The sequence below is a fragment of the Rhodococcus zopfii NBRC 100606 = JCM 9919 genome (assembly GCF_001895025.1).
Classification (GTDB): Bacteria; Actinomycetota; Actinomycetes; order Mycobacteriales; family Mycobacteriaceae; genus Rhodococcus; species Rhodococcus zopfii.
Genome location: NZ_BCXI01000053.1, coordinates 1 through 46,888, shown reverse-complemented (window position 1 = coordinate 46,888; position 46,888 = coordinate 1). Strand labels below are relative to the sequence as shown.

Annotated in this window: 44 protein-coding genes and 1 pseudogene; 24 read left to right on the top strand and 21 right to left on the bottom strand. The window is 64.1% G+C overall.

Annotated features, from left to right (window positions below; translation table 11 throughout):
* The first annotated feature begins 132 nt into the window (after nt 1-132).
* On the top strand, nt 133-588 hold the full coding sequence (locus RZ1_RS26330) for a hypothetical protein (RefSeq protein WP_072815569.1): 456 nt from the start codon (nt 133-135) through the stop codon (nt 586-588).
* Nucleotides 561-1,613: a DDE-type integrase/transposase/recombinase gene (locus RZ1_RS26325; RefSeq protein WP_072815568.1), complete on the top strand. Its 1,053-nt coding sequence runs from the start codon at nt 561-563 to the stop codon at nt 1,611-1,613. Before RZ1_RS26330 ends, RZ1_RS26325 begins: the two co-directional genes overlap by 28 nt.
* Before the next feature lie 209 nt (nt 1,614-1,822).
* Here the strand turns inward: RZ1_RS26325 and RZ1_RS26320 are convergent, their stop codons facing one another.
* Together RZ1_RS26320 and RZ1_RS26315 are read right to left on the bottom strand one after the other, a co-directional pair.
* Nucleotides 1,823-2,548, bottom strand: a complete 726-nt coding sequence (locus RZ1_RS26320) for an SDR family NAD(P)-dependent oxidoreductase (protein WP_072815567.1) — start codon at nt 2,546-2,548, stop codon at nt 1,823-1,825.
* Between the two features lie 61 nt (nt 2,549-2,609).
* Nucleotides 2,610-4,130 (bottom strand): class I adenylate-forming enzyme family protein, encoded by a 1,521-nt coding sequence (locus RZ1_RS26315; protein ID WP_072815577.1) that lies wholly within the window; start codon nt 4,128-4,130, stop codon nt 2,610-2,612.
* Between the two features lie 205 nt (nt 4,131-4,335).
* On the opposite strand from RZ1_RS26315, the gene RZ1_RS26310 reads away from it, so the two are divergent.
* From RZ1_RS26310 to RZ1_RS26280, 6 genes are all read left to right on the top strand, one after another.
* Nucleotides 4,336-5,145: an enoyl-CoA hydratase/isomerase family protein gene (locus RZ1_RS26310; protein ID WP_083583927.1), complete on the top strand. Its 810-nt coding sequence runs from the start codon at nt 4,336-4,338 to the stop codon at nt 5,143-5,145.
* A gap of 138 nt (nt 5,146-5,283) precedes the next feature.
* Nucleotides 5,284-6,438, top strand: coding sequence for an acyl-CoA dehydrogenase family protein (locus RZ1_RS26305; RefSeq protein WP_072815566.1), 1,155 nt, complete (start codon nt 5,284-5,286; stop codon nt 6,436-6,438).
* A gap of 620 nt (nt 6,439-7,058) precedes the next feature.
* Entirely contained in the window at nt 7,059-7,397 is a 339-nt protein-coding gene (locus tag RZ1_RS26300; RefSeq protein ID WP_072815565.1) for a hypothetical protein, read from the top strand.
* Nucleotides 7,394-8,155 carry an SDR family NAD(P)-dependent oxidoreductase gene (locus RZ1_RS26295; protein ID WP_072815564.1) on the top strand — a complete coding sequence of 254 codons (762 nt, stop codon included), beginning with the start codon at nt 7,394-7,396 and terminating at the stop codon, nt 8,153-8,155. The genes RZ1_RS26300 and RZ1_RS26295 overlap by 4 nt, the downstream gene beginning before the upstream one ends.
* Nucleotides 8,152-8,898: an SDR family NAD(P)-dependent oxidoreductase gene (locus RZ1_RS26290; protein ID WP_072815563.1), complete on the top strand. Its 747-nt coding sequence runs from the start codon at nt 8,152-8,154 to the stop codon at nt 8,896-8,898. The genes RZ1_RS26295 and RZ1_RS26290 overlap by 4 nt, the downstream gene beginning before the upstream one ends.
* 680 nt (nt 8,899-9,578) lie before the next feature.
* Entirely contained in the window at nt 9,579-10,763 is a 1,185-nt protein-coding gene (locus RZ1_RS26280; protein ID WP_072815561.1) for a thiolase family protein, read from the top strand.
* A gap of 64 nt (nt 10,764-10,827) precedes the next feature.
* Here RZ1_RS26280 and RZ1_RS26275 read toward each other — a convergent pair whose 3' ends face one another.
* From RZ1_RS26275 to RZ1_RS26260, 4 genes are read right to left on the bottom strand one after another with little or no spacing between them, the layout of a single operon-like run.
* Nucleotides 10,828-11,310: a Zn-ribbon domain-containing OB-fold protein gene (locus RZ1_RS26275; protein WP_072815560.1), complete on the bottom strand. Its 483-nt coding sequence runs from the start codon at nt 11,308-11,310 to the stop codon at nt 10,828-10,830.
* On the bottom strand, nt 11,307-12,491 hold the full coding sequence (locus RZ1_RS26270) for a thiolase family protein (protein ID WP_072815559.1): 1,185 nt from the start codon (nt 12,489-12,491) through the stop codon (nt 11,307-11,309). The genes RZ1_RS26275 and RZ1_RS26270 overlap by 4 nt, the downstream gene beginning before the upstream one ends.
* A 1-nt stretch (nt 12,492) precedes the next feature.
* Nucleotides 12,493-13,632: a beta-ketoacyl-[acyl-carrier-protein] synthase family protein gene (locus tag RZ1_RS26265; RefSeq protein ID WP_072815558.1), complete on the bottom strand. Its 1,140-nt coding sequence runs from the start codon at nt 13,630-13,632 to the stop codon at nt 12,493-12,495.
* A 49-nt stretch (nt 13,633-13,681) separates the two neighbouring features.
* Nucleotides 13,682-14,146: a MaoC family dehydratase gene (locus RZ1_RS26260; protein ID WP_072815557.1), complete on the bottom strand. Its 465-nt coding sequence runs from the start codon at nt 14,144-14,146 to the stop codon at nt 13,682-13,684.
* A 165-nt stretch (nt 14,147-14,311) separates the two neighbouring features.
* On the opposite strand from RZ1_RS26260, the gene RZ1_RS26255 reads away from it, so the two are divergent.
* From RZ1_RS26255 to RZ1_RS26240, 4 genes are read left to right on the top strand one after another with little or no spacing between them, the layout of a single operon-like run.
* Complete coding sequence (locus RZ1_RS26255; protein ID WP_072815556.1) at nt 14,312-15,535, top strand: acyl-CoA dehydrogenase family protein; 1,224 nt, start codon at nt 14,312-14,314, stop codon at nt 15,533-15,535.
* On the top strand, nt 15,532-16,668 hold the full coding sequence (locus tag RZ1_RS26250; RefSeq protein ID WP_072815555.1) for an acyl-CoA dehydrogenase family protein: 1,137 nt from the start codon (nt 15,532-15,534) through the stop codon (nt 16,666-16,668). Before RZ1_RS26255 ends, RZ1_RS26250 begins: the two co-directional genes overlap by 4 nt.
* Nucleotides 16,665-17,420: an SDR family NAD(P)-dependent oxidoreductase gene (locus tag RZ1_RS26245; protein ID WP_072815554.1), complete on the top strand. Its 756-nt coding sequence runs from the start codon at nt 16,665-16,667 to the stop codon at nt 17,418-17,420. Before RZ1_RS26250 ends, RZ1_RS26245 begins: the two co-directional genes overlap by 4 nt.
* A gap of 22 nt (nt 17,421-17,442) precedes the next feature.
* Entirely contained in the window at nt 17,443-18,183 is a 741-nt protein-coding gene (locus tag RZ1_RS26240) for an SDR family oxidoreductase (RefSeq protein WP_072815553.1), read from the top strand.
* 94 nt (nt 18,184-18,277) lie between these two features.
* Here RZ1_RS26240 and RZ1_RS26235 read toward each other — a convergent pair whose 3' ends face one another.
* Together RZ1_RS26235 and RZ1_RS26230 are read right to left on the bottom strand one after the other, a co-directional pair.
* Nucleotides 18,278-19,507: a bifunctional 3,4-dihydroxy-2-butanone-4-phosphate synthase/GTP cyclohydrolase II gene (locus tag RZ1_RS26235; RefSeq protein ID WP_372481606.1), complete on the bottom strand. Its 1,230-nt coding sequence runs from the start codon at nt 19,505-19,507 to the stop codon at nt 18,278-18,280.
* A gap of 39 nt (nt 19,508-19,546) precedes the next feature.
* Entirely contained in the window at nt 19,547-20,044 is a 498-nt protein-coding gene (locus tag RZ1_RS26230) for a flavin reductase family protein (protein WP_072815551.1), read from the bottom strand.
* A gap of 275 nt (nt 20,045-20,319) precedes the next feature.
* Between RZ1_RS26230 and RZ1_RS26225 the strand changes: the two genes are divergently transcribed.
* The 4 genes from RZ1_RS26225 (at nt 20,320) to RZ1_RS26210 (ending at nt 24,264) form a co-directional block, all read left to right on the top strand.
* Entirely contained in the window at nt 20,320-22,086 is a 1,767-nt protein-coding gene (locus tag RZ1_RS26225) for a sigma-54-dependent Fis family transcriptional regulator (RefSeq protein ID WP_072815550.1), read from the top strand.
* 117 nt (nt 22,087-22,203) lie between these two features.
* The gene (locus RZ1_RS26220; RefSeq protein ID WP_372481608.1) at nt 22,204-23,361 is read left to right on the top strand and encodes an acyl-CoA dehydrogenase family protein; all 1,158 of its coding nucleotides are present in this window, start codon (nt 22,204-22,206) and stop codon (nt 23,359-23,361) included.
* Nucleotides 23,362-23,404: 43 nt separating this feature from the next.
* Entirely contained in the window at nt 23,405-23,842 is a 438-nt protein-coding gene (locus RZ1_RS26215) for a hypothetical protein (RefSeq protein WP_244899390.1), read from the top strand.
* The gene (locus tag RZ1_RS26210; RefSeq protein ID WP_072815547.1) at nt 23,842-24,264 is read left to right on the top strand and encodes a MaoC family dehydratase; all 423 of its coding nucleotides are present in this window, start codon (nt 23,842-23,844) and stop codon (nt 24,262-24,264) included. Before RZ1_RS26215 ends, RZ1_RS26210 begins: the two co-directional genes overlap by 1 nt.
* A gap of 92 nt (nt 24,265-24,356) precedes the next feature.
* On the opposite strand, the gene RZ1_RS26205 is transcribed toward RZ1_RS26210, so the two are convergent.
* Nucleotides 24,357-25,898, bottom strand: coding sequence for a class I adenylate-forming enzyme family protein (locus RZ1_RS26205; protein WP_238071704.1), 1,542 nt, complete (start codon nt 25,896-25,898; stop codon nt 24,357-24,359).
* 206 nt (nt 25,899-26,104) lie between these two features.
* Here RZ1_RS26205 and RZ1_RS26200 point away from each other — a divergent pair, with 206 nt between their 5' ends.
* Together RZ1_RS26200 and RZ1_RS26195 are read left to right on the top strand one after the other, a co-directional pair.
* Complete coding sequence (locus RZ1_RS26200) at nt 26,105-26,941, top strand: mycofactocin-coupled SDR family oxidoreductase (RefSeq protein WP_280522841.1); 837 nt, start codon at nt 26,105-26,107, stop codon at nt 26,939-26,941.
* Nucleotides 26,938-28,011, top strand: coding sequence for a CaiB/BaiF CoA transferase family protein (locus RZ1_RS26195; RefSeq protein ID WP_372481607.1), 1,074 nt, complete (start codon nt 26,938-26,940; stop codon nt 28,009-28,011). The genes RZ1_RS26200 and RZ1_RS26195 overlap by 4 nt, the downstream gene beginning before the upstream one ends.
* A gap of 87 nt (nt 28,012-28,098) precedes the next feature.
* On the opposite strand, the gene RZ1_RS26190 is transcribed toward RZ1_RS26195, so the two are convergent.
* The 3 genes from RZ1_RS26190 to RZ1_RS26180 all read right to left on the bottom strand — a co-directional run bounded on the left by RZ1_RS26190 (nt 28,099) and on the right by RZ1_RS26180 (nt 31,617).
* Nucleotides 28,099-29,442 carry an MFS transporter gene (locus RZ1_RS26190; RefSeq protein ID WP_072815544.1) on the bottom strand — a complete coding sequence of 448 codons (1,344 nt, stop codon included), beginning with the start codon at nt 29,440-29,442 and terminating at the stop codon, nt 28,099-28,101.
* Nucleotides 29,443-29,446: 4 nt separating this feature from the next.
* Entirely contained in the window at nt 29,447-30,292 is an 846-nt protein-coding gene (locus tag RZ1_RS26185) for a mycofactocin-coupled SDR family oxidoreductase (protein WP_072815543.1), read from the bottom strand.
* Nucleotides 30,293-30,453: 161 nt separating this feature from the next.
* A complete protein-coding gene (locus tag RZ1_RS26180; RefSeq protein ID WP_072815542.1) occupies nt 30,454-31,617 on the bottom strand; it encodes an LLM class flavin-dependent oxidoreductase in 1,164 nt (387 codons plus the stop codon).
* 667 nt (nt 31,618-32,284) lie between these two features.
* Between RZ1_RS26180 and RZ1_RS31000 the strand changes: the two genes are divergently transcribed.
* Nucleotides 32,285-32,740 carry a transposase gene (locus RZ1_RS31000; protein ID WP_218020493.1) on the top strand — a complete coding sequence of 152 codons (456 nt, stop codon included), beginning with the start codon at nt 32,285-32,287 and terminating at the stop codon, nt 32,738-32,740.
* Nucleotides 32,734-32,901: a hypothetical protein gene (locus RZ1_RS30995; protein ID WP_218020492.1), complete on the top strand. Its 168-nt coding sequence runs from the start codon at nt 32,734-32,736 to the stop codon at nt 32,899-32,901. The genes RZ1_RS31000 and RZ1_RS30995 overlap by 7 nt, the downstream gene beginning before the upstream one ends.
* 10 nt (nt 32,902-32,911) lie before the next feature.
* Here the strand turns inward: RZ1_RS30995 and RZ1_RS26165 are convergent.
* Nucleotides 32,912-33,803 (bottom strand): IS5 family transposase gene (locus tag RZ1_RS26165; protein ID WP_280522840.1). Its coding sequence is split into 2 segments (ribosomal slippage): nt 32,912-33,475 and nt 33,477-33,803, totalling 891 coding nucleotides; the frame shifts between segments, so codons are not numbered across the junction.
* A gap of 139 nt (nt 33,804-33,942) precedes the next feature.
* A complete protein-coding gene (locus tag RZ1_RS26155; protein WP_139281993.1) occupies nt 33,943-35,826 on the bottom strand; it encodes a sensor histidine kinase in 1,884 nt (627 codons plus the stop codon).
* 552 nt (nt 35,827-36,378) lie between these two features.
* On the opposite strand from RZ1_RS26155, the pseudogene RZ1_RS26145 reads away from it, so the two are divergent.
* The 4 genes and pseudogenes from RZ1_RS26145 to RZ1_RS26130 form a co-directional block, all read left to right on the top strand.
* A pseudogene (locus RZ1_RS26145) lies at nt 36,379-37,145 on the top strand (transposase); the annotation flags it as partial.
* Nucleotides 37,146-37,475: 330 nt separating this feature from the next.
* Nucleotides 37,476-38,624 carry a helix-turn-helix transcriptional regulator gene (locus tag RZ1_RS26140; RefSeq protein WP_244899388.1) on the top strand — a complete coding sequence of 383 codons (1,149 nt, stop codon included), beginning with the start codon at nt 37,476-37,478 and terminating at the stop codon, nt 38,622-38,624.
* Nucleotides 38,625-38,626: 2 nt separating this feature from the next.
* The gene (locus tag RZ1_RS31700; protein ID WP_280522839.1) at nt 38,627-39,799 is read left to right on the top strand and encodes a helix-turn-helix transcriptional regulator; all 1,173 of its coding nucleotides are present in this window, start codon (nt 38,627-38,629) and stop codon (nt 39,797-39,799) included.
* 81 nt (nt 39,800-39,880) lie between these two features.
* On the top strand, nt 39,881-40,309 hold the full coding sequence (locus RZ1_RS26130) for an HIT family protein (RefSeq protein ID WP_072815539.1): 429 nt from the start codon (nt 39,881-39,883) through the stop codon (nt 40,307-40,309).
* A 15-nt stretch (nt 40,310-40,324) separates the two neighbouring features.
* Here RZ1_RS26130 and RZ1_RS26125 read toward each other — a convergent pair whose 3' ends face one another.
* The 7 genes from RZ1_RS26125 to RZ1_RS26095 form a co-directional block, all read right to left on the bottom strand.
* Complete coding sequence (locus tag RZ1_RS26125) at nt 40,325-41,353, bottom strand: ABC transporter ATP-binding protein (RefSeq protein ID WP_072815538.1); 1,029 nt, start codon at nt 41,351-41,353, stop codon at nt 40,325-40,327.
* 57 nt (nt 41,354-41,410) lie between these two features.
* Nucleotides 41,411-41,941, bottom strand: coding sequence for a hypothetical protein (locus RZ1_RS26120; RefSeq protein ID WP_072815537.1), 531 nt, complete (start codon nt 41,939-41,941; stop codon nt 41,411-41,413).
* Nucleotides 41,938-42,516, bottom strand: coding sequence for an Rv1363c family protein (locus RZ1_RS26115; protein WP_072815570.1), 579 nt, complete (start codon nt 42,514-42,516; stop codon nt 41,938-41,940). The genes RZ1_RS26120 and RZ1_RS26115 overlap by 4 nt, the downstream gene beginning before the upstream one ends.
* A complete protein-coding gene (locus tag RZ1_RS26110) occupies nt 42,492-43,976 on the bottom strand; it encodes an MCE family protein (RefSeq protein ID WP_072815536.1) in 1,485 nt (494 codons plus the stop codon). The genes RZ1_RS26115 and RZ1_RS26110 overlap by 25 nt, the downstream gene beginning before the upstream one ends.
* Entirely contained in the window at nt 43,976-45,082 is a 1,107-nt protein-coding gene (locus RZ1_RS26105) for an MCE family protein (RefSeq protein WP_072815535.1), read from the bottom strand. The genes RZ1_RS26110 and RZ1_RS26105 overlap by 1 nt, the downstream gene beginning before the upstream one ends.
* Complete coding sequence (locus tag RZ1_RS26100) at nt 45,079-46,290, bottom strand: MCE family protein (protein WP_072815534.1); 1,212 nt, start codon at nt 46,288-46,290, stop codon at nt 45,079-45,081. Before RZ1_RS26100 ends, RZ1_RS26105 begins: the two co-directional genes overlap by 4 nt.
* The coding region (locus RZ1_RS26095; RefSeq protein ID WP_507763207.1) for an Mce/MlaD family protein at nt 46,290-46,888 on the bottom strand (599 nt) is incomplete at its 5' end. The genes RZ1_RS26095 and RZ1_RS26100, both read right to left, overlap by 1 nt.

Here is a 46,888-nt window from a genome sequence, read left to right as displayed (position 1 = left end):
GTCGGGTCGCCGGACGTCGCATTGCTCAGGTTGCTCAGGTTGGTGAGGTTGGTGCGAGTGCGCTGGTGCACCGCTGGTTGCCAGGATGATCGTGAGACACCTGGCAACCAGCGTGGGGATCGGAGCACCCAGATGATCGACATCCCCGTCGGGCGGACCCGCACCGGCAAACCCGCCTATCCCATGGCCTATCGGATCGAGTTCCTGCGGCAGTGGGACCAGTGCCTCGAACGCGGCGCCAAGACCCGCCTGCTCCGCGAGAACAGACTCGACCGCAATACTGTCAGGCGTTGGATCCAAGCCCGGGATTCGGGAGACTTGCAGGAGTCGATGGTGACCGCAGCAGACAACTCGAGGGACCGATTGGACAGTCGAGACCGCGCGGAACTCGCCAAGCTCCGCAAGGAAAACGAACGCCTCCGCGAGAAAGTCGCGCAGGCCGAGGCAGCCCAGGACATTCTGGGAAAAGCATTCGAACTCTTGCATGGGATCACCAAGAGTTCGACCAACGAGGAGCCGCAGATCCCGCCGTCGCTGATGAGTGCCCGCGAGTACGCGCAGTGGCTCGAGCGCAGAAAACTGTCCTGACCGACACCGTCACCGAGTTGGCCGCAGCTGGCGTCTCGATCGTGCAGGCCTGCGAGCTGACGGGGATACCACGGGCCAGTTACTACCGCGATGCCCGCGGGTATCGGCACTATCAGCCGGTGCCCGATCCGGTTCCTCAGAAGGATCGGCCGCAGCCGGCCGCGTTGTCACCGGCCGAGAAGGACACCATCGTCGAGGTGCTTCTCGCCGACGAGAACACGGATCTGTCGGTGTGCCAACTGTATTGGCGGTCCTTCGATGCGGGTGTGGTGGAGTGTTCGCAGTCGAGTTTCTATCGGGTGGCCCACACCCAGAACCTGGTCGGGGACCGGCGCCGTGGTCGCAGCCGCAGCGGCAGCCCCGGCCCGGCGGTCAGTCGCCGCAAGCCGGTCGTGGCGGCCCCGGCGGTGGGCGCGTTGTGGTCGTGGGACATCACCGAGCTGCGGGGCCCACGCACCCAGGACCGGTATCTGCTGTATTTGGTGATCGACGTGTATTCGCGGTTTCCGGTGGCCTGGCGTATCGAGTACGCCGAGACCGGCGCCGCGGCGGTGCAGATGTTCACCGAGGCGTTCGAGGTGTTCGGGGCGCCGCAGGTGCTGCACGCCGACAACGGGTCCTCGATGCGTTCGTTCGAGTTGCTCGACGCGCTCGAGGCCAACCAGGTGCTGCCCTCCTATTCACGGCCTCGGGTCAGTGACGACAACCCGTTTTCCGAGTCGTTGTTCAAGACCGTCAAGTACGACCTGTCGTGTCCGCCGCGGTTCGACAGTATCGACCATGCCCGGCGGTGGACCGAGGACTTCATGGGCCGGTACGCCCTCGAGCACCGCCACAGCGGGTTGGGGCGGTACACCCCGGCGTCGGTGTTCCTCGGCACCGCCGTCGAGGACCACCGACGCCGGCAGGACCGACTCGACCGGATCCACGCCCGGCACCCGCAGCGGTTGCGGCGTCGGCCGTTGGCGTCCCCGCTGCCTCGACCGACCGGTATCAACACCACCCGCCTGTCTCAGACAGGTTGACAATTACCGGCACCCGTCACGATCGCGACCGATACCGCGGACTCAGCTGAGCTGTCCGATGTGAGCGGCGGGACGACGCCATCATGGAACCGGTCGTCCAACGACTTCTCAGCATCGGCGCACCCTTGTCGACGACGAGGGGTGCGTTTCGCCTCTGGAAATAGAGAGCGTCTCGTGCCGGAAGGGCACGCGGGCACGGCGCGCCCGGATCAGCGAACAGTGTAACCGCCGTCCGCAGTCACCACGGCCCCAGTGACAAACGAAGCTGCGGGCGAGGCGAGAAAAGCGACCACCGAAGCGATTTCGGAGGGCGTTCCGAGTCTACCTAGTGGGTGTGCTGCCTCGAGCTCGGCGCTTCTGCCTCGAAGTAACGGGGTATCGATGAAGCCCGGAGCCACGGCGTTGACACGTATGCCTTTGTTGGCGCAGTCGAGTGCGGCGGCTTTGGTCAGTCCGATCAGTCCGTGCTTCGATGCGACATAGGGGCTGGCACCGCGCGTGGCGACGAGCCCCATCACCGACGCGACGTTGACGATGCTGCCACCCGTGCTCATAACCTTGAGCTCAGCACGGGTACACAAAAACGCACCGTTGAGGTTGATGTCGGTTACCCGAGTCCATTCGGTGACAGCGGTGTCGTCGACGGTGGCCTTGACCGGCATCCCCACGCCTGCGTTGTTGACCGCGATATCGAGCCGGCCGAACCTGTCGACGATCTCGCCGACCATGGCCTCGACCTGGTCTGGCTTGGATACGTCGACCGAGATCTCGTGGATTCGACCGCTTGTATGGCGCTCGCTCGGGGCAGTGCTTGTTTGTAGGTCGCCGTTGACGACGGTGGCGCCTAGCTCGATAAGCTCGCGGACACATGCCGCCCCGATGCCCGAGCCGCCGCCCGTGACCAGTGCAATCTTGTCGGTCAGATCAAGTTCCATGAGAGGTGTTCCGCTCCTTTTGCTTCCGTAGTCCTCGGTCCGCGTCCATAGGGTGCGGTTGTCACTGTGTGAGAGTCGCCTTCAGTTTCGGTCGATCGACTTTGTTGGTGGCAGTTCTGGGTAGTTCCTCGACGATCTCGATGCGCCGAGGCCGCTGAAGGCCCTGCAAATTGGGATTCTGTGCACAGAACGCGGTGACCTCGTCGACTGTTACCGATGGACTGGTAGGAACTATCACCGCCGTCACTTGTTGCCCATATCGATCGTGCGGCGTGCCGATGACCGCGACCTCTCTGATGTGCGGGCATTCGATCAGGTGACATTCAACCATCTGAGGATAGACATTCTCGCCGCCACTGATGATCATGTCGTCCGCCCGGTCGACGAAGTAGAGATTCCCTACAGTGTCGCGTCGTACCAGATCGTTGGTGCGCAGCCATCCGTCGGCGGTGAATCGAGCGGAGTTGGCGGCCGGCAAACACCAGTACCCTGGGCTGACGGTGTCTCCTCGAACCCACAGTTCGCCGACTTCACCTGGTGCTGCCTCTCGGTTCTGGGTGTCGGCCACGATGCGTATCTCGACCACCTGCGAGAGAGGCTTACCCAGTGATCCTTCGCACCTGGACTCACCGAGCGGTTGAAGGATCGAGACGCCGCTCTGCTCGGTCTGGCCGTAGATGTTGACTGGGACAATGCCGGTGGCGTTCGTCAGCTCTGCAAGCTTCGTCTGTGGCAGGGCTGATCCACCGATTGCGCATACGCGGATGGAGTCGAGCAAAAGGTGCTCGTCCTCGAGTGCATTGATGATGTCGAACATCATCGCTGGTACCAGCGCGACCACGGTGGGACGAAGGCGAACAGTATCACGGAGCCACTCTTGGACATTCCATCGGCGCAGAGTGATGGTGCCGCCGGCTGCGAGAAGTGGTACCGCCAGCAGTTGGAGGCCGCCGACATGAAACAATGGTGTGGAGATGAGTGCGTGATCGTCTTCGGTGAGCGACCAGCAGTCGGTCTCGGCTTCGGCGATCGCTGCAGTGTTCCTGTGGGACTGCCGGACTCCCTTGGGTTTACCGGTGGATCCGCTGGTGTACATCAAGAGGGCGTCGTCACCGTCCATTCGTGGAACCACGTAGTCGAGCGGCGCCACCGTAGTCAATGCCTCGGAAAACGCGACCCGAGCGCCGGTGGCCGCACCGACTGAGATGATGCGGTTCGCTGCAACGGTTCCATGTACAGATTCGTGCACTCGATCGACATCACCTGCGGTGGTGACCATCCATCGGATGTCTGAATCTTGTGCCGCGTGACGTAATGCGGATGGATGGAAGAGATAGTTGAACGGGACTGCCACTCCACCTGCTTGCCATATACCGAGAAGGGAAACGATCCACTCAGGCTGATTGTGCATGAAGAGACCCACGCGCTGACCTGGCTGAAGGTCGTGGTCCACCAGAAAGGCCGCAAAACGTGCAGCCTTCTCGTAGAGCTGACCGTAGGTCATCGTCGAATCACCATGCGCGAGTGCGAGTCGTGAGGAGTCGCGCCCAGCGACGCGACGCAACAACGTTACGATGTTCACGTAGATCTCCTCCAAGGGGTTTCCCAGCGCGTTCTCTGTGACCCGGAGGGGTCGACGCGATGATCGGTGACCCTAGGGCGGCACGAGTCCACGATGTTGTCCCGAATCGCGACATGACCGGAACCTGCGAAGGGTGTTGCGGTTTGCGACACCAGTCCTTCACGGCTTTCTCGTAATCTTCCGAAACGTCGATCAGGGAGGTCCAGTGGCGCAAGACAGCCGCACGCTCGAATCACGCTCAACTGACGGGGATGTTCGCTACTCGGTCGTCGGAGAGGTCGCGACGATCATCCTCGACCGGCCGACCGCGCTCAACGCCATCAATGTGCGGCTGCTGCGAGGGCTCGTTGACGCGGTAGCGGCTGCGGTAGACGATCGTGCGGTCCGTTCGATCGTGTTGACCGGTGCGGGGGAGAAGGCGTTCTGTGCCGGCGGCGATCTCACTGAACTGATCCCACGCCTGACGAGAGGCGAGCTGTCAATTTTGGTCCCGGACCCCACGAAGCGGTTCTTCTCGGACTGCTACAAGCCGATAGTTGCGGCCGTGAACGGGCTCTGCCTCGCCGGTGGGCTGGAAATACTGCTAGGCACGGACATTCGCGTGTCTTCGGCGACAGCAACGTTCGGTCTTCCCGAGGTCCGGTGGGGACTGGTTCCGGGTGCAGGTACCCACGTTCGCCTCCCGCAGCAGATTCCGTGGGCGATTTCTATGAAGCTTCTTCTGACAGGTGACCATATCGATGCCGCGGAGGCCGGCCGACACGGTCTTGTGTCGGAAGTGGTGCCGGTCGGAGTCGACGTCCGTGCGCGAGCGCGCGAGATCGCTACACGGATAGCGCAGAACTCGCCGTCTGCTGTGCAGACGGCGAAGGAGATTGCCGTGCGCAGTTTGTCGAACGAGCCGCGGTTCGCTTTGGAGTTCGCATTGAACGAACGAGTACTTCGTGGGCCGGACGCAACTGAGGGGCCCAAAGCCTTTGCGGAAAAGCGTCTCCCGCGGTACAGGGACCTTTGACGTTGACCACGTTTTCGACCCTTCCCGCTCGGGCCCCTTCCGAAAAGAGGTTTCGGACGAGCACGCCACAAGGGTACGCAACCTTGCACTCGGCGGGGACTTCGGCCTTTCCTGCCGAAACCGATGAGAGGTAAAACCATGAACGAATCGAACGAGTTGCTCGCGGCTGTTCACGAAGCAGTCGAGGGGGTCACAAAACGATGGGACAGACGCTATTACCTGGATTGTGCCCGTGAGAACCGGGCGCCGATCGAGATGTACAAGGCGATGGCCGAGCAAGGTTTGTTTGCGCTCGGTGTGCCCGAGGAAATCGGAGGGGCAGGAGGCGGGCTCGTCGCCACGGCCGCGATCATGGAACAGATGAGCCACGCGGGCACTCCGCCCATGCTGTTCTCGCTGACGTCGTTCGCCAGGCAGGCAGTTGTTCGACACGGAACGCCAGCACAGATCGAGCGATACGTTACCCCGACACTGGAGGCAGAACAGACATTCTGTTTCGCGATCACCGAACCTGACGCGGGAACGAACAGTTTCGAGATGCGTACCTTCGCGCACCACGATGAGAACGGGCGTTATGTCCTCAACGGGCAGAAGGTGTTCATTTCCGGTGCGGACCAGGCCAGCCACATCATGGTCGTTGCACGGACGGCTCCCCCGAACCCCGCGAACAAGACCGAGGGTATGTCGGTCTTCGTGCTTCCACGGGACACCCCAGGAGTAACGATGCAGCCGATGAATATCGATTGGAAGGCCCCGGAGCGCCAGTTCAGCGTGTGGTTCGACAACGTCACCCTGCCATCGGATTCACTCATCGGAGAGGCCGGACACGGGTTGGCCGCGATGTTCGACTCCTTGAATGCCGAACGCGTCGTCATCGCTGCGTGGACACTGGGACTCGGCCGGCTCGCACTGGACAAAGCAGTTGGCTACGCGCGCGCACGGAGCCCATGGGGTTCGCCGATCGGGTCGTATCAAGCAGTCTCACACCCACTCGCTGCAGCGAAAGCGCATCTCGACGCAGCCCGCGCGATGACTTACCGCGCCGCAGAGGGATTCGACCGCGGAGAGGATGCCGCTGACGACGCCAACATCGCGAAGTACCTCGCCTCGGAAGCGTCGTATCGTGCGATCGACGCGGCAATACAGACGCACGGCGGGTCCGGGTTCGATGAGGACACCGACATCATCACCCTCTACCCGATGATTCGAATTCTGCGGGTCGCTCCGCTCAACAACGAGATGATCCTCAACTACATCTCACGTCGAATGCTGGGTCTTCCTCGAAGCTATTGACAGTGGGAAGAGGCGCGCCTCATCGGACCAGTTCGGCCACCGCCCGCACGCGGCTTTCGCAAACCGGTACTCCTTGCCCGAGGTCGCTTTGATACGAACACGCGTCCCTGGCTCGGTCAACCAGGCACGCGTCGGCCGCACGCGCAAGGTCAGCGATGCGTCAGGAGTGACGCGGAGCAACAGTCCGCCGTTTCCGACACCTCCCGAGACTCGTGAACGAGCACGTCCCGACGGCAACAGTTCTGCTCACGCCGTCGCCGTGACGTTGTGAACGTTGCACCAACGGCGACGGCGGTTTGCATCCGCTTGCCGTAGCGGACGATTGTCTGGCCACCCGAACCGCCCTTTCCGGCCTGGGAGGCGTCGCGCTTCGTTGATCGCGCGAAGAAGACGCATCCGTTACTCCGTGGGATACGCGCGGCCAGTGAGCCGTGTGTCCGCGCACTCCTAAGCCCCGAAAGCGCGAGTCCACAAGTGTCGAAGGTGACGCCCAACACATAGGTGGGTCGCGAAGTAACCCTGATCGCATCAAGTACTGATGACTGCGTATCGAAATGCGACGACCGCAGGCCTGCACCCGGTGTGAGGCTTGAAGCACCAGCTCACAACCGGGAGACAAGATGTACATAGAGGTGAAGCCCACGGTTCCACCAACAGTTCAGGAACCTGATGACTTTCGTCGCCTATCGATCATCGCGAACACCAGCCAGTCGCCCACTGCGATCGTCGACGCCCTGGTGTCCGTGAAGCTCGCCGCCCCAGACTCCACGCCAGAGGCTGTCCGTCTGGACGTCACCGCCTTGCGGGACACCGCTCGGGCTGCCCTGAAGGCAACACCGTCGCCGGAATGGGAGTCCAGCTTTGCCTCAATGCTCGACTACGCCCAGCTCAAGGGCTGGTACCAGCCGGATACAGGAACCGTTGCTGCACACATCGAATGGATGGACACCGCCCGATGATCATCACTGCCGACACCGTTGCCCTCGTTACTGGCGGCGCCTCCGGCCTGGGCCTGGCCACCACAGCAGAGCTCGTCGCCGCCGGCGCCCGTGTGGTTGCACTTGACCTACCCTCAGCGGATCTGCGCGGTCTGCACAGCCTGGGCGATGCGGTTCGATTCATAGGGGCGGACGTTCGTGAAGCCGATCAGGTGGGGCCCGCTGTTGACATTGCCGCAGGGTGGGGTGATCTGCGGATCGTCGTCAACTGTGCCGGAATCGGAGATCCGGCGCGGACATTGAGCTCCAAGGGCCCGCTCGACATTGAGCGCTTCCGCCGTGTCGTCGAGGTCAACCTCATCGGAACCTTCAACGTCATTCGTCTCGCCGCTTCTGCCATCGCGGCCACCGAGCCGATCGACGGTGAGCGTGGGGTCATCGTCACTACGGCCTCTGTCGCCGCCTTCGACGGTCAGATCGGGCAAGCGTCCTACTCGGCGTCCAAAGGTGGCATCGTCGGCATGACCCTGCCGATCGCACGAGATCTGGCGGACAGGCTGATCCGCGTCATGACGATTGCCCCCGGCATGTTCGAAACGCCGATCCTGAAGGGCCTGTCGGACACCGCCCGCGCATCGCTGGAAGCTCAGGTTCCGCATCCGTCACGACTGGGCCGACCGGCCGAGTACGCGAGCCTGGTTCGGCATATCGTCGAAAATGCCATGCTCAACGGTGAGACGATCCGCCTCGACGGCGCGATCCGAATGGCGCCCCGATGACCGCCGACGGCACCCGGGCCGCCCTCGTCACCGGGGCGAGCCGAGGCATCGGTGCCCTGATCGCTCGCACCCTCGCCGAGCGAGGCTGGGATCTGACCGTCAGTGCTCGTCAGCCTGAGTCGTTGCAGGGCTTTGCCGATGTCCTCGCCGCCGACACCGGACGCCGCATCGTCGCAGTGGCGGCTGACATGTCGGACGAGGCGGCGGTCGAACGCCTCGCTCGCGAGCACGTTGACACGTTCGGGCGCGCCGATGCACTTGTCCTCAACGCCGGGATGGGAGCGATTGGGCCTTTCGCTGAGTTTCCTCTGCGGCGCCTCGACAAACTCTTCGCTGTCAACGTTCGGTCGGCGTACCAGCTGATCCAGCAACTGCTTCCGACGCTGCGTACCACTGGCGGCCTCTCCTCGAAAGGGGCGCGGGTGATCGCAATGGCCTCGATGACCGGGGTCAGTGCCGAACCTCTCAACTCCGCGTACGGCGCGACCAAGGCCGCCCTGATCTCGTTGTGCGAGACGCTGACCGTCGAGGAGTACGCGCACGGGGTCTCCGGTGTAGCCGTGTGCCCGGGCTACGTCGCGACCGACATGACCTCGGGCTTGGCCGACAAGATCGCCCCGGCGGAGATGATCACTGCCCGCGACGTCGCCGACCAGACCGTTGCACTGACTGAACTCGAGCGCACCGTGGTAGTCCCGCGCTTGCTGTTGACCCGGCCGGGCCCGAACCTGTGGCACGCATGACGAATAGGGCGTGTTTCAAAGAGATGGGATTTCCAGAGGAGATGAGGATTCCGCTGTGGATCGGCTGTCCGGCTGTGATTGCGCTATCCGTTGTCGATGCGGCATTGGAGATCCAGACTCGAGCGGTGGGCGCGCTGACGCGGGGCCTGATTGGCAGGATGGGCATTCTCATACCTGCGCAGTCGTATGAATCGACGGCGCCGATAGCTCAGTCTCTTGGCTCGCGTCATTCGCCTGTAGAGGAGCGCTGATGGACTACGTCGAGGAGGTGCAGGCGGAGTGTGGTGCTCATCGTCCGCGGATCGACGCCGTCGACTCGGGCAGGTTGCTTGGTCCGCTGATCAGTGTGCCTATTGACACCAGGAGCGGGAGCGTGTGAACCCCATGACCAAGAACTGGTCGAGTGCGCACGACGTGGGGACCCTTCGGCGGTCGAGTGCTGCCGACATCCTCATCGAACTCGGGATGAAAACCAGCCGGTCCTCTGAGCGGCTCGAGGAGTTGGCGATATCGGCGCCGTAGATCAATCACCCAACTAGTTGTCCCTCACTGTGTTTCGCAGCACCGACACACGCCCCCATCGGGTCGATGTCCGATAGTCGCCACTTTTGAAACACGGCATAGCGCAAGAGCGCCGCCTGAACAACCCATCCAGAAGACAGAAAACTAGGAGATTTCTCGTGACCATCGATGCTGTCATCGTCGACGCCGTCCGGACCGGTTCCGGACGCGGAAAAGCAGGAGGGGCACTCTCGAGCGTGCATCCCGCCGACCTGCTCTCGCAGACCCTCACTGCCTTGCTCGATCGCAACGACTTCGATCCCGCCCTGATCGACGACGTGATCGCCGGCTGCGTGTCGCAGACCGGTGAGCAGGCCCTCAACATCGCACGCACCGCATCGCTGCGCGCCGGGCTTCCCGAGTCCGTCCCGGGAACCTCCGTCGACCGCCAGTGCGGCAGCAGTCAACAGGCCGCGCACTTCGCCGCTCAGGGTGTCATCGCGGGCGCGTACGACATCGTCGTCGCGTGCGGCGTCGAGTCGATGAGCCGCATCCCGATGGGCGCAAGCTCACAGGGACAAGATCCCACCGTCGGGCCGCTGTCCGACCGGTACCCGGACGGGCTGGTCAACCAGGGTGTGTCCGCCGAGCTCATCGCGGCCAAGTGGGGACTCGACCGCGCCACCCTCGACGAGTACGCCGCGCGTTCGCACCGCCTTGCCCACGAGGCGCAGCTCGCCGGCCGATTCGAACGCGAGTTGATTCCGATCACGCTTCCGGACGGTACGATCCACCACACCGACGAGACGCTGCGCGCGAGCACCACCGCCGAAGGACTCGCAGGTCTCAAGCCGTCGTTCGCACGACCGGAGTTCGACGAGCGCTTCCCGCAGATCAACTGGTCGATCACACCGGGCAACTCCTCGCCGCTCACAGACGCCGCGTCCGCGGTCCTGATCATGTCGGCGACGAAGGCGGCCGAACTCGGGCTGACCCCGCGCGCTCGCTTCCATTCCTTCGCGGTTATGGGTAGCGACCCGCTGTACATGCTCACCGGAGTCATCCCGGCCACTCGCAAGGTCCTCGAACGTAGCGGCCTGAGCATCGACGACATCGACACCTACGAGGTCAACGAAGCCTTCGCGCCGGTTCCGCTCTGCTGGGAGAAGGATCTCGGCAGCGATCCGAAGAAGCTCAACCCGAGCGGCGGTGCGATCTCGCTCGGCCACGCCCTCGGTGCCTCGGGTACCCGGTTGTTGACCACGATGATCGGCAACCTCGAGAACAACGGCGGACGCTACGGTCTGCAGACGATGTGCGAGGGCGGCGGCATGGCCAACGCCACCATCATCGAACGTCTCTGACACCTTTGCCGAACATGACTGTGGCCCCTCCCGAAGGAGGGGCCACAGTCATGTTGATGGCAGGTCAGACCGCCGGCTCGAAATGCGAGATGTCGAGAATCTGTCCGGTGCGCTCCTCGGCCCACACCGCACGCACGCGTGAACCGGACGGCAACTGCGCCCGGACGCCTGCGGGATCGGAGAAGTCCAGACCGACGATGTAGTGCATCAGGAGGGTGTCGGCACCGTCGAGTCGGATTCCTCCGATGGCATACGGGGCCTTCGGTCCGCCGCGGAATCCCTGCCACACCACGGTGTACACGACAAGGTCGCCCTCACCGCTGAGCTCAACCCACTCGTCGTTGCGTTCGAAGGAGTCCTCGCAGTACGCCTGCGGCGGGACGTACACCTTCGTCGACTTCGCTCCGGTGTTGGCGAGAATCTTCTTTTCCCGAAGTCCTTGCATGAACCGCCCCCAGGTCTGCCCGAGGTGAATGTCGTAGTCAAGATCCCAATGCACGGGAGTCGTCGTCACGGCCTGGTCGATGGTGCTGGTGGTCTCGCTCATGATGCGCGCTCCTCGGTTCGTTCGAATACTGCCAGGTTCTCGAATTGGAAGAAGGTTCCTCCGGTGCCGTGGGCCAGCCCGGTACGGGCGCCGTCGACGCGGATCTCCTCCGGCGCGTCGCCCATCACCTGCCAGGCCACGTACACGTACGGCGCGAGCTCGCCCGCGACGCCTGCATTGGTGCACTTGGGGCCACCGGACAGGTTGATCGGCAGGCTTCCACCCTGGCGGCTCTCCGGCGACTTGATCAGCTCGATTCCCTTACCAGCGGCGCACAACTGCAGGGCCTCGAGCTGCATCGGCTGCATGTGCGCATAGGGAGCGAACACCTCGACCACGTCGAACTCGCGGTAGGGATCGCGGATTCCGGCCTTCGCGTACACCCGCCGCGCGAGCATCGCCAGGTTCTCCATCACGGCGAAGTCGCCCTTGCCGCCGCCGAGGTACGGGTCACCCGAGGTGCCCATCGCCCGGATCACCGCAGGCGTCGCCTTGAGCGAGCGCGCGGATTCCTCCGAGGTCACCAGCATGGCGCAGGCCGACGTCGATACCGGGCACACCATCGGCTGGGTGAGGGGAGACGACAGCGGCGTACCGCCGACAACCTCGTCGACCGTCAGGGTGTAGCGCAGGTGGGCGTACGGGTTACGCGACGCCTTCTCGTGGTCGGCGACCGCGACGGCGGCGAGGTCGGCGGTGCTGATCTCGTGCCGCGCCTGATAAGCGCTCGCGGCGAACGCGCCCATGTGAAACCCACCCATACCCAGCGGCTGCTCGACGACCATGGGGGAGTTGGTGTTGATCGCGGACTGCAGATCCTGCACACCATAGAACGTCGGGCCGCCGAGGACGAGGACCCGCTCGTGAGTGCCGGCGGCGACCATACGCGCCGCAACCTGCATCAGGTTTCCGCCGGTGGTGCCTCCGGTGTTGACGACGGTCAGCGGAATATTCGCACCGAGACCGAGGAACTTCGAGCGGTGCTTGCCGCCGAGCACGGTGCCCTCGAACCCGTCGATGTTGCCGACCACGATGGCATCGATGCTCTGCGGTGTCGCACCGGAATGCTCAAGCGTCCGCCATGCCGCCTGCTGGCACAGCTCGATGTACGAGAACTGTTGTTTGCGTGGGGACGTGGCCTCTGTGATACCGACGCCGGCGACCACTGCGTGTCGAGCCATCTCACACTCCCTGTACGACGAGGACGGTGCTGTCGAGTGCGACAGCACCGGTGACGGTGTCGACCGAATGCACCACTGCGGTCGTACCGCCGGCCGCTTCACCGAGACGGTCGACGGCGTCCACGAGCCGCGCGGCGCCGTTGGCCAGGCCGGGATACACACCGGCCGCAGATCCCCAGGTGTTGACGCGGTCGGCAGCCAACCCATCCAGGCCCAGTGCCTCGAGCAGCGGGTGGTACATGCTGGCGGTCGGCGCTGTGAACTCGACGAGGTCGATCTGCTCGGCGGCGGCGGTGACGCCCGCAGTGCGATATGCCGTCTGGGCTGCATGGCGGGTGGAGGCACCGACGTCGGTCAGCCACTGGGTACCGCTCAGGTAGCTGCCGGTCCCACGTCCAAACCCAGTGATCAGCGCGTTGCGTCCGGGCAGGCGCGCCGCCCGGGCAGGCGAAGCGAGGACGACGGCCACGGCGCCGGCGCTGTGGGCAGGCAGCATCAGCTCGGTGAGGGCGCCGTTCGCGCGCGGCGCAGCAAGGACAGCGGCCCCGGTGACCTGCTCCTGGCGGGCCGACCGGGCGTGCCCGACCGACTTGTTGATCTCCGCCGCAGTCAGATCCGCCAACTCGGCGAGGGTGCGGTTGTTCTCGAGTGCCCACGCCGTGTGCAGCGCGTATGTCGTCTCGGCGGTCAGGCCCACCGGACGGGCGAAATGGGGGTCGAACGCCAGGTTCGAGATCTGCTCGACGAAGGCACGACGTTCGGTGCCGTGTGCCGCGGTCTCCGGGTTGTAAACGCCTACGGCGACAGCCACTTCCACCTCACCGGAGGCGATCGCCTCAGCGGCGGAGAGAATCGCTGTTCCCGAGTCGGATTCGAGGCGGTACGAGTCGGACAGGTATCCGCCGGAGGCGGAGTTGGTCATCCCCGCGGAGATGCTGCGACCGTCGTAGATGTCCATCGACGCGGTCACGGAGAGGCCGATATCCTGCTTGCGCAAAGCTGCCTCGCCAAGTGCTCGCGACACCACGTCGTAGACGAGTTCGTCGAGAACGGCATCGTGTTCGGGGAGGAACGGCGTCGAGGCCAGGCCAACAACGGCTACTGGTGCCGCACGCCCACCCTCTGATCCGGTCACTGTCATGGGTTGTCGATCCTTCCGAGAGTGAATGAGTGAGAGGTTGCGAACTGGATCAGTCGAGGAACCGATAGACCACGATCGCCACACATGCCGGTTTCGGGGCGCCCTCGCGTTCGACCACTGCCTCGATCGCGACCTGGACCCCACCGGTTACCTTGTTCGCGGAGGCGATGGTGGAGGACAACCTGATCCGCGAGTTCACCGGGACAGGCGCCGGGAATCGGACCTTCTCGAGCCCGTAGTTGACCACCGAGGAAGCCCCGGGCACCGACAGTGCGTCGGCGACCAGTGGGCCGACCAACGACAAGGTCAGGTACCCGTGCGCGATGGTGCTGCCGTAAGGTCCGGTTGCCGCTCGATCGGCATCGACGTGAATCCACTGGTGGTCGCCTGTGGCATCGGCGAACGTATCGATGCACTGTTGGTCAACGACCATCCATTCTGTGGCGGGCAGCGTGATTCCCGCCGCGCTGACCAGGTCGCCCGGGGTGGCGAACACCGCCGGTGATGTCGTCATGTCTTCGTCTCCGATCGTTGTCTTGCTCGACGACGGTAGTGAGCACGAAGCGGACCGGATGTCGCAGTCTGCACCACAGTGCACGTGTGTCAGAGCGCGACATCCGACCACCATGGATCCGTGTGACAGTCAGGGCGACATCGCTGACAGAAGGATTCGAGCCGAATGACTGACACCACAACCGACGCCGCGGTCTCCGCCGGCGATTCCGTCACCGAAGGGAGTCTTGCTGCGTATGTAGCGGACTTCCTGTCCGCGCACGATCCGGCCACCACGCCCCGGATAGACTTCCTCCGCGCGAGATTCGATGCAGGCCTGGCGTGGGTGCAATACCCGGTTGGCTGTGGCGGCCTCGGTCTCGACATCACCGCTCAGTCGATCGTCGACAAGGCACTCGAGGCCGCGGGTGCGCCGGACAACGCACCCCACCGAAACGTGATCGGGCTCGGTATGGCAGCGCCGACCATTCTCGCCCACGGCACCGCAGAGCAGCAGCGACAGTGGCTGCGACCGCTGTGGACGGGCGAGGAAGTCTGGTGCCAGCTCTTCAGCGAACCGTCCGCGGGATCCGACCTTGCATCACTGGCAACCAGGGCTGTTCCCGACGGTGCTGATTGGGTCGTCAACGGACAGAAGGTCTGGACATCGCTCGCCCACGAAGCGAGTTGGGCACTGCTCATCGCCCGTACCGATCCCACGGTGCCCAAACACCGCGGTCTGACCTATTTCGTCTGCGATATGCGATCGCCGGGCGTCGACGTCCGTGCGCTGCGTCAGCTCACCGGCGAAGCGGAATTCAACGAGGTCTTCCTCGACAACGTTCGTGTACCGGACCGAAACAGGCTCGGCGAGGTCGGTGCAGGGTGGAAAGTTACCCAGTCGACGCTGATGAACGAACGCGTTGCCATCGGTGCCGGCGCCGCGCCGCGGGAGGGAGGACCGATCGGATTCCTCGCCGACCTATGGCGTCAGGACACGACACACCGCACGATCGGATCGTTCGACAGGGTGCTGCAGCTGTGGGTCGAAGCCGAGACCATGCGACTGACTACCGAACGACTACGGCAACAGGCGGTGACCGGGACTCCCGGGCCCGAAGGGTCCGGGTCCAAGCTCGCATACTCTCAACTCGCGCAGCGAGTCTCGAGTCTCGAGCTCGATCTCCTCGCCGACCGCGGGCTACGGTTCGACGACTGGACATTCCGTCGCCCCAACCTCGATGAGGAACACAGTCGCCCGCCCGGCTACCGATTCCTACGTACCAAGGGCAATTCGATCGAGGGCGGCACCTCGGAGATCATGCGCAACATCATCGCCGAACGAATCCTCGGGCTGCCCACAGAAATCCGCACCGATACCACCACCGCATGGAACGAGCTGCCCCGATGACCACTACCAGCACCGAGCGTCTTGCCTCGGACCTGCTGTACTCCGAGCAGGAAGAGTTCCTTCGCGAAACCGTCCGAGACGTCCTGGACAAGGGCTGCGACTGGACCTCAGTTCTTGCTCTCACCGAGTCGGAAAGCTCCCTCGACCGCGCCCTGTGGCGCACACTCGCCGTCGACGTCGGCGGCGCAGCACTGGCGCTACCCGAGGACATCGGCGGCGCAGGAGCGAGCTGGCGTGAAACCGCCGTGGTGCTCGAGGAACTGGGCCGGTCCATCGTGCCGGTGCCCTACCTGGGCAGCGCAGTCGTCGCGACCGTCTACACCCAGCAGATCGGTGCCACCGACCTGTTGACGAAGATGGCCGCTGGCGAGACGATCGCTGCAGTGGCGGTCTCGGCCGGCGCGCCGTGGTTCCGCGTACAGGAATCGACCGTCACAGCCACCGACTCCACCCTCACCGGCACCGTGGCGACCGTCGCCGACGCCTCCGCCGCGGACACACTGCTCGTGCCTGTCGGCGAGGACACCTACCTCGTCGAGGTGGCCGCTCCAGGCGTGCGGTGTACCCCGGTGGTCTCCCTCGATGAGACCAGGCCACTGGTCGACATCGAGTTCGACTCGGCACCAGCTCAGCGTCTGGAGAGTTCCCGCCCTGCCGGCGCGGCGACCGCGGCAGCGCTGCGGGCGGGCGCCGCGCTCCTGGCGTCCGAACAGCTCGGACTTGCCGAACATTGCCTCGCAGCCACGGTCGAGTACCTCGGCGTGCGACGCCAGTTCGGCCGGATTCTCGGTTCGTATCAGGCTCTCAAACACCGCCTGGCCGACCTGTGGGTCCAGATCAACCAAGCGCGGGCCGCAGCGCGGTACGCCGCGGACTGCCTCGCCGCCGGCAGTGACGATCTCGATGTCGCTGCTGCCGTTGCGCACTCGTGGTGCTCCGAGGTGGCCGTGCGTGCGGCGGAAGAGTACGTGCAGCTGCACGGCGGCATCGGATTCACCTGGGAGCATCCCGCGCACCTCTATCTCAAGCGCGCCAAGAGTTCAATGCTGATGTTCGGTGGACCGGACATTCACAGAATCCACCTCGCCGGCCTGATCAATCTCCCCCTTCCGACCTTGGAGGACATCCGATGACCGACCTGACCGGCCGTGTCGCCGTCGTGACGGGCGGCAACGGTGGCATAGGCCTGGGCCTGGCCGAGGGACTGGCCCGGGCCGGCGCCGACATCGTGATCTGGGCGCGCAACGTCGAACGCAGCATCTCGGCCGTCGAGACCCTGCGCACCCACGGGGTCCGCGCGGAAGCCATCGCCTGTGACATCGGCAGCGAAGATGACGTGCGTCGTGCGGTCGCCGACACGGTAAAGAAGATGGGTCGGATCGACATCCTGATGGCCAACGCCGGGATCGCCGACGAGAAGCCTTATCTCGAGACCTCGTTGGACGACTGGCACCGGGTGATTCGCACCAACCTCGACGGGACATTCCTGACGACCCGGGAAGTGGGACGCTATCTCGTCGAACGAGGCGAGGGCGGAGCGATGGTCATCGTCTCGTCGACTATCACCCGCTACGGGGGTGCGGGTCAGGCCGCCTACGCCGCCAGCAAATCCGGAACCAGCGCCATCGGTCGCACACTCGCAGTGGAGTTCGCACGCAACAAGATCCGCTGCAACATCCTCATCCCCGGATGGGTAGCCACCCCGATGAACGAACACCTCCGAGAGAACCAGCGCCTCGTGGAGGCAACCACAAAGCGCACTCCGGTTCGACGCTGGGCCACCCCAGACGAATTCCACTCTGTAGCAGCGTTTCTTGCCGATCCGACCCTGACATTCCACACCGGCAACGAAGTCGTCGTCGACGGCGGCTACACCATCTTCTGATCAACTGTGCAAGGAGCCTCGAATGAACTTGACCTGCGACTTCTCGGGTAGGACGGTGCTCATCACCGGAGCGGCCCAGGGCATCGGCAAAGCAATCGCCGAGTACTTCCATGCTGCGGGGGCGCGCGTCGCGGTCGCCGATCGCGACGCCGCCGAACTGGAAAAGGCGTGGGGCTCGCCCTCGGCGACCCTGCTTCCGGTTGCGATGGACGTGGCCGATCCGGCATCGGTCGGGTCAGGAGTCGGCATCATCGTCGATACCTGGGGCTCGGTGGACGTGGTCGTCAACAATGCCGGCATCGCTCGGGACTCGGTGGTGTGGAAGCTGACCGACGACCAGTGGAAGGCTGTACTCGACGTTCACCTGGGCGGAACCTTCAACGTCACGCGCGCGGTGGTGCCGCATATGCGCAAAGCCGGCTTCGGTCGGATCGTCAATGTCACGTCCTACACCGGTATGCACGGCAATGTCGGCCAGGCCAACTATGCGGCCGCCAAGGGAGGCATCATCGCCTTCACCAAGACTGTCGCCAAGGAGACCGCACGATTCGGTATCACAGCGAACGCTATTTCTCCGAACGCGGCGACCGCGATGGTGGCGGCGATCCCCGCTGACCGCCTCGCGGAGATGACTGCGACGGTTCCGCTGGGCCGGTTCGCTGATCCCTCGGAGATGGCTGCGGCTGTCGCGTTCCTCGCCTCGGACGAGGCGAGCTACATTACCGGTGTGGTCCTGCCGGTCGACGGTGGTGTGTCGATGTAGTATCACCACGTCGGAACGGCATCGGGGCGGCGGCTCGGAACTGTACGAGTTCCAGGCCGCCGCCCCCGATGTGTCGGGGCGACAGGGGCTGTCGTCAGGTTCCGACGGCCGGGGGAATATCGAGCAGATGCCCCATCCGGTCGCGTTTGGTGCGAAGGTAGGCGACGTTCTCCGGTGTGGTGTGCACCGGTAACTGCACCCGTTCGGCGATCTCGAGGCCGAAGCCGTCGAGCCCGGTGTACTTGTCGGGATTGTTGGTGATCAAGCGCATTCGGCGCACACCGAGATCGACAAGGATCTCCGCTCCGACGCGATAGTCCCGGCTGTCGACAGGAAGCCCCAGCGCCTCGTTGGCCTCGACCGTGTCCGCGCCGTTCTCCTGTAGGGTGTATGCGCGGAGCTTGTGGCCGAGCCCGATCCCACGGCCCTCATGTCCACGCAGATACACCAGGACTCCGACCCCTTCCGCGGCGATGCGGCGCATCGATTCACGGAACTGGACACCGCAGTCGCAGCGCAGTGACCCGGCGAGATCGCCGGTGAGACACTCGCTGTGCACGCGCACCAGCACTCCAGCGGGGTTGTCCTTGTACGCGGCCAGGTCTCCGACGGTCAGCGCGAGATGCTCCGTTCCGTCGTCGGTGGCACGGTAGGCGTGGGCGCGAAAAGGCCCGAATTCTGTCGGCAACTCTGCACTGCCCGTCGCCACGACCGACGACTCCCGAGCACGCCGGTACTCGATGAGATCGGCGATGGTGATCTTGACCAGTTGGTTCTCGTCGACGAAGTCGTCGAGCGATTGGCCTGCGCGCATCGCGCCGGAGTCCTCGACGATCTCACCGATCACTCCGATTGTCGGCAATCCCGCCAGCGTCAGCAGGTCGACCGCCGCCTCGGTGTGTCCGGCGCGCTCGAGAACGCCCCCGGCGCGGGCGACGAGAGGGAATACATGACCCGGCCGACGCAGGTCTGTCGCGTGGCAATCGGGATCGGCGAGGGCTCGAAGAGTAAGAGCCCGGTCGGCTGCGGACACCCCGGTCGTAGTGTTGTTGTGGTCGGCCGTGACGGTGAATGCGGTGTAGTGGGAATCGGTGTTCTCGCCGACCATCTGAGGCAGCTTCAGTCTCTCAGCGCGCGCTGCGGACATCGGGGCGCAGAGGATGCCCGTACTGTGACGGACCATGAACGCGACCTGGTCCTCGGTGATTGTGGCCGCGCAACCGATGAGATCACCTTCGTTCTCGCGGCCCGGGTCGTCCACCACAACTACCATCCGGCCAGCTCGAAGTTCGTCCAGTGCCGTCTCGATCGTCGATATCGTCACAGTGATCTCCTTTCGGACAGGGATATTGCTAAGAGTCGGTCAGTTCTCGCCAGAGGTTGGCACAGGGTTGAAGGTTCGGTCGTAGTAGACGACCGGCGCGCGATCGCCGAGCCTGACCGACACGACCTCGCCGACAAGGATGGTGTGATCACCACCGGGGTGGCGGGCATACGCTCGACATTCGAGAACGACGGGCGCATCTGCAAGGTGTGGCAGTCCCGACGTGTGCGGAGTGAAGTCGTTTCCGGCGAACTTGTCGGCACCTCGAGTGGCGAACCTTCGCGCGATTTCCTCATGCTCCATCCCCGCGATGTGGATCAGCCAGGTCTCGGCACGTTCGAAGCTGTCATGGCATTCGGCGCTGGTAGCGAGGCATACCAGGACCAACTGCGGATCCATCGACACCGAGCAGAACGAGCTGGCGGTGAAGCCGCGCTGGCGACCCTGTTCGTCCACCGTGGTGACGATGGTGACCCCGCTGGGGAAGCGTGCCATCGCCTCGCGAAACGTGGGAGTTGCCGTGAGATCGGCGGTCATGAGAGGCCTCGATTCGTAGTGCTGCGGTGACTGAGGTCACTGTATGGATCCCATGCGGAGGAGGGTTGTCGCAGATCAGGACAGTCGCTCGAGCACGACGGAGTGAATCGCGACATCCAGCCGGGGGAGGTCCACCGACGCGCTGTTGACGTCATGTCAGTAGCTTGTCATCATGGACGTGTCGCACCTCACAGGCCTCCAGTCTGTGGTAGTCGACGCCTCGAACGGCATGCGCCCACGGACTCTCGAGCCCAGGCCGAAAGAAAGGACCCGCCTTGTCACTCGACGACCGCACCCGTACCTTGCTGCGCGAACGAGAGCTCTTCCTTGAGGGCGCGGACCCGGTCCGGCGAGGCATCGTACGCGCGGAGATCGCACAGTCCTGGAAACGTTCGCTGATGTACGGGCTCGAACCGGAACGCTCCCGGCCCACCTACTGTTCGGCGCCTCAATCATCTGAGCAACTCCTGTCCGTGGCCGTCCCGGTGATCGAGTCCAAGCGCAGTGCACTCGTCGACTCGTCGAGCAGCCTTGCCCTGACAGATCCGGGTGGCTGGGTCCTCGCGAGATGGGTGGAGGACAGCCGCTTCTCCAGGCGCCTGGACCGGCACGATGTCCTTCCCGGCTACTCCTTCGCGGAAACCACGGTCGGCACCAACAGCGGCGGAATTGTCCTCGAGACCGGACGACCAGCGCTTGTCGCGGGCCCGGAGCACTTCTTCGAGGAGTCTCTCCAGCTGACATGTGCTGGCGCCCCGATCTACCATCCCCTTACCAAGCGGCTGATCGGCACGCTGAATCTGACCTGCCGGTACAGCGACACCAACCCCATCATGTTGTCCTGGGTGTGCGAGGTGGCGGCCCAGATCCAGCAGGCATTGGCCACCGCAGCCCACCGCCGCGAACAACTTCTGTTCGAGGCATTCCTGGCCGACAACCGCGACAGCCGACACGCAGTGATCTGTCTCGACGAGCAGACCATCATCAGCAATGCCGCGGCCGCCCGAATCCTCGGACCGTCTGATCAGGCCATCCTGTGGGAACATGCCGCCCGAACCCTGCAGATCGGCACGGACACAGCTGAGAAGACGGTCTCGCTCGCAGATGGAGCTGCGGTGGGCGTCGACGTGGTACCTGTCACCGACGGTCCCACTACCGTCGGTGCCCTGCTGCGCCTCAAGGTCGGCAGTCACCCGTCCCGCCATGAGCGCTCGCATGAACCCGCCCCGGTGTTGGGGGATCTCGTCGGAAACTCCCCGGCCTGGCGCGCGATGTGCCATGCAGTGACCGACACGGGCACCCACGCGTTGCTCCTGACCGGTGAATCCGGAGTCGGAAAGTTCGCGGTAGCCCGTGCGTTGGCGGGGGAGTCCGACACCGCCGTCGTCGATGCCCTTGCGGCCACGGCCGCAGGATCGGACTGGAACACCCACATCGCCGATGCCATCGACCAGGCGCCGACATTGCTGATCCTGCGGCACATCGAGGCGCTCGACTCCAGCGCGCTTCGCACGACGGCGAGCGCCGTCGCGGCCGCTCGGGCCCGGCAGATTCGAGTCGTCGCAACGACGAACGTGCCGGCCTCCGCGCTTTCACAACTAGTGGAATGGTTCGACAAAGTGGTCGAGGTGCCCTCGCTCGCCGAGCGCGCAGGTGACCTTCCACTGCTACTCGATACGATCAGTCGCCGTTACAGCCAGCCGAGTGACAGGGTCCACTGGATGCCCGATGCGGTCCAGGCGCTCGGCCGCATCGACTGGGATCGCAATGTGGCCGGGCTCGATGCGCTCGTGCGTGAACTCGTCGCCGGACGCAATCGTCGGTACATCGGCGCACAGGACCTCCCGATCGAACACCGAGTGCAGGCGTCCCGTCGCCAGCTTCAAGGCCTCGAACAGATCGAGGCGAAAGCGATCATGAATGCGCTTCGCGACGCGGAAGGTAACAAGCGCCTGGCCGCTGATCGGCTCGGGATCGCGCGATCCACCCTGTACCGGAAGGTCCGTTCGCTGGGCATCGACATCGATTCCGCCAACTTCTGACATCGGCTGCGGGAGTGAGCAGGGCGGTGGCGCAGGTTGCGACATTCACCGACCGGTCGCGAGGCACACACTCGAACCATGGTGTCTCATTCGACAGAAACTCAGTCCGACGCATCGTTGCCGCTCATCGCCGACGAGGAGGAAACGCTCCTGCGGGACACAGTCGCCCGCATCGTTGCCAAGTACGGACACGACTACTACCAGAAGTGCTCGGCCACTGGCGAACCGATGCAGGACCTGTGGGACGAACTCGGTCGCAACGGCTACCTCGGCCTCAACATCGCCGAGGAGTACGGCGGCAGCGGCGCCGGTCTCACGCAGCAAGCGATCGTCAGCGAGGAACTTGCTGCCGGCGGCTGCCCGGAGCTGGCCATGGTGCTCTCCCAGGGCATCGCCGGCAGCGTCTTCGGACGACATGGAACGGAGGAACAGAAACAGCAGTACCTTCCCGGAATCGCCAGTGGCGAGAAGAAGTTCGTGTTCGCTCTGACCGAGCCCGACGCCGGATCGAATTCACACAATGTCTCCACCACCGCCACTCGTGACGGTGACGATTACATCGTCAACGGCACCAAGTACTACATCTCCGGTGTCGATCACTGTGACAACTTCCTCCTCGTGGCCAGAACCGGAACAGACGAGAAGACCGGCCGAGGCTTGCTGACACTGTTCGTCGTGGACCCGGACGTCGAGGGACTGACCCGCGAACTCATTCCCACGGCACTGTCCGCCCCCGAACGTCAGTTCACACTCTTCTTCGACAACGTACGCATCCCTGCCGATCGGGTTGTCGGCGAAGTCAACAAGGGCCTGGTGCCCTTGTTTGACGGCCTGAACCCCGAGCGGGTACTGAGTGCAGTGATCTGTACCGGCATCGCTCGCTACGCCATCGACAAGGCGTGCCGCTACGTCAAGGAACGCACCGTGTGGGGAACAACCCCGATCGGCAGCTACCAGGCAGTACAACACCCCCTCGCTGCCGCCAAGATCGAGCTGGAGGCGGCCCGCGGCATGACGTGGAAAGCGGCAGCTCTCTATGACGCCGGATTACCCGCCGGCGAAGCTGCGAACATGGCCAAGTACCTCGCATCCAAGGCAGGGCATCACGCCCTCGACGCCGCGATCCAGGTGCACGGCGGTAACGGGTTGGCGCTTGAATATGGGCTCGCCGACCTGTGGTCGATCGTGCGCCTTCAGCAGATTGCACCGGTCTCGTCGGAGATGGTCCTCAACCACATCGCGCAGCACACCCTCGGTCTGCCCCGTTCCTACTGATCTCCGAAAGGCCTCAAGCCAGATGACTACTGCAGTCAAGGAATTGGACCCCGGCCTGGTCGGCCGCCAGCTACCTGGTGACACCACCACCATCTCCCATCACCAGTCCGCGATCACCGATCACGCCCTGCATGCTGCCTCAGATCCCGACGCCGGTGAGCACGCCCACTCGATCTGGTTCCTCATCATCGCCTTGCGTGGCATGGGGATCAGCGTCGACGAACTCTGTGCACTCGCAGACAAACGAGAAGGCGACACCCTTCTGTTCGGAACCTGCGGCATTGATCAGGTTCAGCCACTTTCGGTGGGCCACACCTATCGGACAACTGCGTCCATCGACAGTGTGTCCCGCCGCACCACCAGGGACGGATCGGTTCTGGACAGCCTGACGGTCACGGTGACTTTGTTCGACACCACCGCGCCCGCCGGCCCTGTCGGCGCGGTCACGAGCGTCTACCTGTTCAAGAGAGGTCAGAACTGATGTCCACCAATGAGATCGCCCCCGGCTACACCATTCCCTCGTTCATCGTCGATCCGGTCGACCGTGAACACATCCGGCAGGTCGCCCTGATCCTCGACGACCCCAATCCCATCCACTTCGACCTGGACGCGGTGGCGTCAGCAGGCATGGGGGACCGCGAGATCAATCAGGGCGGCTCGACGATGGCCTACATCATCGACATGATCACCTCCTGGGCCGGCACACGCTCAGCCCTCGAGCGCATCAAGTGCCGATTCCGCGACAACGTTCGAGCAGGTGATGCGGTCACTGCAGGCGGGACAGTCCTCGAGGTGATGGGTTCTGGTGACTCACGCCGCGTGCTCTGCGACGTGTGGGTCGACCGCGGGGACGGCACCCGCGTCATCGACGGCACCGCCATCGTCGCTGTCCCCGAGGATTGATCACTGCCACGCAACTTGGACTCGAACTACGGATTGAGGGTGGTGCACACTGTGCACCACCCTCAATCCGTAGGACCCGTAGACCGCTCGGGTCAGCGGAACATCCGCTTTAGTTCTGGCTTGTTGATCTTGTTGTTCCCGGTCCTCGGCAGCGCTGCGACTATCTCGATCCTGCGAGGGCGTGACAAGCCCCGCAGGTCGGGGTGCTGCTGACAGAACTCCGCGATATCGGCCATCGTCACTCCCTCGTGAGATGCGACAACGATGGCTGTCACCTGCTCGACCCAGCGCTCATGCGGCGTGCCGATGACCGCGACCTCGGCGATATCGGGGGAAGAAGCCAGATAGTTCTCGACCATCTGCGGGTAGACATTTTCTCCGCCACTGATGATCATGTCGTCCATCCGTTCGACATACTCGAGTTGGCCGTCGGGTCGACGCCGCATCAAGTCACCGGTCCGGAACCAACCGTCGACGAATCTCTCAGCATCGGCGTCGGACCGCTTCCAATAACCCGGCGTGACTGCGTCACCGCGCACCAGCAGTTCGCCGATCTCCTCGCTGCCTTCGGCAATGCGTTGCTGAGTGGTCGGGTCGACCAATTGCCATTGCACCACCTGTTCGAGCGGGCGCCCCAGGCACACCGGCAGCGGGTTTTCCCCGATCCGTTCACATGCGGCCAACCCGTTCTGCTCCGTCTGGCCGTAGATGTTGATCACCGAGTCGATGCCCGTTGCCTCACGGAATCGACGTAGTGGACCTTCCGGCAGGCCCGACCCACCGACCGCACAGATCCGAATGCTGCTCAGCTGTGCCGGATCGGCTCCGCTCATCCGGTTGGCGACATCGATGGCCATCGTCGGCACCAACGCCACATAACTCGGCGACCACCGCCGGGCCAGATCGACCCACCCGAGTGGATCCCACTTCGCCATCAACGTCACAGCCCCACCCGCGAGCAGGACCGGAAGCGAGATCAGCTGCAGACCTCCGACATGGAAGAGGGGAGTGCACACCAGTGCGCTGTCGCCTGCGGTGAGGCCGAAGATATCGATGGTGGCGTCGACGGCGGCACCTGTCGTCCGGTGGGTTTGACGAACACCCTTCGGCGTTCCGGTCGAACCGCTGGTGTACATCAGCAAAGCCTCGTCTCCATCGAGACGGGGAATGATCTCGTGGCGTTCGGGAAGCGTCGTCACGTCGGACCACGTCCAACTCGCACCGGCGGTAGCGGCGCTCGGCCCCACCGCCAGGATCCGCTCCGCGCCGCGAAGGCCGTCGCACACATCCTGAATCAGCTCCACCTCGCTGTCAGCAACCACGATCAACGACGGGTCCGAGTCTTCGACGGCGTGCCGCAGGGGCCCTCGCGGGACCGACAGGTTGTACGGCACCGCGATCGCGCCCGCCATCCAGATCCCGAGGAGAAGCGGAAAGGACTCGAGGCGGTTGGAGGCGTAGATCCCGACCCGATCGCCTGGTTCGACACCGACAGAGTCGAGGAAGGCCGAGAACCGCCTCGAGGCGGTGACGAACTGATCGAACGTCAGCTCGTCACCGGCGAATCGGACTGCGACCGCGTCAGGCCGTCGCGCTGCGACGCGGACGAGGACGTTGGAAAGGTTCACGTGCATCCTTCGTCAGAAGTTGTGGCTGGAAGGCCGGGCGGCACGAAAAGCTGCCAAATCAGCCTGTGACGTAGAAGTACACCCCCTTTTCCGGTTGGACGATGTCGCAATCGAGTACACCGGCAGCGCTGTCCCGAAACGCGACAACTCCCACCCTGCCTCCGCACGGATGATGTGTCACACGACACATCAGCTGTACTAGTAGAGGAGTCATCGTGGGTCGAGTAGAAGGCAAGGTCGCCCTGATCACCGGGGCGGCACGCGGTCAAGGGCGTGCACATGCGATTCGCCTGGCCGAAGAGGGCGCCGACATCATCGCGGTCGACGTTCCCAACGACATCATCGACATCGGGTACTCGGCAGGGACCGCCGAGGAACTCGCCGAGACCGCCCTGTTCGTTGAGAAGCTGGGTCGTCGCGTCATCACCGTCGAAGTTGATGTCCGTGACGCCGAGGCCTTGACGAACGGCGTCGACGCGGCCGTCGCCGAACTCGGCCGACTCGACATCGTCTCTGCGAACGCTGGTATCGCGAGCAACCCACACCTGGCGCACGAAATCCCCGAGGGAACCTGGCAGCAGATGCTCGACATCAACCTCACCGGTGTCTGGCACACGGCCAAGGCCGCCATTCCCCATCTGATCGACGGCGGGCGCGGCGGCGCGATCGTACTGACGAGTTCGGCTGCGGGACTGAAGGGTTACGCGCACATCGCCCACTACGTCTCGGCCAAGCACGGCGTCGTCGGTCTCATGCGCAGCCTCGCGAACGAACTCGCCCCGCACGGCATCCGGGTGAACTCGGTCCACCCGACCCAGGTAGACACCCCAATGATCCAGAACGAAGGCACCTATCGGATCTTCCGCCCCGATCTCGAGGCTCCGACCCGCGAGGATTTCGAACCGGCGTCGGCGTCGACCAACGCCCTTCCTGTCCCGTGGGTCGAGCCGCGGGACGTCAGCAACGCCCTGTTGTTCCTGGTCTCGGACGAAGCACGGTACATCACCGGTGCCGCTCTGCCCGTCGATGCGGGATGCCTGATCAAGTGACAAAGACCCTCCACGGGCCCCTCGCCGGAATCCGAGTTCTCGAACTCGCTGGCCTGGGGCCCGCCCCACATGCGGCACTCATGCTCGCCGACCTCGGCGCCGACGTTGTCCGGGTTCAGCGTCCGGGCCCCGCTGTAGACATTGCGCAGGACCCGACGCTACGCGGACGCCGGATAGTCACTGCGAACCTGAAGGACCCGAAGGACCTCGACCACGTCCGCGCACTCGCAATGAAGGCCGACATCTTGATCGAGGGATTCCGACCTGGAGTCGCCGAACGCCTGGGGCTGGGCCCTGACAGCCTCTCGAGCAACAACCCAGGTCTGATCTATGGACGGATGACCGGTTGGGGACAAGATGGCCCGTGGGCCGCCAAGCCCGGTCACGACATCAACTTCATCGCCGCCGCCGGTGTCCTGAACGCCATCGGTCCCGCCGGCGGGCCGCCACTGCCCCCGCTGAACCTCGTCGGCGACTTCGGAGGCGGCTCGATGTTCCTGATCGCCGGCCTGCTCGCCGCGCTCGTCGAGCGCGCACGTTCCGGGGTGGGACAGGTGGTGGACGCGGCGATGCTCGACGGCACCTTGACCCTCTCACACTCGATCTGGGCGATGTGGGCCGGCGGCGACTGGACGGACGAACGGGGATCGAACGTCCTCGACGGCGGAGCACCGTATTACGACTGCTACCGCACTGCCGACGGCGGGTACATGGCCGTCGGCGCGATCGAGCCGCAGTTCTACCAGGCGTTGCTCGACGGACTAGGCATCGAAGGGACACCGGACCAAGACGATCGATCCCGGTGGCCGGAGCTGCGTGATGCGATCGCAGCGGCGTTTGCGACCAAGACCCGCGACGAGTGGGAGGCGGTCTTCGACGCACTCGACGCGTGTGTGACCCCGGTGCTTGCCTTCGATGAGGTTGCCCGACATCCGCAGGTCACTCACCGCCACGCTCTGGGCGAACTGGACGGTGTGCTGCAACCAGGTGCTGCGCCGCGCTTGTCGCGGACCCCGAATCGGCCGGCAGCCGCTGCGGTTGTCGCAGGGGACCTCGATTCCATCTGGTAGAAGAAGAGCTTCGGGGCCACATCACTCGGTGGCCCCGAAGCTCTTCCTATCGGCGACGTGCCTGGCCGCAATCGAATCGTGGCCGATTCACGATCCGATCGACGACACGCCTACCGTTTTCTCCTCCAGCTGGCTGGTGGCCGCCGGCTGGTAGGTCTCGCGGGCAGAAGCGATAGCCCAGATGCTCAGCAGACCAGCGACAGTCACGTACGCTCCGACCGAGAGCACGGTGCCTGTCCACGCGAACAGGCTTGTTGCGATCAATGGGGCGAACCCGCCGCCGAGGACCGCACCGACCTGGTATCCCAGTGAGGCCCCGGAGTACCGCACCTCTGCGGGAAACATCTCGTAGTAGAAGGCAGCCATTGGCCCGTAGAGCGCCCCCAACGTGACACCGGGGAGAAGACCCGCGAGCAACATCAGCCAGACGCTGCCGGTGCCGAGGAGCAAGACGAACGGAAAGGCCGACGCAGTGGTTGCAATGGCAGCGACCACCAGAACACGTTTGCGCCCAACCTTATCCGACAACAGCGCGAAGATCGGGATCGACACCACTGTGACCGCGCTCGAGACCAGAACAATCCACAGAGCCGTCGACTTCGGCACACCTTCTTCGGTGGCGAAGGAGACGAGGAACACCGTCACGATGTAGTAGTACACCTGAATAACCAGGATCATCCCGCCGGCCTGCAACACCTCGCGAGGGTGCTCCCTCAGCGCAGTGACAATCGGAGAGCTCGGTCGAACCGGGACATCCTCGGACTTCTGCTCGGCCGCACGGGCCTGCAGCTGCTTGAACTCGTCAGAGTCTTCGATCGTGATCTGAATGTAGAGGCCCAGGCCCACCACGATCGCACTGAGCAGGAAAGGGATACGCCAACCCCACGATTGCAGGGCCTCCGCACTCATCGATGCAACCACGACCAGGAACACGATGTTGGACAGGATCACGGCGAGCGATGGCCCGACCTGAGCGAAGCTGCCGAAGAACCCACGGCGATTGGGTGGGGCATTCTCCGTCACGATCAGCATGGCTCCGCCGTACTGGCCGCCCACCGCGATTCCCTGCACTGCACGAAGCACTAGAAGAATCAACGGTGCAGCGATCCCGATCTGGGCGTAACTCGGAATCAATCCGATCAGAAACGTCGCCACGCCCATTACCAGCATGGCGACCACGAGCATGGCCTTTCGGCCGAGCCGGTCTCCGAAGTGTCCGAAGATAATTCCGCCAAGGGGCCGAAACAGGAAGCCGACGCCGAAGGTTGCGAACGCGGCGATCGTGCCGATGATCGGACTCACCTCGGGGAAAAACACCTTGTTGAACACCAGTGCTGCGGCGGTCCCGTAGATGAAGAAGTCGTACCACTCGAGGGTGCTGGCGCTCAGAGCCGAGACCAGCACCCTCCGAAGGTTTTGTTCTGTCGCCATGTGATCAGCTCGGATTCGGGTTGAAGGTGGACAAAACCAGGTGACCGCCGTCGACAGGAAGCTCGACTCCGGTCATCCGACGCGCCGCATCGGAGGCGAGAAACACCACAGCCCCGCTGATCTCGTCAGGTTCGATCAGGCCCCCTATCGCGTGCCAATGGCGCGCCGCCACCTCGTGATCGGCCCGGGTTGATCCCGGCTTACCGCCCGTCATGTCATAGCAGCCCTGCCAGTTCGTCATAGCCGTGTCGACGAATCCGGGAAGGATGGCATTGACACGGACGCCGTAAGGAGCGAACTCCAACGCCGCGGACTTCATCAATCCTAGAGCGCCGTGCTTGGCTGCGGTGTAGTGCGAAGCGCCAGCCTGCGCTTCGACGCCGTTGACCGATGCGGTGATGATCACCGATCCGGTCCGCTGCTTGATCAGTTGCGGCGCCACCGCTTTCAGCGTCCGCCAAACCCCGTTGAGATTGACATCGATGGTGTCGAGCCAGTCGTCGTCGGACAGATCCCATAGCGCGCCACGCGTCCAGATACCGTGGTTGATCACCACGATGTCGATACTCCCGAATGAGGCGACAGTTTCCGAGACTACGGCGTCGAGTGCGGACGACGAGCGAGTGTCGACCTTGTGAGCGGCAACTCGCACGCCCAGCGCGCCAACCGATTTGACTGCCAGCGTGAGGTCTTCTTCTGTCGCCAGACCGTACTGGACCGAGTCGATCTGCTCACAGATGTCGATCAGAACGACGTCGGCGCCTTCGTTTGCCAGCGCATGTGCATGTGCCAGGCCCTGCCCGCGTGCGCCGCCGGTGACCAGCGCGACCTTCCCGTCGAGGGTTCCCATTCCACAGTCCTTTCAATGCCTGACCATTTGGTCACATCGAACGGTAGGTGTGCTGCGAGTCACACAATGTGTCAGTTCGCTACACCTTCGGTTCGTGCGTCGAACCGAAGACGGGGCGGAGTCCGGCACGAACGCCGGACTCCGCCCCCGTTCTCGGAGGGTCAGCTCACGGCGACGCTGCGCTCGGCCTCGAACTGCTTGCGAGCCGCTTCCTGGCCTGCAGCCGTGGCGTCCGCGCCGGCCTTGTCGCTGGCCACGACCTGGTCGTAGCCGCGCTGGCGCGGTGCCCGAGCGCCGTTGAACTCGGGTGCGACCCGCTCGGCGATCAGCTCGAAGCTGCGCAGCGCGGCAGGCTGCGGCGCCCACTCGCCGTGCAGCACGAGGAACTTCCCGAATCCTCCGGACTTCTCCTGCAGCCGCTCGATTTGTGCAATAGCCATCTCCGGAGTTCCGATGACAGCGAGTCCGCTCTCGTTGACCGCGTCGATCAGGGTGTCGACGTCCGGTGCCTTCTCGAATCCCGGAGTGACATGGGAGAGGTAGTTCATCAGGTCCAGCAGACCGTGCCGGCAGTCTGCTCGGGCCTGCTCCTCGGTCTCCGCCACATGCATCAGCCCGGTCAGGCGCCACTGGTCACGAGAGACAGTACGGCCGTTCTCCGCGGCGATCTGCTCGGCAATGTCCCAGTGACCCGCGAGCAGCTCCACACCCATCGGATTGGTGGCTGCAAGTGAGAGGATTCCTGCCCCGTACTTGCCGGCCAGTTTCGGTCCTGTCGGTGACACCGTCGCGGTGACTGCCTTCTCGATGTTGGAGTACGGGGCGACATGCAGGTACGCGTCCTGGATTTTGTACCAGTCGGTCTCTTCGGTGACCGTCTCGCCGTCGAGCAGACGATGGATGACATCGAAGGCCTGTTCCATCTTGCGGCGGCTCTCCACCGGGTCGATGCCGATCATGTGAGCGTCATCCGCGAGTTGGCCCGGGCCGGCTCCGAAGATGACACGGCCGCGGCTGAGGTGGTCGAGCAGAACCAGCCGATCCGCGACCATAAATGGGTGGTGGTACGGGAGTGAAACAACGCCGAGGCCCAGCTTAATCCGTGAGGTACGCTGCGCAGCGGCAGCAAGGAACATCTCCGGCGACGACACGATCTCCACACCGCCGGAATGGTGTTCGCCGATCCAGAACTCCGCAAAGCCGAGCTTGTCCATGTGCTCGACGAGTGCCAGATCCTGGTGAATTGCGGTGTTCGCATCCGTCTCGACCTTATGCCACGGTGCGAGGAAGGCTCCGAATTCGACGGTTGCGCGAGGGTTACCCATGATTTCTCCTGATCGACATGTCCGAACGACTGCCTTGCTCTGTGACCTCCAGCATTCAGTGCACCGCGAGCGCTGTGATGTAGCGCATTCGGACACACCAACTGGACGATGAAGAAGTTGCAACCCGCGTCGGCCGAGCCCGCTGCCTGAGTGCGGGGCTGATCATCAGTGAACCGTTCTGGGCGAGGTGGAGGATTCTGATCCAACACGGAGAATGCTGGTATGTCTGCACAAGAAAGTGGACGTCGAGACGCAGGAACGGGCGGTCCGGATGCATCGGGACCGGATCGCCGAGCATGGTCAAGGTGATCGCAGCAGGGCTGGGAGTCTTTGATGAGACGGTGCGACTGGCGGCCAAGCGGTTCGCTGAAACCGGTCAGGACGTGGAAGCCACGATCGGGCGCAAGGGGCGCGACCTCCCACCGTTCCGTCGCAGATCACCGGAGAGATCGAGGCCAGGTTGATTGCGTTGGCGTGCACACAGCCCCCGGCGGGGACACGCGCGGTGGTCGCTGCGACTGCTGGAGAAGCACGTCGCCCTGGTCGACGACATCCCCTACCTGGACCACTCGACCATCGGCCGGATCTTAAAAGAACGAAACTTCGTCCTCACCTGAAGAAGTGCTGGACCACCCCACCAAAGGCGAACGCGGAGTTCGCAGCCCGGATGGAAGAGGTCCTGTCGGTCTACGCCCGCTGCCACGATCCCTCTCGCCCGGTGGTGTGCATGGACGAGAAGCCCTATCAGTTGCTGACCCATGCTCGCGCCCCGATCCCGGCAGCCCCGGGCCGCGACCGGCGAGAGGATTCGGAGTACGTGCGGCACGGGACCTGCTCGATCTTCTGCTGGGTCGAGCCTCTGGCCGGCTGGCGACGTGTCGATGCCCAGCCCCGGCGCACCAAGGTCGACTGGGCCCGACAGGTCAAAGAGCTACTGTGCGTGGACTACCCGGACGCGGAGAGGGTGGTGCTGGTGATGGACAACCTCAACACTCACGGCATCGGATCGCTCTACGAGGCCTTCGAGCCGGCCGAGGCGTTCGCGCTCGCGCAGCGGCTCGAGACCACACTCCCAAACACGGCTCGTGGCTCAACATCGCCGAGATCGAGCTCTCGGTGCTGACCCGTCAGTGTCTGGACCGGCGCATCGAGGGCCTCGAGACCCTGGGCGCCGAACTCGCTGCCTGGCAACGGCAGACCAATGCCGATCAACGCCAGGTCCGGTGGCACTTCACCACCGACGACGCCCGCATCAAACTCCGCCACCTATATCCCAAGACTTAGAGCATGTCTCCTAATTCGCGAGGTGCTTGAGCCAGGCGCACACCGCCGATAGCAGCACACCCGCTCGGTAGGTGAGGGCGAGTTTGTCGTAGCGGGTGGCCAATCCCCGCCACTGCTTGATGCCGGCGAAGGAACGCTCGACGACATTGCGGCCCTTGTACTTGTCGGCATCGAACCGGACCGGACGACCACCACGACTGCCGCGACGTAGTCGGTTTCGCCGCTGGTCGTCCGGTTCGGCGATGACCGCTTCGATGCCCCGCGATCGCAGCAAGGCCCGGTTGGATTTCGACGAGTAAGCCTTGTCGCCGAGCACCGCGTCCGGTCGGGTTCGTGGTCGGCCGGGCCCGACCCGCGGTACGGACAACGCCTGCATCAGGATCGGAAACATCGGTGAGTCACCCGCCTGACCTGGGCCGATCAGCAGCACCAGAGGCCGACCGTTTCCGTCGGAGACTTGATGGATCTTGGTGCCGAGTCCGCCCCGGGAACGGCCCAGTGCGTGGTCGGCGGGCTCAGCGAGCAGATTCGTGTAATTCGACAGATCCCCCTGTGTGCCGCGGGAGGTTGGTGCCGTGCTGGTGGGCCCGGCAGATCGTCGAGTCCACCGAGACCGCCCAATCGACCAGGCCGTTCGCATCGGCATGGGCAAGCAGCGCAGCCATCACCCTGTCCCAGGTTCCGTCGCCGGCGTATCGGCGGTGACGCTTCCAGATCGTCTGCCACGGGCCGAATTCCGCTGGTAGGTCACGCCAGGCGATGCCGGCCCGGTAGCGGTAGACGATGCCTTCGACGACTCGTCGGTTGTCACGGAACGGGCGGCCTCGCCGACCGTCGGAGGAGGGCAGCAGTGGTTCGATCAACGACCACTGGGCATCGGTGAGGTACTCGGTACGTGACACGACGCCCAGTGTCGCTGATGCAGCCGTTCCCATTTAGGAGACACGCTCTAGCTGCGACGGTCTACTAGCGAGGGTTTCGCGATTGTCTGCGTCTTCCTTGCGGAAGACCAGAACCCCTCGTCCAGCGGAACCGGGGATGTCACCGCGAGTGGTGCGTGCCGTTGTCGATCAGGCCGAAGTCGGGTAGTCGGCGAGGTCTCTGAACCGTGCTGCAGGCGACTTCGGTGCCCGACCCGGAAACCACGGCTGAGGGTAGGTAGACGCTCGCAGTGACTCCTCGGGCAGCGCCGGCCTCGATGGTGGCACGAAGACGCACTCCCAGCCCGTGCCGCTGCGCGACCCGCCCCACCACATACAGCCCCATGTGCCGCGTCGCCTGCGCATCCGTTTCGGCGCCCTCGGCGAGCCGGTGGTTGGCCCGTTCCAGCTCCACCGCCGGTATCCCGACACCCCGGTCGACGATCTCGAGCAGCAACCCGCCCTCCACTGCCGGGGACACCAGGAACATCACCGACGTGGCCGGATCCGACGCCCGCAGCGCATTGTCCAGAAGCTCGGTGAGCAGGTGGATCAGGTCGTCGACGACGCTGCCGACCAGGGTGACCGGTGGTACCGCACCGAGGCGTACCCGCTCGTAGTTCTCGACCTGCGACACCGATGCCCGCATCACGTCCTCGAGCGGTGTCGCCGGGCGGGATGCGCGCCGGCTGCGGGTGCCGGCCAGCACCAGCAGCGACTCGCCGGTGCGGCGCATGCGCGCGGCCAGGTGATCGAGTTCGAACAGGTTCTGCAACCGCTCCGGGTCACGTTCCTTGAATTCGAGCGTCTCGATCAGTGCCAGCTGCCGATCCACCAGCGAGCGGTTACGCCGGGCGAGGGTTTCGAGCATGGTGGTGATCTGGCGGCGTAGTGCGGCCTGTTCGGCCGCCAGCAGCACGGCCTGGGTGTTCATGCCGTCGACAGCGCGGGCGACCTGCCCGATCTCCTCGTCGGTGTCGACGCCGATCGGGGCGATCGCGACGGTGGTGGGGTCGGTGCCGGCACGGATCGCGGTGACCGCCGCGGGCAGGTCGTGGTAGGCGGCGCGGGCGGTGTCGTCGCGCAGTCGCCGCAGCGCGGAGACGAGCAGTTTGGTCATGGCCAGGGTGACCGCGACCGCGCAGGCGACGGCGACGGCGATGAGAACGGCGTTGCTGATCGCCGCCTGCCGGGCGGCATCGCGCTCCTCGTTCAGCGTGGTGACGATGCGGCCGACCGACGCGTCGAGAAGTCGATCGCCGGCTTCCACACCGGCCAGCAGCGACGCGGTCAGATCTGCTGTGCGCGTTGCGGAGGTGGTCGGGTTCAGCAGCAGCGCATGCCGGTTCTCGACAACCTCGCGTAGGTCTGCGAGGGCCTGTTGGTCCTCCTCGTCACCGCGTAGTGCCGCGAGGACGGCACGCTCCGAGGCGAACGCGGTCTCGAGCATATGACGGCCCTGATCCGAGGCTGCGACAGGCTGGGTGAATGCAGCGGCCTGGTCGAACGGCATCAGGCGTGCCTGCCACAGGTCCAGCAGGCGCCCGGATTCGTAGAGTGCATCAGTGTTTTCGGCCTGATCGACCAACAGGCGCACCGTGTGTTGGACCTGCATGCCGAAGGCCCGCATCTGCTCGATTCGCGCCGGCACGGCAGTGCCGGGCATCGCGGCGGCGCGGATCAGTTCTCGGCCGTCGGCCAGGATCCGTCCGATCCCCTCGGACACCGCCGGGTCGAGGTCCTTCCGCCGGGCGAGGGCCTCGATCGGTCCGGTGTCGTCGACGAAGACCGCGTTGTTCTTGTCCAGCGACAGGCCGAATTCGGACACCCCGACGGTCGCTCCGATACTGGTGGCGTATCGCATGATCGTGGGAAGGGCTGCGATCTGCTCGGCGAGCGTCGCGGTGCGGGAGGCCCGCTGTGCCTCGTTCGCGATCTGCACGCCGCCGAACCCGCCCAGGACGAGCAACGGTACGGCGACGATCACGGCTGCTTTCGTGCGCACGCCCCAGTCTTGGGGACGGGTGCGCCGAGATTCGGCAGGGGTCATCACAGAATCGGGCCCTTTCACGGGAGCGGGGGACAAACGCACGCCGCCGGCGACTCGAACCTGTGACGATGCCGGATACCAGCGAATTGATGTGGCACGCATAGCTTTCTGCGAGCTCGCAGAATAGTAGGCACCGGTGGTCGGGTAGTCAAGATCGATTTACTTCAACAGGCGATTTATGCTCCCGGCACACCTGATTGAAACATACATACTGCATGCATGATTACGAGTGTCTGTTCCGAACAGCTGTGTGCAAGAAAACGATTTCGTGATCATGGTGCACCCCACTCGGTCGCGAGTGCGCTACGTCGCCGTGGGGTGATAGGAGTATGCCGACGATCGGGACAGGGCGAACTCGAAGATCCTGTAGACGGTCTGCCTATTCCAGCCGAAGGTGCAACACCAGTCGGCCAGGGCGGAGTCGAGGGGCCTCGGTCCCACGGAGCCGTCGAGGGGGTCGACATCGAATTTTTCGTGGTCGCAACCGAGAATCTTCCCGTGGTGTCCGTCGTACCCATCGCTGAGGCCCTGGCCCAGTTGCCGTTCGACCCGACGTACCGGGTAGGGAAGAAAGCACTGGTGCGTATCGAGGGGCTGGCGGCAGCCACCAACTGATCGAATATCTGAACAAGCGCAGGCTCTCGTAGCTGGTCGGGTTCGGGTTGACCGACACCCTCGCCGAGGCGATCGAGCTGGTTCCCGAACAGGCGCGGACCCCGGCCTACGACGCCGACGGGCAGGTCCGCGACGGTACCTGGGTCACCGAGATCACTGATCTGCTCGACGTGTCCACCTGGCCGAAGGGATGCGAATCATCGTCCGGAAGGAAAGCCGTATCCGGGAGCTCAGTTGCGGTTCACCGACCGCGACGGCCTGCGCCTGATCGCGTTCGTCACCAACACTCGTGGTGATCAGGTTCCCGACCTGGAGTTGCGGCACCGGCGGCGGGCTCGGTGCGAAGACTGGACTCGGGCGGCGAAAGTCACTGGTTTGCAGAACCTTCCGTTGCACGGGTTTCGATCAGAACAGGATCTGGTTGGCGATCGTGCAGCTGGCGTGTGAGCTCGTCGCCTGGACCCAGATACTGGCCCCTCATCGATCATCCAGCCCGGTGTTGGGAACCGGAACGTATGCGGTTGCGACTGTGGTCGATCGCCGGGCGGATCACCCGTCACGCCCGCCGCACCGTGGTTGATCTCGCCGGCCGGGCACCCTCGGTCGAGGTCCCCACCGCAGCACTGGACCGACTCGACGCGCTGCCCGCACCGGCCTGAACAGCCAGAACGTATCCGACCGAACGAAAGGACCTCACGCATTCGGGGCAGTGGACCCCGACGTCACTCGAGGTGTCGGGCGACAGACCGTGGCCGCACACCAATTCCACGTTCTCCACACCCAATCCGAAGACGCCCAGGCCGACACACCGGACTCAAGAAAGATCGAGGTCAGCGCCCCTCTTCGCGAGCATGGACGGGCTCGTGCCGACTTGCTCGACATCGAGTGTTCGTGTTTAGTGATTCGAGTCACAACAGCCGGTGGTCGGTAAGCGTGTCGTCGGCACGGACGCACAGAGTGCGTATGGGACGGCCCAACTACGGAGCGCAATGATCGGAATGACTCGAGCGATACAAGCAGAGGGAGCGCAGGAACGTGGGCTTGCTCGGCAGGCGTACGACCTCTTGAACGTAGCGGCGAGAATCCTCGGGCAGGATCCTCCGCAATCCTATCCGGGGGATGTTCGGCGTGCGCTCGCTGATACGAGATGCACGCTCACCGGTGCACTGGCGTCCGAACGGCTACCGGATTCCGATATCAGCGACGCCTGCCACGTGCTCGTCCGCATCGAAGAACTCGAGGAACTGCACGCCGAGTGTGCAGCGGTCCGCAGGGCCGGCGAATTGCGCGCAGTGCACGCCGCCGCAACCGTACTTCGCCACCTTTCGGCAGTCGATATGGTCCAGGCGGTGCCCGAGGTCGTTTGTTCGGAGTTGCCGTTCAACCGGGCAATGATCTCGGCGATCAGCGGCTCGGCATGGCGCCCGCGGCGACTTCACGTTGATCCTGAGTTTCGCGACTCGCCATTCGATTTCACCGACTTCGTCGATAGCGCCGAGTTCTCCCTGGTCGATGCACCGCTGGAGACCGAGCTCGTGCGCCGGCGCATTCCGGCGCTGGTACTCGCTCCGCTGAAGGACGAACGCACATTGAAGGAACTTGTTGTAGCAGCGCACTGTTCGTCGTATACGGCCGTGCCGTTGGTTTCGCGAGGGAAGGCGATCGGACTCATCCATGCCGATCGAGCCGGCGGAGAGGATCGACTGGATTCGGACGATCGGGACAGGCTGGATGCCTTCGCCACATTCTTCGCCTTGATCTACGAGCAGGCGGTGCTGCGGGAGCGGATCAGTGCGCAGCGAACTCGACTGGCTGCGTCCTTCGATGCCACCGATGCGCAACTCGAACGCATCGAGAAGGTGGAGGCGGGCCTTCGTAGGAGGCGGCCCGACGGTCCGGCTCCACATTCTCGACAACTCGTCGCCGATCCGTCCCCGGCGGGGTTCCCTGCGATCTTGACAGTGCGTGAGCGCGAGATTCTGTCGCATATCGCCACGGGAGCGACCAACAACCAGATCGCTCGTACGCTGGTAATAGCCGAGGGCACCGTGAAGTCCCACGTGAAACACATCTTGAAGAAGCTGTGCGTGCCAACAAGGGCCGCGGCCGCTGCGCTGTACATCCACCGGATTCGGTGAAGGTGAGCATCGTCGAGGTCGATGGACGGCCGCCGCTCGCTCAGAGCTCGACGCCGTCGCACGGTGGCTCGAATGCAATTGAACATGCGGTGGCCCTGCTCGTGCGTTTCCAGGGCGACTTCGGGCTCGGGCCGGAAGCGCCGATCCGTACGCGGAGGGTCTCGCCGGGCCTCATGCTCGCTCTGCTGGACGAGGCCACGGAGGCCGGTCTGGGCGGATTGGCGGACATGGATGCCGGCCGGAAGGTGTCACTCGGACGTCTGCTTGCTGATATCCGTGACGCGCGCCGGGGCCTGCGCACAGCACCGTCGGAGGCGGTAGTGAGTGTCGCCGATTTCGCGGGCGCGATCCGCCGCCTCCGCGGAGCCGAGAGCGTCGCAGCCCTGGCCAAGGGAGTGTGCGCCGATGCTGTCGAGATGACCGGGCTGAGTCGGATCCTCGTGTCGGAAGTGCACGGGAGTACCTGGACTGTTGTGGACACGATGTTCGAACGGGACACCGCGGTCGACGTCGGAACGCTGCCGACGATGGCGCTCACGTCCGGTTCTCCGGAGCATCGAGCGGTCGAATCACACTCCGCTGTCCTGGCACTACCGGACTGTCCGGAGGCGGTAGCCGCTTTCTCGACGGTTTCGTGGTTCGGGGCCGCGGGATACGTGGTGGCACCGATTCCGATTTCCACCGGAATCATCGGGCTTCTGCACGCGAGCCACACCGATGGCCACGCACCCGGGGCCGCCGAATGCGATCTGCTGGGCGCATTCGCGGCGGGATTCGGCACCCTCTTCGAACGCGCGATGATGTCCGAGCGACTGTCCGAGCAGAAGCAGCTCATTCTCGATCGTCTGCACCAGGAGTCCCTCGAAGCGGAACGTCTTTCGACTGCAGAGGTGTCCGTTCTGGAGTCGCATATCGCCTCCGGGACGATACCCATCGTGCCGGGTACCTACCTCGCCGGCACCCTTCCGGGTCTGGACGAGCTGACCGAACGTGAGCGCGAGGTCTTCGCGCTGATGTCGGTCGGACGTTCGAATGCCGAGATCGCAGAAGAACTCGTCATCAGCATCTTCACGGTCAAGTCGCACGTCAAGAAGATCCTGCGCAAGCTCGGAGCATTGAACCGATCCGAAGCGGTCCACCTCTATCTGGAGGCGACCCGGATCGACGGCCGGTGACATCGAGAACGGATCTCGACGCGCCGCTTGGTCCTTCAATTATTTTGCAGTGCAACATGGTTATGGCCACGATCGCTGGTCGTGAGTGATCAGTGCCTCTTCTGTGGGATCGTTGCGGGCGAAGTTCCGCACACGAAAGTGTCCGAGGACGAGACCACCTATGCCTTCATGGACGTCAATCCGGCTTCCGACGGTCACCTGCTGGTCATTCCCAAGCGGCACAGCGTAGATCTCCTGGAAATCCCGCCCGGCAACCTGACTGCCGTCACCCTCACCGAGCAACGAATCGCCAGGACCGTAATCGAGGAACTCGGGGCCGTCGAGGTGAATCTCCTCAATTGCTGCGGTGCCGATGTGTGGCAGACCGTCTTCCATTTCCACCTGCACGTCGTTCCCAGGTATGTCGACAAGGCAAAGGATCGGTTGGTGCTGCCGTGGCAACCGAGAGTCCCCGGCAGCACAGGCACGATTGCTGCGTTGGGGAGTCGGCTTCTCGCAGCCCTGGATTGAGTGACGCACGCCCGACTACACGGACTCGAGCGGCTCCGTGAACGAGGGAAACGACGACGGTATGTAGTCGGCGTCGATACTCTCCTCGATAGCGATTCGAGCGCTCTCGGGCAGGGTGTGCAGGATCGAACGGACGCGGTCTTGCCGGCGCCGCACCGCCTGCCGGACGGGCATACCCGGGGTCGCCTGCATCTGCGGCACGATGCCCTCGACATCATCGACACCACCCGCATGATGCCCGGCGTCCACGAGCGCCTGCTCGTGCGCCATCTGCGCCTCGTCCTTCTCCTCCGACATCCCGATCGGACCGATCATCGTGCCGTTCAGGAACTGCTTGACCACCGGCTCGTCCGAAGTCAGCAACACCTCACGCGGACCGAACATCACCAGCTCCCGGCGGAACAACATCCCGATGTTGTCCGGCACCGTCCGCGCCAGATTGATGTTGTGCGACACGATCAGGATCGTCGCGTCGATCTCGGCGTTGATGTCGATCAACGTCTGCGAGATGTACGTGGTGCGCACCGGATCCAGACCGGAGTCCGGCTCGTCGACCAGGATGATCTGCGGATCGAGCACCAGCGCCCGCGCCAGGCCGGCACGCTTGCGCATACCGCCGGAGATCTCACCGGGCAGCTTGTCCTCGGCGCCGAGCAGACCGACCAGCTCAAGCTTGTCCATCACGATCTTGCGGATGTCGGACTCGGACTTCTTGGTGTGCTCACGCAGCGGGAACGCCACGTTGTCGTACAGGTTCATCGATCCGAACAGCGCGCCGTCCTGGAACAGGACACCGAACAGCTTCCGGATCTCGTAGAGCTCCTTGCTCGAGCACTGCAGGATGTCCGTGCCGTCGATGACGATCGAGCCCTGCTCCGGGCGGAGCAGACCGATCAGCGACTTCAGGAACACCGACTTACCCGTACCGGACGGGCCGAGCAGTGCGCTGACCTCTCCGGACGGCAACGTCAGGGTGACGTCCTGCCAGATCCTCTGTGAGCCGAACGACTTCGTGAGCCCCTCGACCGCGACCTCGACACCCATGAATTCCTCCTCGTGTTCCGAAACGTCTGGTGCAAAAGATGATTCGAACTCAACTGGTCAGAGTGGCGTCATCTCCGTCATGACCCAAGTCCCTTCTATTTCGGACATGACCACCCGAACGCGGCTGCCGTCGAGTCGCGGTGCGGCGCTGTCGGCGCTCGTGGTCGCCTGGTTGACGAAGAACAGCAGGGCAACTGTCTCCGGCGATGCAGAGACGACCGAGGATTCGACGACGGTCGCGGTGGTGACAACCTGACGATTCTTCGCGGATGGGACAACGACCTCGCGTCCGACCCGGTCGAATCGGTCCCGCAGATCGCCGCCCAGTTGGGGGAGGATCTCTTCGAAATGTGCCTCGATGGTGCTGAAGTCGTAGGACAGTACGTCGGGGACCAGCGCCGTGGCACGATCGCGTGCCTGATTCCGCGCGTCGTCCACACGGCGATACGCGTGAAGCTGGAGTGCGGCGGCAGCGGCGACCGCGACCAGGCCGACGGCGACCGCTGCCGCGAGGTAGCGCACTGCCGGCCGGCGCACGAATGCCCCGGATGCATTCCGGTCGGACACTATGGTGATGACGTTTCTCATGCGACGAACTCCACATCCGAGACGAGCCAGCGGCCGTCCACAGCGTCAAGGGTGACTTTCATGCGGTACATCCGGCCCTCACCGTCCGGGGCCTCGGTGTTCTTGACCGTCGAGGTTACAGCCGCGAGGACCACGGCATGCCGGTCGTCGGCTTCGACGAGGCCGGCCTCCTTCACCTCGCCGGTCGACTCCACCTGCCCCTGGCTCAGAACGTCGTTGAAGCTTCCTGCCGATCCGGTGAACTGGTCGCGGAACGGTCCGGTGGTACCGTCGGCGACCCGCTGGAGGTCTTCGTCCACACTTTGATGCCTCAACGTCACCATGTTGACCACCACCTGTCGCGCCGTTGCGAGGATCTGCTCGTCCCGTTCCTGCGAGGCCCGCTCGGTCCGAAGTTCCGACCACGACATGCCTGCGATCACCGCGGCCGCGATTGCGGTGACCACGGTCGCGACGGTGCCGATGGCGATTCCCCGACTCGGTGCCGGCGCAGTCGGCTCATGGGGCAGGGGTTCGGCGTCCTGGTCGCGTTGATGGTCGGAGTCGTTCACTACCGGAGCATCAGTGCTTGCCATGTCGAATCCTCTTCGGTGGTGCGGGGTGCGGAGGCGTCGGTGATCGAGTACAGATCCCCGTTCGGAGCGCGAAAGTTCCCGGTGACCGGGTCGTAAGGAACACTCGCGGTATGTACGTCACCCGGGTTCTGTACGGTCCCCGGCCAGGAAGCAGGGACGACGGGTGCCGGGCCGGTGACATCGGGGGCCGGTATGGGCGCGGTCGGATCAGTGTCCGGAGCATTGGCAGCCGGAGGCGAGTAGGGCTGTCCCGGTCTCGCGAGCATCCCGGGCCAGGTCGAGGGCGGGCCGCCAGGGCACTCGGAGATCTCCGCAGTCCGTATGGAAGGATCTGTCGCGCACGGGAGGTTTCGTGCACCCCGAGCTACTCGTGGATCCGTCTGTGGGAGACGACAGTACGAGTTCTCCGGGGCGGGGGCGGTGCTGAGATCACTCGGATCGCGGCGCATTGTTTCCTGATACCCCTCGGTGCAGGGGAGGGGGTTTGCGGAGTTTCCGAGCTTGACGTCGAGGCGGCCCTGCCCGTACACCATGTCCTCGCCTTGCATTCCTCGATGCATGTAGTTGATCGACGTGGCCACTGCGGGGTAGACGACCAGAATCTGTCGAAGCCCAGGGATATTTACGCGGAAGACCTCTCCCACGGTTTGCAGGTTGGCGAGCAGGAGCGGCACGGTCGGCCGGACGTCGTCGAATGTGGCGCTGGTCGTGTCGAAGAACCGAGAGCCGTTGTCGAGGACTCCGCGGATCTGGGCGTCACTCATCACCAATTGCTCGGAGAACGAAGCGAGATCGCGTGTGAAGCCCGCGATGTCGGCACGTGAGTCGACCACTGCATCCAGCACAGGTTCGGCGTCGTCGAGCAGCGTGCGGGTGGGACCGATCGTCGCCTGCGCAAGCGCGATGAACTGCCGTGACGAGTCGATGAGCTGGGACAGAGCCGGCCCAGTGCCGTTGAAAGCGGTGTATGCCTCGTCGACCGTGACGCGGAGATCGTCCTTGGGCAGTTCGGAGAGCAGCAGATTGACCTTGTCGACGACTTCCGATGCGGGGACGGGGACATCGGTGTCCACCTCGGCGATCAGGTCGCCTTCCTCGAGGAAGGGACCCTCGGAAGAATCCGGCACGATGTCGAGGTACTGCTCGCCGATAGCGGAGACGCTTCGGACGAAGGCATGGCTGTTCCGCGGAATTGCGAATTCGGAGTCGATCCGGAGTTCCGCGACGGCGCTGTCGGGACCGACGTCGATCGCCTTCACGACACCTATATCGACCCCGCGGTAGGTTACGAGCGAATTGACGTAGAGCCCACCAGCCCTCTCGAATTCTGCGCTGACCGTGTACATACCGATCCCGGTTACTCGCTTGATGCCAAGGTAGGAGACTGCGGCATTGGAGACCGCGAGGACGGACACCACCGCGAAGACGACGAGTTGGAAGCGGACGAGCTTGGATCTCATCAGCGCGGTCCTCCGTTCGCTTGTGCACCGGTCGGTGCCAGCAGTGGGTCCACTGCCTGACGAGCGGGGTTCAGTCCCACCAGCTCGTCGATGGGGATGCTGCCGAGCACCTTGCCACCCACGGTCTCGGCGCTGACGTCGAGAGTGAGGAAGAGGTTCATGTAGTCGCCCCGGATCGCGCGCTGGGTAGTGGTCACGGGGAACGGAATCGACGCAGCGATCTTGAGGGCTTCGGGGAGGTGATCCCCGGCCGCTGCGAGCTGAGACAGAATCGGCTGCAGTGAACGCAGATTCGCGTCGAGGTCGTCGCGGCTGCTCGCCAACACATCGGCGGCAACCTCACCGAATCGTGCGACGTCGACCAGCATGGTGGTGAGCTGTGCCTGCTGCTCGTCCAGAACCTGGAGGGCCGGTTGGATCGAGGTGATGCCCCGATCGATCGTCTGATTCTGCTGGGCCAGTTCGGTGCCGAGACGGTCCAGCCCGTCGATCGCCCGGATGATGTCGTCGCGTTGCTGATCGAGACCGTCCACGAAATCGCCGAGGTTGGCGAACAGGCTTCGCAGGGACTCCTCCCTGCCGCCGAGGACCCGGCTGAGTTCCGATGTCACGGTGCGAATCTGCTGTAGTCCGCTGCCGTTGAGGACAAGCGCGAGAGCGGAGAGTACCTCTTCCGTCGACGGGTATTGGCCGGTGCGCTCGAGCGGAATGACGTCGCCGTCGGAAAGCCGGCCTGCCGCATCCGTTCCGGGAGGAACGGAGAGCTCGAGATGCTGTGATCCGAGCACACTCGTCTGTGCCAGCTTGGCGCCGACGTTGGCCGGAATCACGGCATCCGTATCGAGTTCGAGTGTCAGTCGGGCACCCCAGTTGTCGGCTGCAATATGACTGATGTTCCCGATGACGACGTTGTCCGACTTGACCGGTGAGTTGCCCACCAGATTCTGGATATCGGCCAGTTCGACGATCACTCGGTAGGTGTCTCCGTCGAAGGAATTTCCGGGAAGGGGGATGGAATTGATGCCGTCGAATCGGCACCCTGCGGTGGCCAGGACGCCGACGAACACAGCGGCGGTGACCACCGACTTTCGAGCCCGATCCGTCATTTCGGGGCCTCCGGCATAATGAGCTGCTGCAGACCGGCGGTGATCGAGGCCAGCGGGTCGGCCGGTGCCGGTGTTCCGGCCGGCGCCGCCGGATCGAATGTGGGAACTGCCGCCTGTGCCACCCGTTCCGCTGCGGTTCCGGCAACCGGTGCGGCGAAGGAGCCTGCTGCCTTGGCGCATTCGTTCTCTGGGGCGTTCGCGGTCGTCAGCAGGGCGCAGATGAGCGAACGTGCGTCCGGCACATCGGGAACGGCGAGCGCGCCGGTCAGCGAATTGGCGTCGGGATCGTAGATGTTGTAGAAGTCCGACAATGCGGTGGGTCCCGCGTGGAGAATCGTCATCAACGTGTCCTGGCGGTCGACGAGCAATCGGGTGATGTTCTCGAGTTGGTCGATGTTGTCGACCAGTGCGCCGCGGTTGTCCTCGATGAACACCGTGACCTCGTCGAACGTCGTCAGCATGCTGCTCAGGAGCGCGTCGAGTTCGGTGCGGTTGGCGTTGAGCATCCCCGATACGCTCGCGAGTTCCTCACTGAACGAACGGATTTGCTCGTCGTTTGCTGCAAGAGATGTGGTGAACCGCTGCAGGCTCGCGACCGTACCGAACAGATCTTCGCCACCGGCAGCAAGTGTCGTAGCGGCATCCGACAGATCGGTGAGGGAATCGTGGAGTGCGGATCCGGTTCCGTTCAGCGTACGTGCGGTGCTGCTCACGAATTCGTTGAGCGAGCCGTCGGGATTTTCCGGGGTGCGGCCGGCGTCTTCACTGAGCTTGACGACCTGCTTCTTGACCTCGTCGAATTCGACCGGCACGGCTGTACGGTCGAGAGGGATCTCGTCGCCGTCGGCCAGCGTGGGTCCCTCGGTGTAGGCGGGTGCCAGTTGAATGTATCGACCCGTCACCAGGGTCGGCGCTACGACGGCCGCCTTCGCATCGGCAGGAACCGGGTAGTCGTTGTCGTATTCGAGCTCGACCCGTACGCGTTCACCGTCCGGTTGGATCGAGGTGATGCGGCCGACCTCGACGCCGAGAATCTTCACCCGGTCGCCGACATACATGCCGGTGGTGTTGTGGAAGTACGCAGTGACGTGATTGACGGCGCGGTTCTGGGCCCAGGCGACAGCGACCAGTCCGATCAGGGCGGTGGCGACGATCGCGGCCAGTGCCTTGGCCGTGGGCGAGGCGGCTGTTTCGCGTAGGAAGGTCATCACCGCGGCCCTCCCAGGCTTCCCGGGAGCTGACCGGAGAGATTAGCCGGGACGATATTGTGCAGCAGTACGCCGAAGAACGGTCCGCTGCCCACCGCTTCACCGACCTGTTTCGTGAACCGTTCGAGGCCGGTCAGCGACGCGTCGATGTTGTCGTAGTTCGTGTTCAATGTCGTCACCAAAGTCTTCAATCGATCGAGCGTGGGTCCGAGCGTCGCGGAGTTGTCCCGGGCGAGTCCGGTCAGTGCGTCGGCCACCTGGCGTGACTGCACGAGGACGCGATGAATGGTGTCCGACCGGTTGTTCAATGCGGCGAAGAGTGTTTGGCCCTGGCCGAACAGCGCTGCAACCTGGGCGTCGCGCTCTGCGAGGATGCCGGAGACATCGGCTGCTCCGGCGAGTAGCCGGCGTAGTTCTTCGTCTCGGCTCGCCACGGTGTCGGACAGTCGTGACAGGCCGTCCAGGGACGATTTCAGATCGGGTGGGAGTTCGTTCTCGACCGCGACGATCTGATCGAGTGCACCTGACAGGTTTGCTGTGTCGGTCTCGGAAACTTTACCGGTGACCTCCTCCAGCGCCCGGGTGATGTCGTATCCGG

Excerpts from the sequence above, each read along its gene's own strand:
- RZ1_RS26300 (WP_072815565.1), top strand. The coding sequence starts at position 7,059 with ATGTACATAGAGGTGAAGCCCACGGTTCCACCAACAGTTCAGGAACCT.
- RZ1_RS26190 (WP_072815544.1), bottom strand. The coding sequence starts at position 29,442 with ATGGCGACAGAACAAAACCTTCGGAGGGTGCTGGTCTCGGCTCTGAGC.
- RZ1_RS31000 (WP_218020493.1), top strand. The coding sequence starts at position 32,285 with ATGGAAGAGGTCCTGTCGGTCTACGCCCGCTGCCACGATCCCTCTCGC.
- RZ1_RS26210 (WP_072815547.1), top strand. The coding sequence starts at position 23,842 with ATGTCCACCAATGAGATCGCCCCCGGCTACACCATTCCCTCGTTCATC.
- RZ1_RS26270 (WP_072815559.1), bottom strand. The coding sequence starts at position 12,491 with ATGGCTCGACACGCAGTGGTCGCCGGCGTCGGTATCACAGAGGCCACG.
- RZ1_RS26120 (WP_072815537.1), bottom strand. The coding sequence starts at position 41,941 with ATGAGAAACGTCATCACCATAGTGTCCGACCGGAATGCATCCGGGGCA.
- RZ1_RS26185 (WP_072815543.1), bottom strand. The coding sequence starts at position 30,292 with ATGGGAACCCTCGACGGGAAGGTCGCGCTGGTCACCGGCGGCGCACGC.
- RZ1_RS26275 (WP_072815560.1), bottom strand. The coding sequence starts at position 11,310 with ATGAGCGAGACCACCAGCACCATCGACCAGGCCGTGACGACGACTCCC.
- RZ1_RS26250 (WP_072815555.1), top strand. The coding sequence starts at position 15,532 with ATGACCACTACCAGCACCGAGCGTCTTGCCTCGGACCTGCTGTACTCC.
- RZ1_RS26140 (WP_244899388.1), top strand. The coding sequence starts at position 37,476 with ATGATCGGAATGACTCGAGCGATACAAGCAGAGGGAGCGCAGGAACGT.
- RZ1_RS26295 (WP_072815564.1), top strand. The coding sequence starts at position 7,394 with ATGATCATCACTGCCGACACCGTTGCCCTCGTTACTGGCGGCGCCTCC.
- RZ1_RS26110 (WP_072815536.1), bottom strand. The coding sequence starts at position 43,976 with ATGAGATCCAAGCTCGTCCGCTTCCAACTCGTCGTCTTCGCGGTGGTG.
- RZ1_RS26115 (WP_072815570.1), bottom strand. The coding sequence starts at position 42,516 with ATGGCAAGCACTGATGCTCCGGTAGTGAACGACTCCGACCATCAACGC.
- RZ1_RS26205 (WP_238071704.1), bottom strand. The coding sequence starts at position 25,898 with ATGCACGTGAACCTTTCCAACGTCCTCGTCCGCGTCGCAGCGCGACGG.
- RZ1_RS26245 (WP_072815554.1), top strand. The coding sequence starts at position 16,665 with ATGACCGACCTGACCGGCCGTGTCGCCGTCGTGACGGGCGGCAACGGT.
- RZ1_RS26320 (WP_072815567.1), bottom strand. The coding sequence starts at position 2,548 with ATGGAACTTGATCTGACCGACAAGATTGCACTGGTCACGGGCGGCGGC.
- RZ1_RS26180 (WP_072815542.1), bottom strand. The coding sequence starts at position 31,617 with ATGGGTAACCCTCGCGCAACCGTCGAATTCGGAGCCTTCCTCGCACCG.
- RZ1_RS26230 (WP_072815551.1), bottom strand. The coding sequence starts at position 20,044 with ATGACCGCCGATCTCACGGCAACTCCCACGTTTCGCGAGGCGATGGCA.
- RZ1_RS26255 (WP_072815556.1), top strand. The coding sequence starts at position 14,312 with ATGACTGACACCACAACCGACGCCGCGGTCTCCGCCGGCGATTCCGTC.
- RZ1_RS26260 (WP_072815557.1), bottom strand. The coding sequence starts at position 14,146 with ATGACGACATCACCGGCGGTGTTCGCCACCCCGGGCGACCTGGTCAGC.
- RZ1_RS26330 (WP_072815569.1), top strand. The coding sequence starts at position 133 with ATGATCGACATCCCCGTCGGGCGGACCCGCACCGGCAAACCCGCCTAT.
- RZ1_RS26265 (WP_072815558.1), bottom strand. The coding sequence starts at position 13,632 with ATGACAGTGACCGGATCAGAGGGTGGGCGTGCGGCACCAGTAGCCGTT.
- RZ1_RS26100 (WP_072815534.1), bottom strand. The coding sequence starts at position 46,290 with ATGACCTTCCTACGCGAAACAGCCGCCTCGCCCACGGCCAAGGCACTG.
- RZ1_RS26240 (WP_072815553.1), top strand. The coding sequence starts at position 17,443 with ATGAACTTGACCTGCGACTTCTCGGGTAGGACGGTGCTCATCACCGGA.
- RZ1_RS26290 (WP_072815563.1), top strand. The coding sequence starts at position 8,152 with ATGACCGCCGACGGCACCCGGGCCGCCCTCGTCACCGGGGCGAGCCGA.
- RZ1_RS26125 (WP_072815538.1), bottom strand. The coding sequence starts at position 41,353 with ATGGGTGTCGAGGTCGCGGTCGAGGGGCTCACGAAGTCGTTCGGCTCA.
- RZ1_RS26305 (WP_072815566.1), top strand. The coding sequence starts at position 5,284 with ATGAACGAATCGAACGAGTTGCTCGCGGCTGTTCACGAAGCAGTCGAG.
- RZ1_RS26105 (WP_072815535.1), bottom strand. The coding sequence starts at position 45,082 with ATGACGGATCGGGCTCGAAAGTCGGTGGTCACCGCCGCTGTGTTCGTC.